Consider the following 56,734-nt stretch of genomic DNA (forward strand, 5'->3'; position numbering starts at 1 on the left):
ATCAAGGACACGCCGGTAGGATGGTGCCGCCGAATGATGGAACTCGTCGACGACAATCAAATCGAACTCATCTGGTGCGAACTGTTGCAGCCGATGTTTCGATGCCAACGTTTGGATCGATGCAAATAAGACATCTGCCGATTGCTCATCTCTCGAGTCACCGCCCAGCAATAATCCCGTCTTCCATTCGCTCGCAACTTTCATATACGAGGCCTCAGCTTGAAGCAGAATCTCTTTCTGATGCGCAATGAAGAGTACTCGTTTGAATTGGTGGGCGAAGAAAGCGCTCAAATACGTCTTTCCGAGTCCTGTAGCGAGCACGAGCATCGCTTTGCGTCTACCTTCGCCCATCGTCTCGCGTAACGCCTTCAGAGCAGCGTCTTGCACGGTGTTCGGAGTGATTGTATCGTCCTCAATATAGACCGGTGTTGATTCTGCAACTTGCTCATTTTCCTTCATCCGATCTTTTCGGGCGATATACTCTTCGCGATAAGGTTGTAACGAGACGGCGTTCATGATTTGCGCATAGTCACTATAGAACAGCTCATGGAACGCATCAACTGAATGTTCAAACACGTCCTCCGAGATACTAGCCGGAATCTCAACGTTCCATTCGACGCCTCGATTTAAGGCGCTGTGCGACAGATTGGACGAACCGACAAAGAACGTCCCGCCATCTTGGCTTCGGAACAAATACGCTTTTGGGTGGAATGACTGGCCTTTCGATCGATAGAGTCGTAGCTCCACGCCTGAAATGTTCATCAACATCTCAAGCGCGTCTGGGTTCGTCAAATAGAGGTAGTCCCCAATCAGAATGCGGACTTGGGCACCGCGATTAACTGCTTGCTTAAGTGAAGCGGTGAGTTCTTGAACACCAGATACTTGCGCAAACGCGACGACCATATAGATTTCAGTCGCCGCGTCGATTTGATGTTGTAATGGAATTCGTAAATAACTCGTATGCAGACGTAACTCACTCATGATCAAGAACCTCTTCCAAGAAGAGACCTTTTTCAAACCCGCCCCGCTTCTCCCGTTTCTCCTCACGGATACGATTCAATTCTTCGAAGCTCGCGCCGTGCATTTTTCCGAGCGTATAGACGAGTTCCAGAATATCAGCAAGTTCTTCGAGCGATTCTTCATCGATGTTCGTCTCTTCGTACTCTTTGATTTCTTCATAGAGTTTTAAGCGAGCCTGTTCGAAATGTTCAGCTTGGCTGAGATGTTTGACGACAGGAATCTGCCCTGCTTCGTGAATGATTTCAGGGATTCGGTCGCGGATTAGTTTGTTGTATTTTGTCATCAAATATCCTCCTTACGTTCTGCTGTTTTGAAAGGGTTTATTGAAATGAATATACAATAGATTTATTGATAATCCCCCAGAAACTAATGTCGACGCCCATAGTTAGTCTCACTAAAATACACAATACCGCTAATGTTTTAATAACAAGAAAAATATCAAATCACCATAACAATTTCACAAGCATATCAGTTCAAGTTGGACAAGCACCTTTTAAGTGATGAATCTGGGTGCAAATCGTTTAAAAATTATTTCTAAAAAATCAGTAGAAATATTCTTTAAGTAATTCTTTTGTTTTCAAATAGCTAACTTTTATCGCTCTCGAATATTCACTGACGTCTTCTCTGAATGTAATCACTTCTTGAAACGCATTTGCAAATTGTATCTTTTCCTCATTAGAAAAATAACAATATACGATATGCGGTGATGCCACTTCATTATTATAAAAAGACAGCATGATATTTCTCAATACGTGATGATCATTTTCAATATTCATTCCAAAAATAACAACAGTTTGAATTTCGTAATCATTCATCAAACTTTCAATTTTGTTAGAAAACGTCACTACTTTTTTATTATGTTTGTTACTATTCGCTAACTTATTTATGGTAGGTAACAAAGTCTTGAAAATAAAGTAGTCACCTATTAAAATATCTGAAAAACTGACATAACCATTCGAAGTGCTTAATCCCAAACTTTGACCGTATACGTACTCTTCAGAATTTATAACAAACTTTCCATGCAAATGATGCACGTCTTTATCATACAAACTCTCAGGAATGTTGTCGTAGTTCAATGTTAGGAATAAATCAAATTGATTTAAAAATAGTCTAATCTTCTGAATATCAAGATTAGGAACGTTTTCTAACATTTCAAAGTTAATCGCTTTTCCATTTGACAGGATAGCTGTCGAAAAGAGGAATCTATAATATGTCGTAAATCCGTTTAAAATGACTTTCTCGTACAATTCATAGGATGATTTAGTGTCATATATCAACCTAACTCTACTGATATTTCCCATCTCAATAATTTTGATAAATGAGTTATCAAATAGATATTTAAGTCCATGATATTTACTCTCTTTAATTGCAAAATACAAATATATTAGAATTGTCCAGTTTTCAATATTTACAGATTGTATTCCACCGCTTTTACCTGCTTTGCAAATCATCTTTACAATGTCAATATGAGTGACACCGAAAACAAGTTCATAAGTTTTTTTCTGTTCTTTTAAATCACTTATCAATTCATCATCTTTTACAATTAATTCAGCAAATTTCAAAGCATCTTCAAATATTTCCATTAATTTCTTTTCGTCAAACGCTCTTATATATTGAATAACACTTCTATAATTTTCATTACATTTCCGTTTAAAGCTTGAATTGGATTTGATTTTATATGAGGCGCCTCTTATAATCTTTTTATGAGAACTGTATAAGTTATCATAGATATTCAAAAAGTCTCCATCAAAATTTAAACTTAAACCATTACCACATAGAAAAGATATTTTGTCATTATTAAGTAACTGATGGAATGATTTTAAAGAAATTTCATTGCTCATAGGTTCACCTCAAAGGAATTAACTTCAAATCATAATATTCTCTCAAAGATCTTCATAGTCGATAACCGTATAAATAATATTGAAATTATTTATACAAAAATATGTAAGCTTATACTATATGTGAACCACTAATTTTATCTACTACCTCTTCTAAATGATTTATAACTTCTTTCATTTTTGACCCCCTCAATTGAGAACAATCGAACTTGTTAACAAACTTTTCTATTGGATTATCGATTTCATTCCACTTCTCTACCACTCTTTCTCTCGTTGCCATAAATAATTCATCTTCAACATAATATGTTCGCAAAATATGCTGTATCGCAGGGTAAGGTTTGTCTAAATTTGAAAACATTATTTTTGGTTTATAATTTTTTCTAAATGTTTCTTTATTCATGCTATGACTGCTATCCCTTACTTTGTTTAAAGCATGCTCGTAACTTTCAAAGTATAGTGTGCACATATACTGTAAATCCACTTCTGACAATTGTAGAAATTCACTTAATAATTGAGAGTCTAAAAAATACGATTCGATAGCATATTCGGATAATATTCTCAATTGTTCGTTTTCTAGTTTTATTCCATTTATAGCCCCGCGTTTAATGAAACTTTCTGTTCTATCTTCAACTACTTCACCATCGGAATCAGCAATAATCCAATAAGGTGCCTTCACAAAATCTTTATGTAAAATTTGAGCATTGGCATAGAAACTCATTTTATCAAAGCCATCCGTCTGTATAATATCAATATTTTTTTCTGTAAAATCTAACCCCAACCCTTTTTCAATAGCAATTTTATCTATTAAGTTTGTAAATAGAAGATAATCGTCCTTCCCCTCTACAAAAACAACGGCTTGTTTGTTTAAAATATCAGATATTTGAATACCTAACTCGTCTACAATATTGTTGACTGTTGGATCTACTAAATGAGTAACACCCTTAACTTTGTTTACACAATGTATATTCCCCTTATCGATTTTGCTTATGATGATAGGTGAATGGGTAGTAAGTATTGTTTGATTCTTCTCACTGATTTTTAGTAAGGTGTTAATCATTTTCCTTTGTAACGATGGATGTAAATATACTTCCGGTTCCTCTATTAATAAGATGAAATTATCATCTTTTTTAAGCTTTATGTAGGTTTGCAAAATAGATAAAATCATCATACTTTGAAGACCAGTCCCACAAGAAAGAATGTCTACTTCTCTTCCTACCTCGCTGTCTTCTAAGACCGTCTTATATTTAAAATCAAATTTAAAAGACTCATCGATTTTCACTTTAACTGATAACGAATCAGTATTAATAGCATTTTGGAAATGCTTCGTTAAATCTTTAGATAAGTGAACGCACTTGTCCTCTTCTTTTTGTGAGATCAGAGATTTTATCTCTTCATATGTTAATTTCCCTTCAATCTCTGGTAAATCTATGTAATCATTTTCATCATTTTCACTTTGAAGTAATGCTATTAATTCTTTTAAATTTGACTTGGTTCCGGCAGTCGTTTCTTTATCTGGAGTTCGTATGGCGGATATAACTTTTACAGGTGGAACAAATTTAAAAATTTCATTTTTAGGTATTAATTTACCTTCAATTTTATAAGTTGCTTTACCGTCTAATGAATATGAAAAAATAATCTTAAAAGTACATTCATTTTCAAGATTAATATGGTATTTTTCTATCGCTTCATTTATCTTCTTTTCTTTTTCTTCTTTTAGTTTTTCAAACTGTTTGTTTAAAAACTCCTCGTCATCTGGCTTTCCTTTTATTTTCGTTGTAACTTTTGCATGCATTGCCTTATAGCCTATGTATCTCTCTAAATCCGATTCTTCTACATCCTTAAAAGTAACTTGAATTTCAATATCTTTTTTTGTTCCTAAATGAAAATCAGCTTGGGAAATTTCTCTCAAACCATAAAAGCATTGTAAAGCGTCTAAAGTAGTAGATTTCCCAAAATTGTTCTTTCCTACAATTGCAGTTAGTGTTCCCAAGTTAACGCTTAGTTCGTTGATGGACTTATAGTTTTTAATCTTTAGATTATATAACCTCAAAATCTCCACTCCTTTGTATTGATATATCAAATTATAACATTTAATCCCAATAGTTTAGTGACGAAATAAAAATAGCTCATACTAGTATTTTAAAAAATGAGCTACGTGCTAATGATAGTCGAATTGCTTGCTCCGATCAGACAAAGAGACCTAGAATTTGTTCTTGGAACCAGTTCGCACGTAGCTCATCGCTGATTGTCATAAACATAGTTTTGTACCGCAGTTCATTTTTATTTTCGCATTGCACCTTTGTACACATACGGTGTAGCAGTTGAGATTGCGAGTGATGAAAATAGATGGTCGAGGGTCTTCTCACGTTTTAACAGATGAACATCCTGAGTTCTATAAAAAATCTCTGTTATCAGGAGCTTCGAAATAGAGTAATTCATGAAGTTCCTTTCTACTTATCCGTCAAAATGTGTATATTGGTTACTTCATTCTTTGTGAGGTAATAGCTATTAGACTTGCTACGTTCAAGTTCAGGCGTTGCACTCAATTTTATAATTTATCTTGCTTATATTTAGTTTAGGTGCTGTCAGAATACTTCCTCCAAAAACAATCCCTTCTCAAACCCGCCTTTCCGCTCCCGCTTCTCAACACGAATCGCATTCATCTCTTCAAACGAAGCCCCATGCATCTTCCCTAGCTCATACGCGAGTTCAAGGATATCAGCCAACTCTTCGAGACACTCCTCATCGATGTTCGCCTCTTCATATTCCTTCAATTCTTCATACAGTTTCAGTCGTGCTTGTTCAAAATGTTCAGCCTGATTCAAGTGCTTGACGATGACCTGCTTTCCTTCTGCTTGAATCAATTCAGGCACCCGGTCTCGTACCAACTTGTTATGCTTCACCATAGCGGCCTCCTACTCCACAATCTCAAACGCCTTCACGTACACGACATGGTCGAGGAAGATAATCCACTCGTCCTCGAACTGGACGAACCCGTCCGTCGCGTGACGAAACGACTGATAAATCGATTCGAGCGCCGCATAGCGACTCTCCGCTTCCACCACTTGCGTCAACACCTCATCATTGATCATATGGAACTCAATTTCAAACTGTTTCATTGTTTCCACTCCCTTTCACTCGATTCAACACGCTCATAACTCTTTTTCCCCATTCCGTCCCATACTCCTCTCGAAACCAAGACGAAAATTTACTCGGCTTTCAACAGGAAAGTTTTTCCTTTACACTATGATAAATAGTCAGAAAATTACGTGTTCTTACATATTTAACACCGACTATTTCATCCTACCAAGAGAGGAAGCTTCCAATGGCCTATGATTTTGAATGCAAACACCTGACGAAACGCTTTGATAACGGCGACATCGCGACGCTCGCGCTCGACGATGTGAACCTCCACTTCGCCCACGGCGACTTCATCTCGATTATCGGTCCATCCGGTTCGGGCAAGTCGACGCTACTCAGCTTGATCGGCACGCTCGACCGTCCGACCGATGGCACGCTCTTATTCAACGGCGAATCGATTTCGACCTTGTCCACAAAACAGCTCGCCGACTTCCGCTTCGACAACATCGGTTTCATCTTTCAACAGTTCCACCTGATCCCGACGTTGACCGCGCTCGAGAACGTCATGGCACCGCTGTTCGGGCGAAAAGTCGACTACGACGGCGAACAACGGGCGCTCGAACTGTTGAAAGAAGTCGGCTTGAGCGACAAGGCGAACTCGCTGCCATCGCAACTGTCCGGCGGCCAGCAACAACGCGTCGCTGTCGCCCGCGCCCTCATCCACCGTCCGAAGTGGCTACTCGCGGATGAGCCGACCGGGAACCTCGACACGCATACGGGCGATATCATCTTCGACTTGTTGACGCGTCTGAACCGGGACAACGGCTGTGGCGTCTTGTTCGTCACGCACGACCCATAGCTCGCCGACCGGGCGAACCGAAAAATCGAGATGCGCGACGGGCAGGTCGTCGCCATGAGCGACGTCCATCATGCTTAAGTTCATCTGGAACTCATGGTGGCGGAATAAGGAACGGTTCATCCTGCTCATGGTCGGGATGCTCATCGTCAGTACCGGGCTCAGCTATTTGCTCGGCGTGACCCAGGCGAACAACGGCACGGTCGTCAACGAGCTTCAGAAACGGTGGGACTCGTCGTATCATATCGTCGTCCGTCCGGAAGGCAGCCGCAGTGTGACGGAAGATTTGAACCTGCTCGAACCGAACTATATGAGCGGACTCGAGGGCGGCATCACGCGCGAGCAATACGAGACGATTCAACAGATTGCCGACATCGATGTCGCCGCACCAATCGCCATGATTGGGTCGACCTATTCAAGCTCGTTCACGCAAACGCATACGTTTGATCAAGCGGGTCTTTATCGCCTCAAGATGAATACGCTCATCGATACGGGCATCGAAAAAATCAATGACTTCCAAGATCTGAAAGCCTACTTTTGGGTCGGCTGGATGCCGAACGGCGATTCGACCACATCGGCATCGGTCCGACCGCCCTGTATGAAGAATTCCCACTCGATTACGGAAGCGACGTCATGCTCGCCGGGATCGACCCGGTCGCCGAAGCGAAACTCGTCGGGTTAGACGATGCCGTACAAGCGACAGAGTTCAGTCGTTATTTCAATGAAGAGGATGTCCCAGAGCCTTACGATAAAGACATCACGACGATCCCGATTTTGATGAGTACAAAAGACTACGTCGACGCCTCGATCAACTACACCATCGAAGAAGTCGATGTCGATACAACAGATCAAGAGGCGTTCATCAAAACGTATCTCGAGGAAGGGAAAGATGAATATCTCGATAGCTTGAAAGGGACGGAAGTCGCTTCCTACGACTTCACAGCCCAACAAATGCACGACAATATCACAAAACACATTTTAGAAGGGAAACCGCAGCCACAAGATCCTCGTCTCACCATGGAATATACTTGGATTGCGGAGAAGGCGTCGCCACTCGTCTATGAAGGCGTGACGAGCCCGTTCCCGAAACGGTGGCCATACTCGTATCAAATCAAGCCGTTCCTCGCTGAGGGTCGCGTAGCTTATGGTCAAGAAAGTATGTATCGCAAGTCCAATTTATACGCGGAAGATATCAACGATGCACCGAAAGTGAGATATAACTACATCGGCTTGTTCGACCCATCGAAACTGAATCTGTCAAAAGACCCGCTGACGGAACTGCCGATGGAGACCTATTTCCCGGCCAGTGCCGAATGGGTCATGAACTCGAAGGATGAGCCGGTCAACCCAACGACGACCGTCAAGCCGACGAACAACCCGTACAGCTTCCTCACGAAGCCACCGTCGATGTTGACGACGCTCGACGCCGCGTTCGCCATCGCCGGCGACAAAGCCATCTCGGCGATTCGCGTCAACGTGAAAGGCGTGGACGTCTTGAATGAAGAGAGTGAGGCGAAACTGCAAGCCGTGGCCAAAGAGATTGAAGACAAGACCGGTCTCATCACGGACGTCACGCTCGGCTCGTCTCCACAATACGCCGTCACGTATCTCCCTGGACTCAAAGGCGAGAGCGCGCTCGGCTGGATTCAGCAGCCGTGGATCAAACTCGGGTCGTCAATCACCATCTTCCAAGAAGCGAAACTCGGCTTCTCCGGCGTCGTCGCGAGCGTCATCCTTGTCGCGATGCTGTACGTGTTCAGCTCGAACATCATCATGCTATACGCCCGGAAGAAAGAGTTCGCCATTCTGCTATCGCTCGGATGGCGCCCGAGCCAGCTATCGAAGCTGTTGTTCCTCGAAGCGACGATTCTCGGCTCGATGGTCGCGCTCATCTCATGGATGATTCTCGGGACATTCCTGTGGACGGCAGCCGGCTCGACGTCGATCACGCGCATCCTGTTAATCGGACTAGCCGGTCTGTTGATTTATTGGCTCGGGACACTCATCCCGATTCGACTCGTCCAACGCATCAAACCGTATGAGACGATGCAGTCAGGCGAGGTGTCGAAAGGACGCCGCCTTCTCCGCTCCCGCTCGAGCGTCGGCATGAGCTTGAACCAGCTCGTGACGTATTGGCCACGGACGACGTTGTCGATTCTCGCCATCGCCTTACCGACGAGCCTATTCGGCTTCTTCCTGTTCGTGACGTTCCGCCTCCAAGGCGTCTTGTATACTACATGGATTGGTGAGTTCGTCGCCCTTGAAGTCGGCACGATGCATTACGTCGCCATGGGTGTCGCCTTACTCATCGCGATGCTGACGACGACCGAGATCATGTGGCAAAACGTCTCGGAGCGCAAGCCTCAGCTCGCCGTCTTGAAAGCGCTCGGTTGGCAGAACACGTCCATCCGTCGGCTCGTCTTGACGGAAGGCGCGTTGACAGGTTTCTTCGCCGGACTGCTTGGCGTGACGGTCACGATCATCATCGTCACCATCATGTATCAAAAATTCCCGACGTCCGAGTTGCCGTTCCTGTTCGCGACCATCTTCATCCCGGTCGTGACCGGTGTCCTCGGGGCGCTCCTCCCGGCGGAGCGAGCGGTCCGCATCACACCGGCTGAGGCCATCGGCGGGCACGTCGTCAACCAGAAAAAAGTAGAAAAACGGTTCCGTCTCGTGCTCGGGACGACCGCGACCGCTCTCGTCGTCGGTATCATCAGCTTGTTCGTCTTCACGTCTCCAGAAGTCAAACCGGTCACGGAAGAGGCGAAGTCGACACCAGCCCCAACCGCACAGACAACGGGTGCGAAACAGGCTGATTTAAAAGCGGATAAACCGAAAGAAGCCAAAGCCACCACACCAAAAGAAGATGACCTTCAAAGAATCATGAACCTCGGTACGTTCCAAACGTTTATCGGGGATCCACAAATGAAGAAACGTGAATTCCAAGTCGGGGAACCGGTCTACGCCTCACCGGATGGGACCGAACCGGAAGCTGGAAAACGATTCGTCAGTCTGCCCATCTCTCTCTTTCATGAGGATGATGGATATGGTGGCACTATGGACTATCGACCGAACGGGTTCCGCATGTACACGCCAGACGGGAAAAAATATAATCCAATCGATATGGTCAACCACAACAAAAAAGCGTTCAAAAACGGTTTTCGCTATTTCGCAGGCGAGAAATCCGAAATCGATTTAGTCTTCCTCGTTCCAGAGAAAGAGAAAACGCTCGTCTTGTATGCTTCAAGTGGCGCCATGCCGAAAGTGTATACGGTTAAAATTGAAGTGCCGTAACCGAAATAAAGGAGCGTCGTCCCTTCCTGGGATGACGCTCCTTTGGGTTTACATCATTTTGGCTCATATCGAAATTCTGACACTTTTGCATTTGTTCGCGAGTAGAGCGTGTCCATCGAGAATCGGTTAGGGAGACTTATACTTTCCGCGTACACGTTCTCGATGGTTTGATTGATATACACATTTTCCACTTCTAAATATTCGAAAACGAGATCTTTGTACTCATCGGCCGAGGAATCTTCATGCTGTAAGCCTTTTAGTTCGGCCAAATACGTGTCGTTGTCTGCTCGCATGGCCTGCAACTCTTCAATCGCACCCGGAACATTCACGTCATCTCTCGGAATGCTCGATAACGTGAGCATTTTGAGATGATGGTCGCGGGCTGCCGAAATGATGGAAGCCGCATCAAAATGAATGATAGGTCTGTCGTCAACCGGTTCAACCGTGCCCACTCCTCCGCAAGCGGATAAAGGCATCATGGTTCCTGCGAACAGAGAGACGGATAAAAGTAACTTTTTCATCATCGATTCTCCTTCGCATCTATTAGATTTTCTTACGAGATTTCATCTATGGTTTCGACCACAACCCCTGTATCCCCGACTTTCCCCAAGTCGAGCACGGTCGGGTCTTCGTACGCCAAGACGTGAAACTCTTGTTCAAACGTCCGAATCACATAATGGGATAGTTCGCCTCGGTACGTGTTGACACGTTCTGTCCCCATGTTCTCTGCGGCGAATCGTGTGAATCGGGACGTCTTCAGTTTCACGATTGGGCAGGCATTGCGTAGCCCATCTTCATGCATACTATGGTCCTCGATTGTCCCAAGAAACACCGCATATTGCTCGAAACGGACGCTGATGCGATCGCGTTCCGCGTCCCACGTCAGCAACATCGTCGGATCATTTGCCCCGAAAAACGTCCACTCAAGTGGATAATAGATGACGCCCTTCATCTGGAACGACTCCGTCTCGAGCACATAGTCTTCCGTCGTCATCAAAAAGTTCAAATCGATTGCCACACTTGTCTCCCCCTTTCAAAAAAAGCGACGTCCGAAAACGTCGCTTTCCCTCAATAAAAGATAAACCACAGTGCCGCTGCCACTAAAAACAGGCCGGCCCCGATGAAGAGAATCTTCGCTAGCCTCTCGTATACCATGTCTTCACCTCACCAACGCCGCGCCGACGACGAGCGAGACCCCAATCGAGAGCAGGAACGCCATCAGGCCGACGGCGATGTTCCCTTTCCCAATCTCCTCGTTCACTTTGAGCGACGGCGTCAAAAATTCGAATAACCAATACGTCGTCAAGAGAAGGAAGAAGCCGAAGCTCCCCCCGACCAACACATCCATCGTCTGGTCGTGATGGCTCTCGACGACGCGGAAGATGTTGGCGAGACCGACGATTTTCCCGCCGGTCGCAAGTGCAACGGCGATGTTTCCTTTTTGAATCTCGCGCCAATTGCTGTACGGTGTCGTCACCTCGAAGACGGCGAGACCGACGACAATCATGAGTCCGGCGATGGAATACAGGCCGAGCGACTCAAGCAATACGTTCACGTTCACATTCCCCATCCGTCTGTTCCCCTCACTTCAGTTCGACGACCGTGACTCCGAGTCCGCCTTCACCCATCCCACCGGGGCGCTGACTCTTCACGTGACGATGTCCTTTTAGGTACTCTTGCGTCGCCTGTCGCATCGCACCGGTCCCGAGACCATGGATGATACGGACGTTGTCATACCCGGACACGAGCGCCTCGTCGATATATTTGTCGAGGCGGGAAAGCCCTTCTTCGACCCGGACGCCGCGCAGGTCGAGCTCCGACTTCGTCGAGCTCTGACGCTTGAGAGAGCTGCCTTTCGACTGGAGCGACTGCTCTTTCGATGGGCCGATCTTCTGAAGGTCGTCCGCTTTGACGTTCACTTTCATGATCCCGACTTGGACGTTGTACTCGTTGTCGTTCAATTGCTTCACGATATAGCCCTTTTGGTTGAACGTCGTCACTTTCACTTCTTCGCCTTTACTGAACGTACGTTTCTGTTGCGCTTTTTGTTTCACTTTTTGGATCTTTTTCTCTTGGAGCGTCGGTTTCGCCGATTCGAGCTGCTTCTTCGCGGCGATGATCTCGTGCTCTTTGACGATCCCTTCTGCGCGTAGCTTCTTCAAACGGTCGATGACTTCGTTCGCCTGGCGCTTCGCCTGTTCGACGGCCTTCTCGGCACGAGCCTCGGCTTCGCCGTACATCGTGTCGCGCTCGCGCTCGAAATCGGTCAGCTTCGCCTCGAACGCCGCCTGCTCTTCTTCAAGGTCGTGGCGTTTGACGATGAGTTCTTTCTCGAGCTGTTCGGCGCGTTGCTTGGCCGCCTCGAGCTCATTGATCATCGATTCGACTGATTCAGCGTCGGTACCGACGTGGCTCCGTGCCTTGTCGATGACTTGTTCCGATAAACCGAGACGTCGGCTGATCTCGAACGCGTTCGAACGGCCCGGTACGCCAATCAACAGGCGATACGTCGGGCTGAGTGATTCGATATCGAACTCCATCGAGGCGTTCATGACGCCTTCGCGATTGTAAGCGTAAGCCTTCAGTTCTGAATAGTGCGTCGTCGCCGCCACACGGGCGCCGCGTCGTTTCACTTCGTCGAGGATGGCGATGGCAAGGGCCGCCCCTTCTTGCGGGTCGGTCCCGGCACCGAGCTCATCGAACAGGACGAGTGACATGAAGTCGATCTTGTCGAGCATGCTGACGATGTTCGTCATGTGTGAGCTGAACGTAGACAAGCTCTGCTCGATCGACTGCTCATCCCCGATGTCGGCATAGATGGCGTCAAAGACGGACAGCTCCGTCCCGAACTCGGCCGGTACATAGAGACCTGACTGCACCATCAGTTGGAGCAATCCGAGCGTCTTGAGCGTCACCGTCTTACCGCCGGTGTTCGGTCCGGTGATGACGAGCGACGTGAACGCCTCACCGAGCTCGACCGTGATCGGTACGACCTCATCTTGCGGGATGAACGGGTGACGCGCCTGTTTCAATTTGATCTCGCGTTCGTCGTTCAATTTCGGCTCCGTCGCTTTGAGCTGATGGCCGTAGGCGACTTTCGCGAACACGAAGTCGAGCGTGGCGAGCACGTCGAGATTGATCACGACCGAATCGGCGACACCGCCGACGAGGTTCGACAGTTCGCTCAAGATGCGGTCGATCTCGGCGCGCTCTTTCAAGCGGACTTCTTGAATCTCGTTGTTGATTGACACGATCGCCTGGGGCTCGATGAAGAGCGTCTGGCCCGATGCCGATTGGTCATGGACGATCCCGCCGAACGCTTGGCGGTACTCCATCTTGACCGGGACGACGTAACGGTCGTTCCGGATCGTGACGATGGCGTCTGACAGCATTTTCGCGTTGTTGCGGAGGATGTTGTCGATCCGTGAGCGGACGCTGCCTTCAAAGCTACGGAGCTGGGTCCGGAGGCCACGGAGACGGTCGCTCGCCGAGTCTTGGACCGTGCCTTGGTCGTCGATGGCGTGACGGATCGACTGTTCGACCTCAATCAGCTTCGTCAAGCGCTCGGCGTATTCGTCGAGGCGCGGGATGCGGAGCTCTTCATTGTCCTCATGAAGCTTCTCGAAGAAGTTCTTCACTTGGCGGCCGCTGTACATGACGGCGGCGACGGCGAGCAGTTCGCTCGTCGACAGGACCGAGCCGATGGCGGCCCGTTTCACTTCACTGCGGACGTCGGTCAGCCCGCCGAGCGGGAGACGATCCCGGAGTCGGACGACCTCGGTCGCCTCACGGGTGACGTTCAAGTTCGACAATACCCGGTCGTACGTATAGTCGGGCTGCATATTGAGCGCCCGTTCTTTCCCGAGCGAGCTCGCGGCGTGGGCGGCGAGCTGCTGGCGTAGTTTTTCATATTCTAAAACGCGTAACGCGTGATCCATCTAGCATGTTCCTTTCTGTCGCTTCGCGTCGATGAACGCCTTGGCGTCCTCGAACGAGAGGCAGTTGATGATGTCTGACGGTTCGAGATAGGCTTTCCGGGCGTGCAAGACGCCGAGTGCCATATCTTCCATCATATCAGGGTGGTGCGTGTCGGTGTTGATCATCAGTTTGACGCCGGCCGCCTTCGCTTTCTTCAGCGTCGAGGCCGTCAAATCGAGCCGGTTCGGGTTCGCGTTCAACTCGAGCGCCGTCCCCGTCTCTTTCGCGAGGGCGATCAAGCGCTCCTCATCGATCGGATAGCCGTCACGGCGCCCGATGAGTCGACCGGTCGGATGGGCGATGACGTTGACGTACGGCGAGCGGCAGGCGTTCTCGAGCCGGCCCATGATTTCGTCGATGGACTGGTCCATCTTCGAGTGAATCGAGGCGACGACGTAATCGAGCGTCGCCAAGAACTCGGGCTCATAGTCGAGCGTCCCGTCCGGACGGATGTCCATCTCGACACCGCGCAGGACGTGCATGTCGTGTTTCTTCGCGGCCTCAAGGATTTCTTCCCCTTGGGCCTCGAGCCGTTCCTCGGTCAAGCCGTTGACGAACGACATGTATTTGCCGTGGTCGGTGATGGCGATCCACTCGTAGCCGCGCGCTTTCATCGCCGCGACGAGCTCGTCGACCGTCAGCTTCCCGTCCGACCAGACCGTGTGCATATGGGCGTCGGCCTTGATGTCGTCGAGCGTCACGAGCTTCGAGATGTCGTGCTCGAACTCGAGGTTGCCTGCCCGGAGCTCCGGCGGGATGAACGGCAGACCGTAGCGTGCGAACAGCTCGGCTTCCGTCTCCGGTTGCCAGAGGCCGTCCGCCGTCTCGACACCATACTCGGAGATCGACTCACCCTTCGCTTTCGCGAGCTGGCGCATGCGGACGTTGTGGTCTTTCGAGCCGGTGAAGTGATGGAGCGTCGCAGCGAAGGCGCCCGGTTCGACCATGCGGAAGTCGACCGACACCATCTCTTCGCGCTCAAGGACGAGCGACACTTTTGTCTCGCCGGCCGCGATGACCTCGTTGATGAACGGGAGGGCGAGCAGCTTGTCACGGAGCGCGACAGGTTCCTCGGTCGCGATGATGAAGTCGAGGTCTTTACACGTCTCCTCGGCACGGCGGAAACTGCCGCCGACCGAATGGCGCAAGACGAGCGGCTCGGCTTCGAGCACCGTCTCAATCTCTTCGACGACCGGACGCATCATGGCGTACGCCAAACGTTCCGGACGTGACTCGAGGTTCCTTGCGGCCGTGAGCAACTTCTCGACGCTCTTCGCCCCGAATCCCGGCAGGCTCGCGGCCGTGCCGTCCTCTAACACGGTAATGAGTGTCTCGAGGTCGACGACGCCGACTTCACGGAGCTTGGCGAGCTTCTTGCCGCCGAGTCCTTGGATTTTGAGCAGTTTCATGAGACCGTATGGGATCTCTTCTTGGAGTGACTCGAGCACTTCGCTCCGCCCCGTGTCCCGCCACTCTTGCAGGACGGCAGCCGTCCCTTTGCCGATGCCAGAGATCGTCGTCAAATCCTCGATGTCCTCGAGTTCGAGCTCCGTGTTCTCGAGCGCCGTCGCGGCTTTGCGGAAGGCGTTGATCTTGAACGGGTTCTCCCCTTTAATCTCCATATATTGCGCGATCTTTTCTAACAGCATCATCGCTTCAACTTTATTCATTGAAATTCCCCCTTTTCCATACAGAAAAGGCCGAGACACAAGCACTAGCTTGCATTCCGGCCTGTCGTGTTACAACATCTTATTCGAGAACCATTCTGAGAGGTATGGCGTGTCTTGAATGATGTACGTCGCGAGCGACGAGTTATCGACCGCACTTTGGACGCTTGCCATCGGCACGAAGGCGATGACCCATAAAATGAAGAACGTGATCACATACGCCTCGAAGAAACCGAGGACGGCACCGATGATGCCTTTCAATTGGCGCAAGATCGGCAAGTCCGTCAAGAAGTCGAGCATCGATAGGATGAGATGCAAGACAAGTTTCGTGATGACGAACAAGACGACGAACCAAAAGACGTTATAAAATGTCATCTCGAGTCCCGTGAGCGCGTTTAAATCGATGACACCTTTCGGAAGCGTTCCATCGAGTTGCGACGGATACGGAATCCAAAGCTTGAACGCTTCGGCGAGATCACGGTAGTATGCATTTGCGACGAGGAAACTGATGATGAGCGCGACCCAATGGCCGAGCTGCAAGATTGCCCCGCGGCGGAACCCGTTAACGATTCCGATGAACAAGAAAAACAGTATAAGTAGAGTAACCATAAAGTGATTTATTCTCCCGTATTTCGTTTAGTTTTGACGTGATCGCTCGCGATTTGGATAGCGGCGAGCACCGCTGCCTGACGAGCGTCTAGATGAGGGGACTGTTCACGAATCTCACGGATTTTGCTATCGACCAGAAAGCCCACTTCCCTCACATGATCGGCCGGCTCTTCGCTGACGATCGTATAGTCTTGACCCGCGATATGAATTGTTGTTCGTTGTACCTGCACGCGTCACCCCTCCTTTACGTCTATTCAAAATTAATCATAACATCGTTTGTATATTAGGAAAAGAAGAAGGTCCCTCCCTTTTCCACTCCAACATTTTGTGATACCCTATTTCAAAGTTGTCAAACGTCAATCTTCGTTGAAAAATGAAAGATAGGGTGGCAACACTGCATGAAATGTGCGAAAATAGCAACAATTCAAACATTAAGAGAGGATGATTTATTTGAAATTACGCATTGGCCTTCTAGGTCGCATCATCATCGCTATCGCATTCGGGATTCTACTCGGTAGCATCGTACCAGAAAGCCAGAACTGGATTGTCCGGACGTTCGTCACGTTCAACACGGTCTTTGGACAGTTCCTAGGCTTCGCCATCCCACTCATCATTCTCGCCTTCATCATTCCAGGAATCGGGGAACTTGGAAAAGGCGCTGGGAAATTGGTCGGTTTGACGGCACTGATCGCATACGTATCGACAATCGTCGCCGGGACGCTCGCCTACTTCGCGACGAGCAACCTGTTCCCACAAATTTTGACACGTAACAACGCGTCAGCTGAAAGCCCGGAGGAAGCGCTCTTAAAAGGCTTCATGGAATTCGAGATCCCACCGGTATTCGGCGTTATGACGGCGCTCATTCTCGCATTCGTCATCGGCATCGGGATTGCCGCCATCGAAAGCAAGCGCTCGCTAGATTTGGCCATGGATTTCCGCGATATCATTGAACTACTCATCAGCAAAGTCATCATTCCACTATTACCGATTCACATCGCCGGAATTTTCATGAACATGACGTATGCCGGACAAGTCGCTGAGATTCTCTCGGTGTTCTCGCTCGTCTTCGTCACAATCATCGTCCTACACTTGACGATGCTCTTGATTCAATATTCGATCGCAGGGGGTCTCAACAAAGAGAACCCGCTTCGCCTCTTGAAGACGATGATGCCGGCTTACTTCACGGCCATCGGGACACAGTCGTCAGCGGCGACAATCCCGGTCACGCTTCGCCAAGCGAAAGCGAACAACACGGACGAGGGCGTCGCCAACTTCGTCGTCCCGCTCTGTGCGACGATCCACTTGTCAGGGTCGACAATCACGCTCACATCGGTCGGTGTCGCCCTCATGTACTTGAACGGCATGCCGATGTCTTACGCGATCGTGCTTCCGTTCATCCTCGCCCTCGGCGTCACGATGATCGCGGCACCAGGCGTACCAGGTGGAGCCGTTATGGCCTCACTCGGTTTGTTCGGTTCAATCCTCGGGTTCGATGCGACGATGCAAAGTCTCGTCATCGCCCTCTATTTGGCACAAGATAGCTTCGGCACGGCGACGAACGTCACGGGAGACGGGGCCATCGCCAAGATCGTTCACTACTTCAAACGCAACACGAAACTCCTCGACGACGCAAAAGCGCGCGAAGAAATCGCATAATACGCTCCAAAATTTGATAGAATGAGGAAAACGGGCAGGCCACGCGGTTTGCCCGTTTTTCATACATACGAAGAAAGGGTGTTTACATGGAACTGATTCGTTGGAACGACCTATCCGGATTTGAAGAACGTGTCATGCCCCACCTGCTCGAACATGAGGCCGAGAACAGCTTGATGATTGGCGTGCTCGATGCCATCAAGCAAGGCCGATACGAGTCGTATTTTCAACTGACCGTCGAAGATGACGGTGATGTGCTCGCGATCCTGCAAGTGACGCCGCCCCATCCGCTCAACTATGTGCTCGTGAAGCCTGAGCGAGAGGATGACGTCCTTCGTCTGCTCGTGCCTGAACTATTAAATGGTGATATCCCATTCACCGAGGTCGTCTCGCAAGCTGATCTAGCGATGAATTTCTACACGCTCTGGTACATCCTGACGGCGCGAGAGCCGAAAGTCTTCATGGAGCAAGGCCTATATCGTCTTGATCGTGTCAACGACATTCCGCTGTCGGAAGGGTCGATGCGACGGGCGATCGAGGACGATGAGGCATTCCTCGTGAAGGCGTATAACGCGTTCGAAAAGGATACCGGTTTACCGGTCTCGTCGAAGGCAAACGCGACACAAAAAATTGCGACGATGCTCGAGAATCAAGAAGTGTACGTCTGGGAAGTCGACGGCAAGGTCGTTTCCTGCGCGAAGAAATCGCGTGAGACCGCTAACGGCGTCACCGTCTCGTTCGTCTACACACCGAAAGCGCTGCGCAAGCGCGGCTATGCCCGTTCGCTCGTCGCCGAGCTGAGCCGGGAGCTCTTGACGTCGAAACAATATTGTACGCTCTATACAGATTTGAACAACCCGACATCGAACAAGATTTACAAAGAAGTCGGCTATCAAAAAATCTTCACTTCAGCGTGGATTCGATTGCCTAGCTGATTCGTGTCGCCTCCCCTATACTGTAGGTGGAGGCGATTTTTGATGAACAGACTATTCGGTTGGTGGCTCCGCATCCCGCGCCGGATCCGGATGACCGTCTTGACGCTCGCCACGCTCGCGGTGCTCGGCTATACGGTCTTCCTCGGCGGGAGGAGCATGCTCGACGACCCGAACTGGGACACGCTCTGGCTGAGCGTGATTGGCGCCGCCCTCTTGACCTTTATCACGTACAAGGCAACAAAAAAGTGATCGACGCGTTCGTCGATCACTTTTTGTATAGGCTTATTAGAAGAATGAAGCTGGGTTGACCGTGTTGCCCGCGCTCGAAGATGAGTACGAGTAACCGCCACGGTGAATCTCAAAGTGCAAGTGTGAGCCAGTCGAGTTCCCTGTGCTACCCATCGCGCCGATGTTTTGGCCTTGTGTCACACGTTGACCGGCTGATACCGATACCGAGCTCATGTGTGCGTACACTGTCGTCCAGACCTGCCCGTTCAACACATGCGTGATGATGACGTGGTTGCCGTAGGCCCCACCCCATCCAGCACGTGTGACCGTACCTGTTTGTGACGCATTGATCGGCGTTCCGACTGGTCCCGCGATATCAAGTCCGTTGTGGAACGAGTAGCCGTTCGCACCGCTCGCCGCGCCCCAACCTTGTGAAAGACGACCGTTCGCCGGGCGTTGGAACATGCCACCACTTGCCGGTACAGATGTCGCAGCCGATGCTTGCGGTGTGCTGACTGCGCTCGCAGCAGAGTTTGAACTCTGTTGTTTCTTCGCAGCCGCTGCTGCCGCTGCCGCACGTTTCGCTTCTTCCGCTGCACGACGTTGCGCTTCCATTTCAGCTTTGATGGCTTTCTCTTGTGACTTGAGTGTTGACTCCATTTCTTGGAGGCTCACCAATTTCGATTCGAACTTCACTTTTTCAGCGTTGAGTTTCTTGATTTTCGCTGCGCGCTCTTTCATTTTCTTGTTGAGCGTCTTTTGACGTTGTTCGAGTTCTTCTTTTTGTTTCACGAGAGCATCGCGCTCGGCTTTCAACTCAGCTTGCGCTGCAGCCAATTTGTCTTTCGTCGCTTGGTATTCTTCAAAAATCTGCTTGTCGTTCTCTTGAATCGTACCGGCTGTGATCATTCGTGTGAGTAAGTCACCGAAGTCTTTTGAACCGAAGATGAATTCAGCCCAGTCGATCGAGCCACCGCCATTTTTTTGCATCGTGGCCATGCGCTCTTTCATCAACTCTTCTTGCGCCTTCATCTTTGCTTCGTATTGCTTGATTTTCTTTTGAAGGGCCGCAATTTTTTGTTGTGTCGCACGAATCTCAGCTTTTTTTTGAGCGACGTCATTGATGACGTCTTGGAGTTCGGCATCTAACTTGTTGATTTCTTGCTGTTCTTTGCTGATTGCCTGCTCACGTTTTTGGATCGAGGCGTTCGCTTTGCTTTGTGCACTGTTATTTTGTTGTTGTTGCTGCTGCACCTTTTTCTGTTTGTCTGTAAGTGACGCTGCATAGCCAGGTGTCGTGCCGCTAATGAGAAGAGCTCCTAAAGTGACGGTTGCTGCAAGTTTCTTCAAGTTAATCAATGTGCTTCCCTCCGCTGAGTTCTGTGAATTTCTATATAAAATAGATCGAATAATTTATAAGTTAAAACGCGAATTCCTGTATCGCTCTGAGACTCATTATAGCAATCTAAACCTAAAGTTATTTTACACTTATATTTCATTCGCATTACATTGACCTGTTTTAGGTTTTATACGTTTAAAAATGGGGGTATAAAGGGATTTCTCATTTCCCCATGTCACAAAAACGTTATAAATAAAAAAGAAAAGCACTTCTTGAAAGCGCTTTTCAAATAACTACCTATATGATTTTTTTACCACCTTGGGGAGACATACCCCGATCGCGACCGATTCGTTCGGCCGTGTTTCCACAAATAATAACCGCCAACGAGAAGGACGCCACAGGCTGCCCCGAAACTGTCGAGCAGGATATCCTGAATGAGCGGCGTCCGCTCCGGCGTCAGGCTTTGATGGAACTCATCAAAGATGGCGACCGTATTCGCGAGCGCCCAGGCAAACAAGATCGTCAGACCGGCATGGAGTCTCGTCCGTGACACGGCTTTGACGAGAAGTGCCCCGAGAGCGAAGAAGACGGTGAAGTGCGCCGCTTTCCGAATCAAGAACTCAATCAAGCCGACGCTCCCTTTCGCCTCGAGCGATACTGGTCCTCCGGCGTACTCGAAGTCGACGGTCGAGAGTACCGGTTCGGCCCACGTCCAATCGAACCGTTCGAGCGGTGAGACGATGCTCTGGTCCGAATACGGGGTCGCGCTCGAGAAGAATAAGCCAATCAGGATCAAACTGATCCATATAAATTCATTTTTCAGTATGTACATAACACCGTTCCTTTCTACAACGAGTCTCATTATACGCCGTCCATCATGTTTCATTGTAACAACGACTTCATCATTTCATGACAATTTGATTGCGAACAACCGGTTCAAAGTCGTGTCTTGAAATTCCGATTGGTATAATGAAAATAAAAAGGGGGAATCAACATGATCTATCAATATGAAGCGGCCGACATGAGCGGCAAGCTCCAACCGCTATCCAAATACGAGGGGGACGTCCTGTTGATCGTCAACACGGCGAGCAAGTGCGGCTTCACACCACAGCTCGACGGGCTCGAGAAATTATATGAACGTTACCAGGGGCAAGGGTTCCATATCCTCGGCTTCCCATGCAACCAGTTTGGCAATCAAGACCCGGGCTCGAACGAGGAAATCAGCGAGTTCTGTCAATTGAACTACGGTGTGACGTTCCCGATGTTCGCCAAAGTCGACGTGAACGGGAAAGACGCCCACCCGCTCTTCCAATACTTATCAAAAGAAGCACCGGGCCTGCTCGGCTCGAAGACGATCAAGTGGAACTTCACGAAGTTCCTCGTCGACCGGAACGGCAACGTCATCGAACGGTTCTCGCCGCAGACGACACCGGACGAGATCGAGACGGCGGTCAAACGTCTGTTATAAGGAAAAGGATGGTCCACCGAAATCCGGCGAACCATCCTTTTTTTAGCGTGGGGTGATGAAGTTGATCGTGTAGAACGGACTTGATTCTTCATTATAGACGAGGCCGACCGACACGTGCGTGAAACCATCTTTCAAAATGTTCTCCCGGTGGCCGAGCGAATTCATGAGTCCCCAGTGGGCGTGGAAGACGCTCATCTGCCCCATCGCCAAGTTTTCTCCGGCGAGGGAGTAGGCGATGCCGGCCTCATTCATCCGCTCGAACGGGTCGCGGCCCTCGGGATCGGTATGGCTGAAGAAGTTGTTGCGGGCCATGTTCTCACTATGGGCGCGCACGACCGGGAGCAGCGGTTCGTAGTCAGCGAGCGCCGACAATCCGAACTTCTGACGGTCCCAGTTCATGAGCATCCGCATCAATTGTTCGTTCGCGACGAGATTGTCTTCCGACACGTCGCCGTAATAGCCGTCACTCGACTCCTCGACGTCCCGGTCGACAGTGAGCACGGCCTTTAGCTTGTCCTCATCGTGCTGATCGAAGAAGAGCGTCACATAGTCGTCGTCGATCGCATAGACGTTGAATGACGGGTCGTCCGGGATCAAATAGCGTTTGAGTCCCTTTTTATACGACTTGACCTCATCGAAACCGATTTGCTCGACTTGTTGCCGTGTCGTCTCACCCACGACGAGTCCTTCATAGACGCTCCCCGTCTCGAACTGGTAATGGCCTTTCTTCGAACCGTCGTCATCAATCAACTCGAGGCTCCGGTCTCCGCCCTTCTCGAGCAAGTACCAGTCATGCCCGGCATATTGGCTCGTGAAGCGCGGCGCGTCGGTCGCACGTTCCTGTTGTTCTTCCGCCACTTCCGTCGACTTCACTTGAACGCTCGTCGGCGCCGACACGTTCGGCACTTCATACTTCCAGGCCGCATACATGCCGATCGCGAGCAATAAAATCACTAATTTACGAAACATCGCGTCTCCTTTCGAAAACTTACTCCTCTCGCTCACCGAACGCACGCAAGCGCGCCTTGATGTCGATGAGCATCTCCATATAAGCGATATACGTCGCTTCATCTATATTCAGCATACCACTCACTTTGAGAGGTACCTCTTCGGCCTGCTCACGCAGTGCGCTCCCGGACGGCGTGAGTGACAAGAGCACACGGCGCTCGTCGTCGGTTCCCCGCACTTTCTCCACGTAATCGAGTTGCATGAGCCGCTTGACGAGCGGTGACAACGTGCCCGAATCGAGCGTGAGTCGCTCCCCGAGCTGTTTCAAATCAATATTGTCCTCTTCCCACAAGACGAGCATGACCAAGTACTGGCTATATGTCAGGTTTAACGGCGCCAAAATCGGGCGATATAATCTCGTAAGCTCTTTTGAAGCGGTATAGAGCTGAAAACAAATCTGATGCTCTAATGTTAACGAACTTTTCATGTCATTTCCTCCGGCTATAGTCTTAGGACAAGCATATCACTTGCTTATCTGTTTGACTGCCCTATAATTAGATTGTGCACAACTTAATTGCCTAAAAACGAAATGGAGGAATTGAATCATGAAACCATTATTCACAGCTTCAGCAACTGCAATCGGTGGCCGCGAAGGTCGCGTTACATCGACGGACGGCGTCATCGACTTGAACGTCTCAATGCCTGGCTCAAAACACGCGGATGAAGCGACGAACCCGGAGCAACTCTTCGCAGCGGGTTACGCGGCATGTTTCGGTAGCGCCTTGAACCTCGTTATCGGCAAAGAACGTATCAAAACAGATGGCACGAACGTCACAGGACACGTGACGCTCAACCAAGACGATGAAGGCTTCTTCATCTCGGTCGAACTCGAAGTCGAGATCAAAGGTGTGGATCAAGCGACGGCGGAACGTCTCGTCGAAGCGGCACACCAAGTTTGCCCGTACTCGAAAGCGACACGCGGCAACGTCGACGTCAAGTTGACTGCCAAAGCAGCATAATTCGATGGCCCGCTTCCGAGCGGGTTTTTTTTTTGCGTCTCCCTACTCTACGGAGTAGAATGAAGGAACGATAGACAAGGAGAGGAGGCGGATGATGTTCAAAGGAAAACGAAAATATGTGACGTTCGGCCTCGGGGTCGCGTTTCTTCTCGCCGCCTTCTATAACGGCCTGACCGTCCGCAATTATGCGGTCGAGTCGGACAAGCTCGAGGCAGGACAATCGTTCCGAGTCGTCCTGCTGTCGGACTTACACGGCTACTCGTACGGGGACGACCAGCGCGTCTTGATCGACAAAGTACGAGACCAATCACCGGATTTGATTGCCCTGCCCGGTGATATCCTCGACCGCTTCCGCTCCCCCGACGCCTCGTTTGAATTGATCGAGGGGCTACAAGGGATCGCACCGATGTATTTCGTCACCGGCAATCATGAGATCGACGGCTCGGACGATTTCGTCCGCCACGACGTCAAGGACGTATTTCGCTCTTATGGTGTGACCGTGCTCGAGAACGAGACCGCGTCAATCAATGTCAACGGCGTCGACGTCCTCGTCGGCGGACTCGAGGACCCATTGCGGACGTATACGGAAAACATCCACGGCAGCTGGGAAGAGACGGCATTGACCTCACTCGGTGATGTCGACACGGAGACAGCGTTCAGTCTGCTCTTGTCACATCGGGCCGAGCAGGTCGAGACGTACGCCGCCTTACCGTTTGACCTCGTCCTGTCAGGCCATGCCCACGGCGGACAGGTTCGAATTCCCTATTTATTGAACGGGCTGTACGCGCCGGACCAAGGCTTCTTCCCGAAGTATGCCGGCGGTCTATATGAGCACGAGACGTTCACCCACGTCATCGGTCGCGGCTTCAACTACAGCGTCAGCGTACCGCGCGTGTTCAACCCACCAGAGATCGTCGTCATCGACGTCGCTGGGACCGGGGCTCCTCAGTGAGCCCCTTTTCCTATTTTCCCCAAAAATCGGATTCGCATGCACCGAGTGCGGGTACAGTATCCATGTTGTGACTTACCTGTTTTTCTAAAAAAGGGAGGAAGTGGACATATGCGTGCTGTTACCTATCAAGGAGCGAAGAACATCGAAGTCAAGGATGTGAAAGATCCTGAGATTGAGAACCGAGAAGAGATTATCGTCAAAATCACGTCAACGGCCATCTGCGGATCGGATTTGCATATTTATCAAGGAAATATGCCGACCCGTCACGGCTATGTAATCGGTCACGAGCCGATGGGAATTGTCGAAGAGGTCGGTCCGGATGTGACGAAAGTGAAGAAAGGCGACCGTGTGGTCTTACCGTTTAACGTCTCTTGCGGACACTGTTACTACTGTGAGCATGAAATGGAGAGCCAGTGCGACAACTCGAACCATGCTCCTCATACCGATGCAGGTGGCTACTTCGGTTTCACGGAGCAGTTCGGGAACCATCCAGGGGGCCAGGCCGAGTACTTAAAAGTGCCATATGGTAACTTCATGCCGCTTGTCATTCCTGAGTCATGTGAACTTGACGACGAGGCACTCTTGTTCTTGTCTGACGTCATTCCGACTGCATGGTGGAGTTTAGAGAATGCTGGTATGAAAGCAGGAGACACGGTCGTCGTCCTCGGCTCAGGTCCTGTCGGTTTGATGACACAAAAATTAGCCTGGGTGCGTGGTGCGAAACGCGTCATCGCCGTCGACCCGGAAATCTACCGATTGAACCGGGCCAAACTCTCCAACAATGTCGAGACCGTGTTGATGAAAGATCCGATCGATACCGGCAAATATATCTATGAAATCACAAACGGCGGGGCTGACGTGGTCATCGACTGTGTCGGATTCGACGGAAAAAAATCACCGATTGAGAAAGTCGAACAAAAGTTGATGGTCCAAGGAGGAACCCTCAGCGCCATCAAAGTCGCGAAAGAAGCGGTGCGTAAGTTCGGTACCGTTCAATTGACAGGGATTTACGCGATGAACTACAACCAGTTCCCGCTCGGTGATTTCTTTACCCGAAACGTCAGCATTCGGACGGGACAAGCGCCGGTCATTCACTACATGCCTGAGCTGTTCCAGATGATTGTCGACAAGAAGTTCGACCCGACCGATATCATCACGCACCGTCTGCCGCTCGAACAAGCGGCTGACGCGTACAAAATCTTTAACGATCATTTGGACGACTGCGTCAAAGTCGTCTTGAAGCCATAACGAAAGCGGTCCCCGACTCCTGTCAGGGACCGCTCGTTCGTTTACCAAATCGTCCGCTCTTCACAACATTGTGCTTCCCGTTCGATTTGAACGGTCGAGCGGTTGAAAGCGGCGAACTTTCGGATCCGTTTTGTTACGTCACGCAAGACGCGCTGGTCATCCGTGTCCGTTTCAATCAGAACGTGACACGTGACGGCAAGTTCGTTGGATGAAATGGACCAAACATGCAAGTCATGGACTTCTTTTACACCTTCCACTCCTCCGAGCTCCTGTTGCATCGCGACAACATCGACTTGGCCAGGTGCCCCTTCCATCAAGATGTGAATCGCTTCTCGCGTCACTCGGTATCCGCTAATCAAGATGAGCACGGCGACGAACAAGCTTGCGATCGGGTCGGCAAGCGTCCAACCGAACGCCATGATCAAGACAGCGGCCGTGATGGCACCGATTGAGCCGAGTAAATCACCGAGCACGTGCAATAACGCACTGCGGACGTTCAAGTTATCCCGTTCGCCTCGCATGAGCAGCCATGCCGCCAGCACGTTGACGAGTAGCCCGATCACCGCGACCGTGAGCATACCGCTGCTCAAAATCTCGGGCGGTGCGAACAAGCGCTGATACGCCTCGATGATGATATAGATGGAGATGACGAGCAACGTCAAACCGTTGACGAACGCCGCCAAAATCTCGAAGCGTCGATAACCGAACGTCCGCTCCGGCGTCGCCTGCTTTGCCCCGAACCGCACAGCGAGGAAACTGAGTCCGAGCGCGGCCGCGTCGCTGAGCATGTGACCCGCGTCTGACAAGAGCGCCAAACTGTTCGTCCATAATCCGCCGACGACCTCGACGACCATGAACGTCGCAATCAGGACGAACGACCAGAATAACGCCCGTTGATTCGTCGTATGGTGATGATGGTGGTCATGTCCGTGGTGATCGTGATGTGCACCCATACCATCCCCTCCTCTCCCTTTCATTCTATACCTCTCTCTTTTAACATTCAAACGTTCGTTTGAATGAATACATAAAAACAATCGCCGAAAGGGATATCCTCTCGACGATCGTCATTATTTTTGTTCGAGCCGGACCCGCATGACCCCGTCATATGGGAACAACTTCAATTGTCGCGTCTCGCCCTCATACCAACTGCCGGCATTTTGACTGCTCGTCGCCGTCATATCAGGCGTCGCGACCGCTTGGCGGTCCCAGTCGATCGCCTTCACCTGCTGGTCACGCACCATCAAGAAGAAACCGTCATAGAAATGATATTCGTTCACTTGGTCACGCTGGACGGCTTTCGGGGCCCCGAGCGTGGCGCGGACGCTCGAGATATCTTGTCCGAGCCATTCAAGCGTCGCCTGGTCGGCCGTAGGGACGACCGTTTTCCAGGCCGCGGTCACATCTTCGTCCGAGACACTCGTCGCTTCCTTCGTCACTTGCGCTTCCGTCACCCAACCGATCGTCCGCTCGTTCAATTGGAGCTTGACGAAACCACTGACGGCCTCGAGTTGTTCGAAACGGTCGCCGAGGTCGGCCTCATAGATGACCGTCACCCGGTCATCGGCGAACACTTTCGTATACGGTGCCGCGATATAGACGAACACCCCGTCGGTCTCGTCAGCCTCTGCTTCCGCCTCGGTCTCCTCTGTCGCTTCCGTCTCACTGTTAACCGATTCGGTCGCGATGTCGTCCGTCTCCGGCAACGCCGACTTCTTCGAGTCCATGAGCGCCGCGAAAGCGATGACGCCGATGAGCGAGGCGATCAACAACACCACTGTCGCTGATTGCCAAAACCGTTTCCGTTTCCGTGACGCTGCCCGTGATACCCGTACTTCTTCTTTCATGTTCTTCCACCCCTATTTGTTTCGTCCCTTCTCCGATTCGGCAAGAGGGATCCCGTTTCCTGCCTCGTCGAAGAAAATTTGCGGCTCGCTCGTCAGCGTCTCGAGCGTCCGCAGCGTCGCGTCGACGTCGACCGGCGGCTTTGTATCACCCGACTCAAGGACGCGCACCGTCTTTCCGAGCTCGATTGTCCGGTCCGTCAATCGATGGAACGTCCGGTCGTGCGAGATAAGGATCAACCCGCCCCGGTATACGTCGAGTGCGGCTTCGATTTGTTCTCGCGTCGCCACATCCAAATAGTTCGTCGGCTCATCGAGCGCGAGCAAATCCGCATCCGAGAAGTAGAGGATGAGGAAGGCGATGCGGCACTTCTCCCCCATGCTCGCGTCACGGATCGGCTTATACACCTCATCGCGGCGGAATAAGAAGTGCGCCAAAAGCGTCCGTGCCTCCGTCTCTGTGATGTCACTCTCGGCAAGGAGTGCGTCGAGCAACGTCCCTCCCTTCGGCAATCGCGCGAGCGTCTGCGAGAAATAGCCAACCTTCAGTTTCGGATGACGCTTGATGTCCCCTGCCTCCGGTGCGAGTTCGCCGATCAATAGTTTCAAAAGCGTCGTCTTCCCACTTCCGTTCGGACCGACGATGGAGATGCAGTCACCCCGGTTCACCGTGAACGAGAGATGCTCAAAGAGGGGTTCTTCGTAACCGAACGAGACGTCGTCGACCGTGATCCACGTCTTCGCCTCGAGCGGGTCGGCTTGGAAACGGACGGAGACGTGGGCCGCGTCTTTCGGGCGATCGGGCCGAGAACCTTCGAGTTGCTCGAGCTTACGTTCCCTTGCCTTCATTTTGACGGCGAGGTTCGCCGCTCCTTTTTGCGCGCCGGGACTCCGTACGCTCGCCGTCGCTTTCGCTTTCAAATGCCACCCCTTATATTGGGCGATCATATCAAGCAGCTCCGACTTCCGCGCTACGTAGCGGGCATGGGCTCGCTCGTCGCGTACACGTTCCTCGGCCTTCTGGTGTTTATAGGCCGTGTAGTTGCCAGGATAGCGGACGACTTTCCCTTCGTCTAATTCAAGGATGACCGTCGCAACATCGTCGATGAACTGGCGGTCGTGGGAGATGGCGAGCACCGTACCCGGAAACTCGTTCACCCAGCGCGTCAGCCACTCGATTGAGTCGACATCGAGATGGTTCGTCGGCTCGTCTAAGAGGACGATATCGACGTGTCGCATCGTGAGCCGAGCAAGTTGGGCCCGTGTCTGTTCACCGCCGCTCAACTCTCGGAGCCGGATCGAGTCCCGTGCGTCGAGACCGAGCCGTTTGAGCGCTCGTCTCGCTTCGGTCTCGAGTCCGAAGGCGTCAGTTGCGAGCGCCTCGTCGTATGCTTCAAGCACGCGCGTCGTGTCACCTGATGTGACATCCATGTAGAGCGGATAGCGCTGCGGGTCGCCTTGCATGACGTAGTCCAGCGCAGTCTCTTCTCCGTCAAACACCGTCTGTTCGACGACACCGATCGAACCTAAGACGTCGATCGTGCCTGCCTGCGGGGTCAGCTCGCCGATAAGCAGCTTGAACAGCGTCGTCTTGCCGGACCCGTTCTGTCCGAATAAGATGGCCCGTTCTGCTGCCGCCACGTCGAACGAGACGTTGTCGAATAATGGTTGCCGGTCGTGATCGAACCGGACTTGCTTCATACTTAACATATTGTTTCACCTCGCTAATTGTTCGGATACGCGATGAAACAAAAAACACCATCCGCTCAAAAGCGATGGTGTGAAGAGCTCCGGTCAAGCGGAAAGAAGGGTTACCCCCGTAGCCTGAAATTGGACACACTTCACCCGTGACTGTTCGTGCGAACAGTGATGATTCGTTTCATCAGTTGAGGGCGTGTGACTTTTTCATGGCACGTTGTACCTTCCTTTCCTAAGTTATTGCAACCGTACCAAATTGAAAGCGGATTCGCAAGGGGTGCCCCACAATCTCCCATTTTTTCTACACCTTCCGGCGGATGCAAGCGCGTCACGCGAGCGGTATGATTAAACCAACTAAGATGATGAGGTGACTGACATGAAATTACGAAACCTACTCGTCCCGAGCGCTGTCCTAGCGAGCGTCGGTACGTTCTTATATACACGATTCAAACAAAGACTGCCTCGCCCCGCCTTCAAAGTCCCGACGGTCAAGCCGGACCTCGCCTCGTTCGATGAGACGATGGTCGGCGCCACCTGGGTCGGTCATTCGACCGTGCTCATCCATTGGTACGGATTAAAGATTTTGACCGATCCGGTGTTCTCGAACCGGATTGGGGTCCACGTCGGCCCGGTCACGTTCGGGATGAAACGCCATACTGCCCCCGCCCTCTCGATCGAGGAGATCGGGCACGTCGACGTCATCTTGCTCAGTCACGCCCATATGGACCACTTCGACCATAAGAGCCTGAAGCGGCTGATCACCCGCGATACGGTCGTCATCTCGGCCCCGGGCACGAGCAAACTGTTGCGTAAATATCCGAGCTTACAGACGCTCGAGATGCATCCACACGACAAATTGACGCTCGCGAACGGGCTTCACGTCCAAGCGATCCCTGTCGCCCACTGGGGCAATCGTTTCCCATGGGACAAACATATGGGTTATAACGGCTACGTCTTGAAATATAAAGGCGTCCGCATGCTGTTCGCCGGGGATACGGCGTACACCGAGTCGTTCAACGGGCTCGCGAACAAAGAGCCGATCGACCTCGCCTTTTTCCCGATCGGCGCCTATCAACCCGAGTCGTTCGAGGAAGCGCACTGCACGCCGGAACAGGCATGGACGATGTTCAAACAGAGCGGAGCAAAACGCTTCTTCCCGATGCATTGGGGCACGTTCGTCTTGTCATATGAACCGGTCGAAGAGCCGTATGAGCGACTCGTCGCCGCAGCGAAACTCGAGCGTGACCAAATCGTGATCAAGGCGCACGGCGAAAGTATTCGGCTGTAGCTTTCGCTTTCACTTCCGGACGATTTTCGGTAACGTAAGAGGTGAGAGGGAGGGAATCAATTTATGGAATGGACAACACTCAACAATGATGTGAAACTGCCGATGCTCGGACTCGGCGTGTACAAAGTGGAAGACGGAGCGGTCACGGTCGACACGGTCAAAGCGGCGCTTGATGCCGGCTATCGGTTAATCGACACGGCGGCCATCTATCAAAACGAGGAGAGCGTCGGCCAAGCGATTCGCGAGTCAAGCGTCCCGCGGGAAGACATCTTCGTGACGACGAAACTGTGGAACGAGTTCCACGGCTATGACGAGGCACTCCAAGCGTTCCAAGATAGCCTCGACCGGCTCGGGCTCGAATATGTCGACTTGTTCTTGATTCACTGGCCGATGCCGCGCTTCGGCAAGTTCGTCGAGACGTATAAAGCGCTCGAACAGTTGTATGAGGAAGGCAAGGTTCGGGCCATCGGGGTCTCGAACTTTGAGATCAGCCACCTTGAACAGATCATCCAGTCATGCTCGATCGTACCGGCGGTGAACCAAGTCGAGATCCACCCATACTTGTCCCAAAAAGAATTGATCGCGTTCTGCCAGCGCTACGATATTCAAATCCAGGCGTGGAGCCCGCTCATGAAAGGGCGTGAGGCGCTCGAGGATCCGGTCATCACCGAGATCGCTGATAAGTACGGGAAGTCGCCGGCTCAAGTCATCTTGCGTTGGCACTTGCAGAACGGCGTCGCCGTCATCCCGAAATCGGTCACGCCGAGCCGGATTCGCGAGAATATAGAGGTATTCGACTTCACGTTGACGAAAGAAGAGATGCACGCGATCGATGGACTCAACCGCGACGAGCGGACCGGGTCTGACCCGAACGAGATGCACAAAATCCACTACTGAGGAGAGATTGTAAATGTTCAAAAAACTAGCTTCTGATTTGACAGGCTTCAGCGATATCGGTGAAGTCATCGACCCGAAAGATTTTGATAAAGCGGATTCGGATGATTACGTCCTGCATGAGGACAACGAGAAGATTTATTTCTTGATCAAATCGAAATCGGACGAGTACTGCTTCACAAACTTGGCGATGATCCACCTCGACGGGACGAGTGCGATGAGTTCGAAACGCGTCTTGTACCGTTATCCTTACGCCCATTTCCCATTGAATAACGTCATGTTCGAGACGGCCGGTACGGTCGACATGGACGTCGAGATCAAGTTCACCATCGGCGACAAGCCGTACTCGATCGACGTGAACAAGAAACAAATCGAGCATGTGAAAGACTTGTACAAATCGCTCCTCGCCATCGCTGAGAAGCAACGTGAAGGCCGGAAGATGATGGAGTATGCCAACGCGTCACTCACGCATTCGGTGTCGATTTTGAGCGGGCTCCGCCAAGGCGACATGAACGTGGCGTCGACGTTCAAGGAATTGAACGAACAAAGTTTCGACTGGCTCAAAGGTCACTATCACGAGTGGAACCGCAAAGACTTCGGTGACGTGTTCGAGAAGTACATCAACAACTAATGAAAAATGGCCCACGATTCGTCTGAATCGTGGGCCATTTTTCATTTGCCTTCATCAATCAACTGTTCGGCGAGCCGTTGGAACAAGTGGCTCATATGGACGGCCGAGGCGATGGCGAGCGACTGTTGGATGCCGTTCGTCTCGTTCGTGCGCACGTTGGCGAGGAGCGTCTCGGCCTGCGCCTCGAACGCCTGCATGTTCTGCTCCTTCTGAACCTGGTACGCGTCATAGAAGTCCTCGAGCGAGAAACCCTCGTCCGACTCGTTCAATGGCCGGAGCGTCTCTTTGATGTCATTGATCGAGAGCAATCCTTTCATCTCGTAAATCAGGCTAAGCAACATCAAGTGCTCGTTCGTGTATTTCTTGTTTTTGACAGGATGGAACAACTTGCCCTTGGCGTAGTTGTTGATCATCGTCTTCGTCAAAATCGTCTCATCGTCGCTTCGTTTCATCTTGCCGTAATGTTGCTCAAACAGCTGGATGACTTGGTCCATATATAAGTCGATCGTCGGGAGCACCTGCTTCGGCAACGTCCCTTCCGTCTCTACAATCTCGTGCGGTTTCATTGGATCACCTCCCCTTCAGTATACGGACAAACCGGAATTGTCGAAACAAAAACCTTGTTGTTCTTCCGTATACAGCTTATCATGTAGTTATGGATACTACATGACGTGATAAGGAGTGTTTTTACATGAATTCGATTTTTCGGGAACCGATTAATGCACTGACCCATTTGGCCGGGGCCGTGCTCGCGTTCATCGCGTTGATTGCGATGACGGTGAAAGCGTCTCTGCTCGGGTCGCCGCTCGCCATCATGGCTGCGATCTTGTTTGGGATTAGCCTCGTCTTCCTCTATTTGTCGTCCGGCCTGTACCACAGCATCATCGCCTCGCCGAACGTCATCGCCTTCTTCCGAAGAATCGATCATGCGATGATTTACGCCTTGATCGCCGGGACGTATGCCCCGCTCACGTTGCTCGCGCTCGAAGGACCGACGCGCTGGGTGTTGTTCGGTACCGTCCACGCGCTCGCCTTGTTCGGAATCATCTTCAAGCTCGTCTGGTTCCACGCGCCGCGCTTCTTGTCGACGGCACTCTATATCGGCATGGGTTGGTTGTCCGTGTTCTTCATCGGGCCGCTTCATGACGTGATCGGCAACGCCGGCATCTTCTGGCTCATCCTTGGCGGTGTCATGTACACGATTGGCGGGCTCATCTACGGCTTCAAACCGAAGTTCGTCAACTGGCGCGGTTGGGGCTTCCACGAAGTGTTCCACTTGTTCATCTTGTTCGGCAGCTTCGCCCACTTCGTCTGCGTGTTCTGGTACGTCTTCTAAGTCCTCCTCGTGAGGGCTTTTTTTCATGAGCACATTCATTTACTTCGAATTCAAGACATCCTACACTGACTGTAGGAGGGATTTATGATGAAAATTGAAGTTTGGTCAGACTATGTTTGCCCGTTCTGTTATATCGGCAAGCGCCGTTTAGAAGAAGCACTCGAACAGTTCCCGCACGCGGACAACGTCGAAGTGGAGTTCATGAGCTTCGAGCTCGACCCGAACGCCCCGACGACGGACTCGCGCTCGATTTACGAAGCACTCGCGAAGAAATACAGCATGCCGCTCGAGCAGGCGAAAGGCACGACGGCACAAGTCGCTGCCCAGGCCCGCACCGTCGGACTTGAGTACGATTTCGACAACATGGTCGTCACGGGCACACTCGACTCGCACCGATTGACGCACTATGCGAAGACGGTCGGCAAAGAGAAAGAACTGTCAGAAGCGCTCCTCAAGGCGTACTTCGTCGACGCGAAACATATCGGCGACCACGACGTCCTCGTCGAGATTGCGACAAGTGTCGGACTCGATGCTGACGCCGTGAAAGACGTGCTCGCTTCAGACGTATACACAGAAGACGTTCGCGCTGAAGAGAAGCGTGCAAGCGACCTCGGCATCACCGGCGTCCCGTTCTTCGTCTTTGACGGAAAATATGGCGTCTCTGGCGCGCAACCGACCGAGGCGTTCACACAAGTGCTTGAGAAGACGTGGGCCGAATCGGCACCGACGCTTCAAGTGCTCTCGGGTGGCGCGACGTGCACGGACGACAACTGCGATATCTGATGTTACACGAACAAAAGCAAAGCATTCGCCCATATATGGACGAATGCTTTTTAGGGTTTTCTTAAAAAACCTTATGTATACGCCATGTTTTACTTGTAGATATCTCTGCGATGACCGATTTCTAAAATGAGAATTGTGATTGTCTCGTCTTGAATATCTGCAATTAGACGATAATCACCAATGCGATACCGCCATTCGCCAGAGTGATTGGCAACTAGCCCTTTCCCATGACGGCGCGGATCATCTGTTCCGACCAAGTTTTTCTTGATCCAGGCCATGATGATCCGCGCCTGTTGGGGATCCATCTTTTTCAATGTTTTTTGAGCATTTCGTTCGAATGCGACTTGATAAACTTTCATTTCAAGTTTAAATCCTTCATCATGTCGTCGAATGAAATTGCCTCAGAATGCTCTTGATGAGCATTCATGGCTTCATAATACAATTTTAAATCGAGTTCATCCTCAATTCGTTCTAAAACAGCATCGCGGACGAGAGTGGAAAGGGTAAGATTCTTCGTTTTCGCATACTCTCTAATGAGACGTGCATCCTCTTCGTCGAGTCGAACAGATATTGTACTCATATGATCGTCCTCCTTTGTAATACATTGTATTACGAAAATACATATTTGTATAGCCGAATCCCGGCTTCTTTTTTGTAGCTTTCTAAATCGTTCTGAAGGATAATTATTATTAGCTAATAAGAATCGAGGACTTAACCATATGTGGAAAAATCGCAACGTCTGGATCATCTTGACCGGGGAGTTCGTCGCCGGTCTCGGGCTTTGGCTCGGCATCATCGGCAACTTGGAGTTCATGCAGGAGAAAGTGCCGTCTGACTTCGTCAAGGCGCTCATCCTCGCTGGCGGACTGCTCGCCGGGGTCGCCATCGGGCCGCTCGCCGGTCGACTCACCGACCAAGGCTCGAAAAAGAAAATCATGCTCATCTCAAGTATTGTCCGGGCGCTGAGCGTCCTGTTCATGTTCGTCGCCATCGAGACGGGAAGCGTGCTGTGGATGGTCGTCTTCCTCGTCTTCCTGCAAGGGTCGGCCGCGTTCTACTTCCCGGCGCTCCAGGCGGCTATCCCGCTCATCGTCAAAGAACGGGAGTTGCTCGCCTTGAACGGGGTGCATATGAACGTATCGACGCTGTCGCGTGTCATCGGGACGGCCATCGCCGGCATCTTGCTCACGCTCATCTCGCTCCGTGACGTCTACGCGCTCTCGCTTGTCGCTTATCTGCTTCTCGCCGTCGCGACGTGGTTCTTGAAGATCGACGAGACGACCGTCCCGTCTGCAAAGAAAGTGGACGCCAAGTCGTCCGGCGGGTTCAAGGACGTCTTTCCGATCATCAAATCGATTCCGGTCATCTTTATGACGCTCGTCATGACGCTCATCCCGCTCCTCTTCATCGGCGGGTTCAACTTACTCGTCATCAACATTAGCGAGCTGCAAGACTCGACGGCGATCAAAGGATGGATTTACACGGCCGAAGGGATTGCCTTCATGGTCGGTGCGTTCCTCATCAAACGGATCGGTGAGAAGTTCTCCGTGTTCTCCATCTTGTTCACGTTCTCGTTTTTGATCGGGGTCGCCCAGCTCATGCTTTACTTCGCCGACATCCCGGCCGTCTCGATCGCCGCATTCGTCTTGTTCGGCTTCTCGGTCGGTTGCTTCTTCCCGACGGCCGTGACGATTTTCCAGACACGGATGCCGAAAGACTATCACGGCCGCTTCTTCTCGTTCCGGAACATGCTCGACCGGATCGTCTTCCAAGTCGTGTTGCTCGTCACTGGCTTCTTCCTCGACTTGATCGGCTTACAGCTCATGGTCGTCTTGTTCGGGATCAGCTCGATCCTCATGACGGGTGCATTCCTCGTCTACACGCGCAAACACAAATTGCATATCGAAACGGACGAGGCCGAACGAATCTCGTCGTAAAACAAGCGCTGACCGAATTCGGTCAGCGCTTGTTCATGTCTTCGATGTCACGCCACCAGTTGGTCGTGTCGTTCCGTCCGTCGAGCGTGATCCGCTCACCGATCCGTGGCGTGAGCACGTCCTCTCGTGGTAAGAGCCCCACCATCTGCTCAGCTGGGTCGAACCAGGCATGGAACGATAACGTGAACGCGCCCCAATGGATCGGGAGCATCTTGTCGGCCCGCACGTCCCGGAACGCCTGTGCCGTCTCAGTCGGTTGCATATGCACGTCCGGCCAACGCTCGTCGTATTGGCCGCACTCGAGCGCTGCGAAGTCGAACGGTCCGTACGCATCACCAATCTCTTTAAAGTGCGGCCCGTATCCACCGTCCCCACTGAAGAACAGGCGATCCGTCTCACCGAGGACGACCCATGACGCCCAGAGCGTCGCGTTGCGGTCAGTGAGCGAGCGGCCCGAAAAATGCCGAGCCGGCGTGCAGACGAACGTCCATGGCCCGAAGTTGTACGTCTCGCCCCAATCGCGTTCGACGATGCGTTCCGCCCCGACGCCCCACCGTTTCAAGTGGCTACCGACACCGAGCGGGACGATGAAGACCGCGACCTTGTCTTTGATTGTTTGAATCGTCGCATAGTCCAAATGATCGTAATGGTCATGCGTGAGCAGGACGACATCGATATCTGGTAAGTCGTTGAGCTCGAACGGCAAATCCTCGCTGAACCGCTCGTTCTTTGCGAACGGGAGCGGCGACGGGCTCCGGCCGAACATCGGGTCGACAAGCATCGTCTTGCTATCCATTTGGACGAGCATCGCCGAATGGCCGAGCCAATAGATGCGGGTGAAGCTCGAACCGAGTTTCTCGCTGAAGTCGATTGGGACGACCGGCAACCGCTCACTCGGTTTCCGAAGCGAGTCCGGGTTCAAATATTCCTTCGACATCGAGATCATGTCGTCCGTTGAAAACCGCATCGGCGTCTCGAGCTGATTGCGGAACTTGCCGTTCACGAGGTTCGGCGACCGTAGCGTTTTCGGTTTTTTCCCGAGCGGTTTATATTGGGTGAGCACGGTCCCCGTCACGGCTGCCATGCCCATCAATGAAAATAATAATGTCTTCTTCATGTTCATCCACTCCTCTACGTTTTCATTATACGGTACTAGCGCCGATTTCCCTGTTTTTGAATACAGAAAAAGACGGCACATGGCCGTCTCATGATTCTTGTAAAATCTTGATATCGTTCACGATATCCTCGAGCGGTACCTCTTGGAAACCGGGATACACTTTGATGATTTTCCCGTCTTGGTCGACGAGGTAGAAGGATGTCCCGTGATCGACTTGCGTGCCCTCTGCCGGTTTACGAACGAGCGCCTTGAAGTTCTGTTGCGCGAACGCCTCAATCTCCTCCTGCGAGTAGCCCGTCAAGAACTGCCAGTCGGCCTGTGCCAAGTCGTAGTTTGCCATGAACTCTTTGATTTTGTCTGGCGTGTCGACGGTCGGATCGACGCTGAACGACACGAACTGGACATCCTCGACCCCTTCCTCAACGAGCGCCTCATTGAGCTTTGTCATGTTGTACGTCATCGGTGGACAGACCGTCTCACAGTTTGTGAACACGAAGTCGGCCATCCATACCTTCCCTTTCAAATCATCGAGACTGACCATCTCTTCATTTTGATTCATATAATTGAACGACTCGATCTCCCAGTTGAGCGGGTCTTCGATTTCGTTGCCGCATGCGGCGAGCACCACCATGAGGCTGATCAGCCCGAAAAGCATCCATTTCTTCACACGTTCCATCTCCTTCGTTGTCAGTTGCGTTTCACGCGCCAAACGAGGAGCGTGATTAAAATAAATGCCGTCAAGGCAAGGAACGGGATCGTCACGAACCCGAACCAATTGATGTACTGCACGTTACAAGGTACGCCTGCGACACACGGTTTGATGTCGGCAAACCCGGGCACTTTTTGGACCAAGTAGTGGTACAAAGAAACGAGACCGCCGATCATCGACAGCGGCAATACATACTTCTTCACCGCCCTGTCGTCCGTGAACACGGCAACGCCGAGCAGGATGACGAGCGGATACATGAAGATGCGTTGAATCCAGCAAAGCTCACATGGCACGAACTCGCGAATCTCACTGAAGTAAAGACTGCCGAGCGTCGCTGTGAGGGCGACGAGCCAAGCGAGATAGAGACCATAACGGGTCAAGAACGACTGCTTCATGGTGTGCCTTGCTCGATTAAGCGTTCAATCGTCTCATAGTCAAACGGGTCTTCGAGCATGACCCCGTTGATCATGATCGATGGGGTGAACTGGACGCCGTGCTCTTTGACGAGCCCGTCATCGAGGCTCACTTTGTCGAGCACCGTCGAGTTCTCACTCAAGTCGTCCTCGAGCTTCGCCACGTCGACCGATGTCGTCTCGCTCGCAATCTCTGTCAACCGCTCGACCGTGACCCATGCCTCGTCGTGCTGCTGACTCGCCGGTTGCGCGTCGTAGAGCGCCTTATGGAAATCCCAGAACGCGTCCGGGTCTTGTTTATACACCGACTCTGACGCGAGCGATGCCAAAATCGACTCTTGTCCGTGGAACAGGACGTTGATGTAGCTGAAACTGATTTTCCCTGTGTCGATATAGTCTTGCTTCAACTTCGGATAGACCGTCTCACCCCACTGTTTACAAGACGGGCATTTGTAATCCCCGAACTCGACGACCGAGACGGGTGCGTCCGCATCTCCGAGCGTCGGCTGTCCTTCGGTCGACACATGCTCTGCCTTTACCGGTGCCGCCGTCTCCGCTTGTTCGGCCGGCCGGTTCAAGAGAACGACCACAACGGCCACGAGGGCGACCGCGAGCAGCGTCGCGATGACCAATAGTTTATTCTGTTTCATTTGTCTCACCTCTATTTGTATCGATTCGTCTTTCATTATAACGAAAGCGTTATCTGTTTCCACGAAATCACCCTTGTTTTTTCGTAACTTCGCTTCATGTCACGGCAAAGATGACGATGAACAGAGTGGAGATTGTCACTGTAGGAGGAATTTGTTCATGAAATCATTTTCGATGCGCCTCGGCCTGATCTTGGCGCTCAGCATCGCCACACTCGTCTTTTTGCTCACCATCACGCTAACGTACATGACCAGCCAACGCTCCGCCGCCTCACTCGAAGCAGAGATCGGGGAACGGTTGTCGATGACGTCGCACCAGCTCGTCGATAAGCTCGACTTCTACATGTGGTCGCGCTATCAAGAGATCCAATTGCTCCAAGGACTCGACGCCTTGAACGAACCCGCCTCGAGCCGGGCCCTGCTCGACCAGGTCCAAACGAACATCCCCGCTTTCTCATGGATGGGCGTGACCGATGCGTCGGGGAACGTCGTCGCTTCAACGAATGGAATATTAGAAGGCGCTTCAATCAGCGAACGCCCTGTCTTTCTAGAAGCCCAGGATGAGCCGTTCATCGGGGATGTCCACGAGGCCGTATTGCTCGCTGAGCTGTTGCCGAACCCGACCGGTGAAGTCCTTCAGTTCGTCGACATCAGTGTCCCGCTGTTCCGTGACGGGGCCTTCCAAGGCGTGCTCGCGACTCACCTGAGTTGGGAATGGGGGAAGGAAGTACTCCGCCACTTCAACCGGACGCTTCACCATCAGTCCGAGTATACCGACCTATTCGTCGTCAGTGGACGCGACAACACCGTGTTGCTCGGCCCGGACCATCTCGTCGGGAAACCGCTCCCGACGAAACTAGACGACGGATGGCACGTCGACACGTGGGCGGACGGGAAATCCTATTTGACCGGCGTCGCCACCGGGGAAGGTTATGAAGATTACGCCGGCCTCGACTGGAGTGTCGTCGTCCGCCAACCGGCCGAAGTCGCTTTCGCCCCGGTTGCCTCACTCGAGCGGAACATCTTATCGATCGGCCTCGTCGCCTCGTTCGTGACGGCCATCCTCGGTTGGCTCCTCGCCTCAGTCGTGACCCGGCCGCTAAAACGGATCACCGAGACGGCAGCCCTCATGAAACAAGGCAAAGCGAAGACGTTCCCACACCAATCAGGGATTCATGAGATCGAGTCGCTCGCTTTCGCCTTAGAATCGCTCGTCACGTCACTCACCGAATCCGAGACGGAACGGGTCCATTACGAGTCGCTCGCCCATCGCGACGTTTTGACCGGGCTCGCCAATCGGACGGCGCTTCGTCACTATTTGAACGAAGCCCAGGCGACAAAGAACGAATACGTCTGTTTCTATATCGATCTCGACGGTTTCAAAGCGATCAACGATACATACGGGCACGCCGCCGGGGATAACGTCTTGATTAAGATTGCCGAGCGATTGAAACGAGTGACGCTCGATGGGTCCTATCCGGTCCGTTTGAGCGGTGACGAGTTCTTCCTCTTGTTCGAACGGAACGGACAGAACGGACACTCCATCACACGCATCGGCGAAGACATTATCGCGTCCCTGTCCAAACCGATCGCCATTGAAAGCGGGACGACAAGCGTCGGGGCCAGTATCGGCGCCTCGCTCTGGCAGACAGAAACGGTGCCGCACGCCGCCATCGAACGGGCCGATCAAGCGCTCTATCGTTCAAAAGCGAACGGGAAGCATCAAATCACGCTCGATGAATCGCTCACATAAAAAAATCCATGTCGCCGACGCGACATGGATTTTTTGCTTATGCTTCGAACAACAATTGTTCTGGGTCTTCAATCATGTCTTTGATGTGCTTGAGGAACGTCACAGCCTCACGACCGTCGACGATGCGGTGGTCATACGAGAGCGCCACGTACATCATCGGACGGTTCTCCATCGTTTCCGCGTCGATGGCAATCGGACGGAGTTGGATCGAGTGCATCCCGAGGATGGCGACTTGTGGTCCGTTCAAGATCGGTGTCGACAAGAGTGAGCCGAAGACGCCACCGTTCGTGATCGTGAACGTGCCACCTGTGAGGTCGCTCAACCCGAGCTTGTTGTTGCGGGCTTTATCGGCGAGGTGCAAGATGTCTTTCTCGATCTCACCGAAGTTTTTGCGATCCGCTTCGCGGACGACCGGGACGACGAGGCCGTCCGGAGCCGACACGGCGATGCCGATGTCATAGTATTTCTTCAAGACGATCTCGTTGCCTTGAATCTCTGCGTTCAAGTAAGGCATCCGTTTGAGCGCCGCGACGGCCGCCTTCGTGAAGAACGACATGAACCCGAGTTTGACGTCGTTGTCTTTGATGAACTTCTCTTGGCGACGTTTGCGGAGCGCCATGACGGCCGACATATCGATTTCATTGAACGTCGTCAACATCGCTGCCGTCTGTTGCACTTCGACGAGGCGGTTGGCGATCGTTTGACGACGACGCGTCATTTTGATGCGCTCTTCATCTTTGCCGCTCGCTGTCGGCTGCGTTGCCGCTGCCGGTGCTTTTGGCGCTTGTGGTGCTTGTGCCGGTGCCGGTTTCGACTCGTGGTTCGTCACATCATGGACGTTGATGCGGCCGATTGGGTCGTTCGTTTGGATGGCCGACAAGTCGATGCCTTTCTCACGGGCCAATTTACGGGCCGCCGGTGTCGCGATTGGTCCTTTGCCTGGGCTCGCCACGTGCTCTTCACGGCGTTCGACTTTCTTCGCTTCGCCGACTTCCTCTGTTTTCGTCTCGGCCGGTGCCGGAGCTGTCTCTGTCGCCGCTTCTGCTTTTGTCTTCGTCGCGACAGCCGTACCGCCACCCGATCCTGAGCTGAGGCGGGCGATCACTTGTCCGACTTGGACCGTGTCCCCTTCGGCCGCCAATTGCTCGTCGAGCGTACCCGACTCATCGGCAGGCACCTCGATGTTGACTTTGTCTGTCTCGAGTTCGACGATGGCTTCCCCTTTTTCGACGTGGTCGCCTGGCTGTTTAAGCCATGACGCGACCGTTCCTTCCGTAATGGACTCTGCTAATTCCGGTACTTTGATTTCGATCACAATGAGTTCCCCCTTAACTTATTTACGATCTTTTTGGTATGTGCTCGTGCCGGCAGCAGCCGAGACGGCGTCACGTGAGATGGCTTCACGGATGATACGTGCTTGTTCTTGTTTATGGGCCGTCGGATTTCCTTCGGCCGGGCTCGAACGACGGCGGCGGCCGACGTAACGGACATTTAATCGGTTCGACGTGACCGCTTCGAGGCGAGGCTCGATATATGTCCAAGCCCCCATGTTTTTCGGCTCTTCTTGGACCCAAACGATTTCTTTCGCGTTCGGATAGCGGCTGATCAATTCACGGATCTCACGGACCGGGAACGGATAGATTTCTTCGACGCGGATGATGTGCAGGAAGTCGAGTGACTCCTCTGACTTCATCGTCGCTTCTTGCAAATCGATTGCCATCTTCCCTGAACAGAAGACGAGACGTTCGACTTGCTCCGGATTCTCACCGAGACCAACTTGTTCGATGATCGGACGGAAGTTATTGTCGGACAGTTCATCGACCGATGAGGCTGCAAGCGGATGACGAAGCAGGCTCTTCGGTGTCATGATGATCATCGGACGAACTTGTTCTGTACCGAGCATCTTCGCCTGACGACGCAAGATGTGGAAGTACTGCGCGGCCGTCGACAAATTCGCGACCGTCCAGTTCTTCTCTCCGGCGAGCGTCAAGTAACGCTCCATCCGGGCGCTCGAGTGCTCTGGCCCTTGGCCTTCATAGCCGTGTGGCAACAGCATGACGAGACCTGATTTTTGGCCCCACTTGGCGCGACCGGCCGAGATGAACTGGTCGAACATGACTTGCGCCGAGTTGGCGAAGTCACCGTACTGTGCTTCCCATAGGACGAGCGTATCTTGGGCGAACACGTTATATCCGTATTCGAAACCAAGTACCGAGCCTTCTGAGAGCGGGCTGTTGTGGACCGAGAACGAGGCGTTCGCCGTCGACAAGTGATGGAGCGGCGAGAACTTCTTGCCTGTCTCGACATCGTTCAACATGATGTTACGCTGCGCGAATGTTCCGCGCTCCGAATCTTGCCCGCTCAAGCGGATCGGCGTGCCGTCCGAGATGATTGAGGCATAGGCGAGCGTCTCAGCATGGCCCCAGTCGACTTTCCCATTGTCCGCGAACGCGTCACGGCGACGGTCAAGCACTTTTTGAAGTTTATGGAACACGCCGAAGCCTTCCGGCCAGACGAGCAATTCATCGTTCAATTGTTGGAGCACGTCACGTTCGACACCTGTCTCGACGAACGGGAATCCTTTATGGACCGCTTCCGGCAAGACGATGTCGGCATCTTCTTCTTCGGCCGGGACGAGGTCACGGGCCGACTTGAGACGATCCTCAATCGACTGTTCGATCGTCGCCTTGTCTTCTTTCGACATGACACCTTCCGCTTCGAGCACATCTGCGTAGACGTGACGGACCGATTGGTGTTCTTTGATGGCTTTATAGAGCACCGGGTTCGTGTTCATCGGCTCATCCATCTCGTTATGACCGTAGCGGCGGTAACCGACCAAGTCGACGAGGATGTCTTTATGGAACTTGGCACGATACTCGCTGCACAGTTTGGCGACGGCGACACACGCTTCCGGGTCGTCCGCATTGACGTGGAACACTGGAATCTCATAGCCTTTGGCGATATCGCTCGCATAACGTGTCGAGCGCGAGTCGCTCGGGTCGGTCGTGAAGCCGATCGTGTTGTTGGCGATGACATGGACCGTCCCCGCTGTACGATAGCCTTGCAAGTTCGTCATGTTGAGCGTCTCGGCGACAATTCCTTGACCTGGGAACGCGGCGTCTCCGTGAATCAAGATCGATGCGGCCTTGTCGTCATGTTGGACCGCCATCCCTTTTTCTGAGCGGTCGTCTTGCGCGGCACGCGTATACCCTTCGACGACCGAACCGACGAACTCGAGGTGACTCGGGTTATTGGCGAGGTTCAAACGGACCTCTTTCTTCTCTTCTAACACTCTGCGGTCGAGACCGAGGTGATATTTGACGTCGCCGGACCAACCGAAATTGATGCCGATCGATCCTTCCGACGGGATCAACTCTTTGTTCGGGGCGTGTTGGAACTCGGCGAAGATCATCTCGTACGGTTTGCCAAGCACGTGCGCGAGTACGTTCAAGCGTCCGCGGTGGGCCATCCCGATATTGATATGTTCTGACCCGCTCGAGATGAGGCCGCCGACCATGGCGTCAAGGAGCGGCACCATCGCGTCGAGCCCTTCGATCGAGAAGCGTTTCTGTCCGACGTATGTTTTATGAAGGAACGACTCGAACAACTCTGTCTCGGCTAGACGCTGGAAGAGCTCGATTTTTTCGTTCTTCGAGTACTTCGCTTTCAATGCGCCTTGCTCGATGCGGCGGCGAATCCAACGCTTCTCTTCCATATCGTCCAAGTGGCGGAGCTCGATGGCAACCGTGCCCGTATAGACGTCAAGCAAATGACGAACGAGTTCGAGCGCGTTCGCGCCCGGTTTTGGCACGTCTTCCGACAACAAGTGAGCTGGTACTTGCTCGAGGTCGGCCTCACTCAATCCGTAACGGTCAAACGCAAACAAGCCGTGTTCGCGCGGGTGGTCTTTGAGCGGATAGATATCGGCCGCTTTATGGCCGAGTGCCCGGATATCATTGACCAACCGTGTCGCTGCCACGACTTTCTCTAAATCAAACGATGCAGCCGGCGCAACAGGTGCGCTCGCTTCCGGTGCCCCGTGTTCGTCAAAGTATTGACGCGTCTCCGCGTCGACCGATTCTGGGTCTTCCACGTATTGCTCATATAATTCAACGATGTAGCCTAAGTTTGGACCATAAAATGCTTGCACTTCTTCGCGACCGTTCGACGACTCTCCCATTGAATAAATCCCCCTATCCGTTCCTGTGCGTCCGATGTGTGAACGCTTTCATTTTAACATTAAGCACGAAGCAGTTCATCCATCTGATTCGTCCTGCAAAAAGAGCCAAATCTTGCCTCTTTCTCTCCTCTTCATACTACACCTTTCCCTGTGGAAAGACCCTTTCAAATTCACAATTCGTCCATACTATTTCAATAAGTTTTCCTTATCAACTAATTGTGAAATCAACGCTTTGTTTCAACAGTTTCAAAAAAAGGTGAAACCTTGTTTCAATCCAGTCCGTATATAAAGGTGTCCAGTTGGAAAATACTCTCAACGAAAGCAAGGTGACCCTATGTTATCCGTACAAAATGTACACAAGAAAATGGGCCAGACGAACGTCCTGACGAATGTCAGTTTTGACGTCACGCCCGGAGAAATCTTTGGCTTCCTCGGACCGAACGGCGCCGGGAAGACGACGACGATCCGTATTATCACCGGCCTCATGCCAGCAACACACGGCAAAGTGACCGTCGACGGATTCGACGTCTCGACAGAACGCCAACAAGCGCTCAGTCGCATCGGTGCCATCGTCGAAAACCCTGCCTTCTATCCGTATTTGACGGGCCGCGAGAACCTGATTCACGCGATGAATTTGATTCCTGGTCTAAAGAAAGTCGACTTGAACGCCCTCGGTGCCCTCGTCGGACTTGAGACAAAGCTCGATATGAAAGTGAAACAATACTCACTCGGGATGAAACAGCGACTCGGCATCGCCCGTGCCCTGCTCCATAACCCGAAAGTATTGATCCTCGACGAGCCGACAAACGGTCTCGACCCAGCAGGCATCGCTGATTTGCGCAACTACTTACGGCATTTAGCCGACCACCGCGGCATCGCCATCCTCATCTCGAGTCACTTATTGAGCGAGATGGAACTGATCACCGACCGGTTCGCCATCATCGATCAAGGACAAATCAAGTCGGTCCAAGGCGGAGACGGTGAGGCCAAAACGGAGAGTGTCATCCTCTGTAAAGTCGGCCGCGAGCAGATGAACGAAGCGCTCGATGTCGTCGCACTCGCTTTTGATGATGTGAAAATCATTCAACAGTCAGCTGAGACGTTCATCGTCCCGCGTCCGGAAGCCGATATCCCGCATTTGTTGAAACATCTCGTCGAACGTGACATCGCCGTCTATCAGATTGGGATGAAACACGAGACACTCGAAGAACAGTTCTTGAAATTGACGAAAAAAGAAGGAGGCACGAACAATGCGTTCATTACTAGCCAATGAGTTCATGAAATGGCGACGTACGATTAAACCGCTCGTCGCACTCGGTATGTACACTGGGATCATCGTCTTAACGTACTTCATCGTCCGGAGCGGCAACAACCCAGGTGACGCGGAAACGTTCGTCAACTATGCGACGATGGCGGCGATGACGTTCCTCGGCATCTTCACGATCGTGTTCACCGCTGAGATGATTGGGAACGAGTTGAAATTTGATACGTTGAAGCATTTACTCATGAGCCCGTACTCACGCGATCGAATTTTACTGTCGAAACTTGTGGCCGCCCTTCTCATCATGCTCGCCCAGTTCGTGTTCATCCTTGCCGTCACGTACGGTTTTGCGTTGACGCTCGACGGGGAGTTGACGCTCGAGCAGTTCCGCAATGTCCTGCTTAGCGTCTCGAGCGGCGTGTTCGTCATCTTCTTGACGCTCATGTTCTCAGTCGTCTTCAAATCGGTCGGGGTCGTGATCGGCTTCACCGTGCTCGCAAACTTCGTCTCGACGATGATCGGTGGTCTTCTCATCGCGTGGAAACCGGCCATCGCCAAATGGATCGTCTTCCTACACACGGACTTGTCGATCTACTACCAAAGCCCAGGTTTCATGGAGACGATGGACGTGACGATTTGGTTCTCGGCGTTCTACGTCTTGATTCACATCGTCGCCTTCTATATCATCACGGCGTTCATGTTCCGCAGCAAAACGTTTGCTGAATGACGATTAACGTCTGAACGAGTGTGGTACTTCCTATACAGAGACTTCTTTGAATGGAGGGACCACGATGCCAAAGACGGCGTTACTCATCATCGATCTGTTTAACGACTTCGACTTCGTCGGTGGGGACGACCTGTTTCGACATACGGAGCCGATCGTCGACCCGATTTTGAAACTGAAACATCACTTTAAAGAGAATGACTGGCCGGTCATCTACTGCAACGATAACTTCGGGCAGTGGAAAGACAGCACCGAGGATATCATCCGGCACGTCGAGTCTTCGAAAGGCAGCGCCATCGCCAAACGGATCGCGCCGGAAGAGAAAGAGTACTTCATCATCAAGCCGCGACATTCGACGTTTTACGGGACACAGCTCGATATCTTGCTGCGTCAACTTGACGTCACATCGCTCGTCTTGACCGGTGTCGCCTCGGATATCTGCATCCTGTTCTCGGCGAACGACGGCTATATGCGCGAGTATGAGCTCCACGTCCCGCGCGACTGTGTCGCCGCAGAGACGGACAAGCGCAACGACAGCGCCTTGACCGTCATCCACGAGGCGCTCGGCATTCCAATCGATGATGCCGACACGTATATAAAGGATACCCAGGTGTGATAAAAGCCTCTGACTGTTGGACACAGAATCCCAACATTTCAGAGGCTTTTTCGTTACGTTTTCAGCTATGCTTGATATATGAAGAAACAATGAAGGATGTGACAATATGTATCTCACAATCGGATTATCATTACTCGTTTGCTTGATTGCCCTCATTTTTACGATCATGGTCGGACTCGGGAAAGACAAATCAGACTACAGTCAAAAGAAAAGCTGGTCGATGGTGTCGTGGACGTATATCGTCCTGTTCCCGATCTCCTTCGTGGCGCTCGGCCTGTTATACTATTTCATTACCCGATGACTTCGTTCATCGGGATTTTTTATTTGACCGCGACGGTGATGCCGATTGGATAATGGCGCGTCCCCCGTTTCGGTTCGACGAGCACACCTCGTTGATAATAAAATTCGGTCGACGTGAATGGCGTAAATAATTCCTCAAACTCGGCCTCGGTGAACTGGTGGGCATGGAACGGTTCATTCGTCGGTTGCCCGACACCTTGCCCGAATGGCGTCGATAACACCAAAATCCCCCCTGGCTTCAAGAGTTCCCACACGTTCGCCATGAACGCCTCATAGTCGGTCACGTGTTCGATCGTCTCGAAGCTGACGATGCAGTCGAACGTCCCGAGTTTCTCCGGCAACGTCCGGTCTAACACGTCGCCTACTACATAGGCCACGTTCGGATGGTGATATCTCCCTTTCGCATAGCGCGTCGCCTCTTCCGACAAGTCGAGCGCGACGACCTCGGTCACGGTCCCTTTCAAGTTCTTGGCGATCAATTGACTGCCGTATCCGCTCCCGCTCGCAAAATCGAGGACGCGTCCGTTCATGTATAAGAGGGCGAAATGATAGCGGGCGATATGTTCAAGCAACAAGCCGTTCAGCGGGTCCATGCGATCTGGGATGACCCGTTCTCCCGTATAATCTAATGTCATCTCGTTCTCCTTTTCTGATGTGCACTTCTTTCATCTTAGTCTTCCTAAGGCGCGACGACCACAAAAAAAGAGAAAAGACTGTTTCCAATCTTTTCTCTCTTCATTATTGAGCTTGTTTGAAGCGGAGTAAATCTGAATAGATGAGCTGGTCGTTCATCTCGAGGATTTTGTTCGCTTCTGATTCAAGTGGTGCACACGCCTCACCGTCTTCTGCGACTTCGCCAGTCTTGGCGTCATAGCACATCGACTGCGTGAACAGATGGTCTTGCGTCACGACCGTTCCATCACGGAAGATGGCGCGGTCATAATGCTCTTTCGAGAACAAGTCGTTCCCGAATCCGACCTGTTCCGACGTATCGATTCCAAGCAAGTGCTGAATCGTCGGGTTCATGTCGACATGACTTCCGATCGTCTCGTGCACTTCACCTTTGTCTTGTCCCGGCAAATGAATCGCGAACGGGACCGCTTGGAGCTTGGCGACGTCGTATGGCGTCAACTCGTCTTTCCCGAGCAGGTCCGCCATGGCGGCGTTATGGTTCGTCGAGATGCCGTAATGGTCACCGTAGACGACGAAGATCGTGTCATCCCACATGCCGTTCGCCTTCAACTCGTCGATGAACAAGCCGAGGGCGTAATCCTGATAGGCAAGCGCCTGCGGGAAGTTGTTGAGCGTCGTCGAGTTCGTCTCAAATTTCGGGACGAGCTCGTGCTTCTCACTCGGCATCGTGTACGGGAAATGGTTCGTCAGCGTGATGAACTTCGCATAGAACGGTTCTGGCAGCTCTTCGAGCATCGGTACCGATTGGCGGAAGAACTCATCATCGAGAAGACCCCACTCCGTCATATCCTCAGGGTTTCCGAGGTCGTAGCTGGCTTCGTCAAAGAACTTGTCGACGCCGATGTTTTGATACATCTGGTCGCGGTTCCAGAACGACTTGTTGTTGGCGTGGAACACGGCCGAGTAGTAGTTATCTTCTTTGATGACTTCTGGTAACGCGTTGTATTCGTTATCGGCGTTCGTGAAGTAGACTCCTCCACGCGAGAGGCCGTAGAGCGAGTTATCGAGTGCGAACTCGGCATCTGACGTCTTCCCTTGGCCGGTCGTATGGTAATAGTTCGGCCAGTAGTGGGATTCTTCGATCAGTTTGTTCAAGTTCGGCGTGATGTACTCGCCGTTCGACGCTTTCATGTTGTGCGTGAAGTTTTGAGCCGACTCGAACGAGACGACGACAACGTTTTTGCCTTTATACTTCCCGAACATCTCCGGGTCCGGCGCCGCATAGTTCTGACGTGTGAAGTTCTCGACTTCATCCAATTCAGATCCGTCTGCGAGCGCCTTTTGGGCCGATGTCTTCGTTTGAAGCATGGCATCGTAGACGTGAAAATTGAACGTTCCTAAGTTTTTGACCAACAGTTCCCGGTCGAACGAGCGCGTGAGTAACTCTGGACGCTCCGTTTCCGCAAGGACGAGGTTGAACCCGAACATGGCGGCGGCTGCCGTAAATGTGATCAAGACGCGGCGCTGTGACGCTTGGCTCGTCTCTTTCATTTTCCATAGTAGGAACGGGAGCACGACGAGATCCCCTAACAAGAGCAAGTCTTTCCATTCGAGAAGCGAGAGGAATGATGACGAGAGCGTCTCCATGTTCGACGATTGGAATAGGACTGGTACGGTCAAGAAATCCGTGAACTCACGGTAATAGGTCGTATCCGCGAACAAGATGAGCGAGGAGACGAGATATAGACTATACAGCGCCCACTTCCTCTTATTTCCCCCGAAGAAGAAGCTGAAGGCGAACAAGAACAACGTGAAGCTGAGCGGGTTGATGATGAGAATGAATGCCTGGACCAGATTCTCGGCCGGCATGTTGAAGAAGAACTGATACGCGATCAGCGACTTCGTCCATAACAAGATGGTGAACATCCAGAACAGACGATGTGTTTTGAACGAGTCGAGCGCCGCTTGGCGGAATCGGTCCATTCTTCCTTTCGATTGATTCGTGCGATTCATGTAAACACTCCTTATATGGAATTCAAGTGAAAGGTTCATTTTCTTTTTTAGACGTATAGCCTCTATTTTAACGTTCTTGTGAACCCGATTCAACTAATTGACGTTTACAACTATACATAAACTTAACAATTCCATTGCAGTCTTTACACAAAAAAAGGCTACCAAGTCGCCTCGGTAGCCATTTAACATTGATTCGCTTAACCGATAATGTCCATCCAAATTTTTACTGTACTCGCTAAAATCAGTAACGCCAAAATCATTTGAAGTGACTTCGTCTTCATGTTCTTACCGACGTTTGCGCCGAGCGGTGCCGCAATCAAACTCGCGATGATCATGATGACGGCAGGTTCCCACACGATTTGATCGGTGATGATTTTCCCCGCTGTCGAGCCGATTGACGAGATGAACGTGATGGCGAGCGAACTCGCGATCGCCATCTTCGTCGGAATCCGGAGCACGACGAGCATGATCGGCATCAAGATGAACGCTCCTGCTGCCCCGACGATTCCTGCTGCCACCCCGACGATGAACGCCGAGCTCGCTGCAATTACTTTATTGAATGTGACTTGGTCGAGCGGAACATCCTCGACGTTCTTTTTCGGTAAGAACATCATGATTGTCGCAATCGTCGCGAGCACGGCATAAACGACGTTAATCAAGTTCTCAGACAAGAGCGTCGAGCCGTAGCCGCCGATGAAACTCCCGATCAAGACGGCGACACCCATATACAAGATGAGCTGTTTGTTCAAATAACCACCTTTCCGGTATGCATAAATTCCACCGATCGTCGCGAAGAAGACTTGAATCGCGCTGATTCCCGATACTTCGTGGGCGCTGAACGCCGCGAAGCCGAGGAGCGGTGGAATATACAACAACATCGGATATTTAATAATCGATCCGCCAATTCCAACCATCCCTGAAATGAACGACCCGATAAAGCCGATCAAAAAGATGGTGATGATAAATCCAAATTCCATATCAATTCCTCCAATTCCCTACCCTATATAATAAGTAAGTTTTTATTTTTGTTCCCAGGCAATCATACCGCCCGAGACATCATAAATTTCAGTGTAGCCACGTTCTTTCAACAGTTGTGCCGCTTGGGCGCTTCGATTTCCGCTCCGGCAGATGACATAGATCGGCTCATCTTTCGGATAAGGTAATTCGGTTTCATTTAATGAAGAAAGTGGTGCGTTCACCGCTCCTTCGATATGCCCCCCCTCGTATTCGTCCACTTCTCGGACGTCTAACAAGGTTATTTCTTCGTTTTCCAATCTGTTTTGTAGTGTTTCGACGTCGATTTTTGTAATTCCAGTCTCTTTGGACGTGAAAAGAACGATTCCGATCGTCACCAGCACCAAAATCGATAAAATCAGCATTAATTTCTTCAATTTTCGACCTCCGATTCTTTTTCTTGCATTCAGTATACCTCAGGGGGTATATTAAAAACAACGAAAGAAACTCACTTCAAAAATTCTACAATCACAAAGGAGATCAATGACTCATGAAAACCATTTCGACAACTGAACTAGAAACATTGCTTCAATCTGATGAAACACTCAACTTGATTGATGTTCGGGAGACAGACGAATTTGCAGGTGGCCACATCAAGCAAGCGAAAAACGTGCCACTCTCTGAATTCGGTGCGAAAGTCGATGAGCTCGATCGTTCGAAACCGATTCACGTCATCTGTGCAGCAGGCGGACGAAGCATGAACGCTTCGGCTTACCTCGATTCACTCGGCTTCGATGTCATCAACGTCGATGGCGGCATGATGAGCTGGACGGGCGAAACAGTCTAACAATCTTCTATATATATATTTCAAAAACGACAATCGTTTACAGTCAACTATTCTTAGGGGGTATTTCACATGTTATTACGTTATTTCTATGATCAAAAATTAGCACAAGCATCTTATATGGTCGGTTGCCAAATGACCGGCGAGGCCGTCGTCATCGACCCGGCCCGTAACATCACACCTTATCTTCAGGAAGCTGAAAAAGAAGGCATGAAGATCGTCGCGACGGCTGAGACTCACATCCACGCCGACTTCGTCTCAGGTTCACTCGAGCTTGCGAAACGTACCGGTTCAACGGCTTATCTATCAGACGAAGGCGACGCGTCATGGAAATATGCATTCGCGAAAGACATCGACTCAAAACTTGTCAAAGATGGCGACACGTTCAAAGTCGGTAACGTCACACTCGAAGTCATGCATACACCAGGTCACACGCCAGAACATATCTCGTTCTTGCTCTACGATCGGAACCAAACACAACCAATGGGTATCTTCACAGGCGACTTCGTCTTCGTCGGCGATATCGGTCGTCCTGACTTGCTCGAAGAAGCAGCCGGTGTAAAAGGAACGACAGCGATCGGTGCCGAGCAAATGTTCGACTCGCTCAAGAAGTTCAAAGATCTTCCTGACTTCGTTCAAGTTTGGCCGGGTCACGGTGCCGGAAGTGCCTGCGGGAAAGCGCTCGGCGCCATCCCGACATCGACGGTCGGTTACGAGAAAGCGACGAACTGGGCGCTTCAAATGACAGACAAAGACGCGTTCATCAAAGAGTTGACGACGGACCAACCAGAACCGCCGAACTACTTCGCGATGATGAAAAAAGTGAACAAAGAAGGCATCCAAGTCACGAACGAAATCGCTCGTCCAGAAGTCGTCGGTTCGGACCGCCTCGATACGCTCGTCGAGGAAACACAAGTCGTCGATACGCGTAAAGGGGAAGAGTTCGCCAAAGGTCACGTCCCAGGCACAATCAACATCCCTTACAACACGAAGTTCGTCTCATGGGCCGGCTGGCTCGTCAACTTCGACAAAGACATCACGCTCATCGCGAGCGCGGAAGATGTCGATCAAGTACAGACGGACCTCCAATCAATCGGTCTCGACCGTCTCCGCTTCGTCGTCCCAGTCGAAGAACTCGGTCAAGAACTGTTGACGGAAACGTACACAGATGTGACAGCGGAACAAGCGATCGAGTCGGCAGAAAAAGGTGACGTTTTCGTCCTCGATGTCCGAAATGCGACAGAATGGAACGCGAGCCACTACGAGAAAGCCGAGCGCATCCTACTCGGTAAACTGGCACGCGACCATGAAGGTCTCCCGACAGATCAAACAATCGCCGTTCACTGTGCATCTGGCGTCCGTTCACGAATGGCCGCGAGTGTGCTTCAATCACTCGGCTACAAGGATATCCAAAACATCCTCGGTGGCTATGGCGCGATGAAGACTGTCCTCAATGCAGAACAAATCGGCTAATGCTATACTACAAACAAAGAAAGCGCCCACTCGTTTGGGCGCTTTTTCTCTAGGAGGGATTCTGTGATTGCCATCGGTCCATTGAATGTTCGACTCGATTTGCTGGCTATGATGGCCGGCCTACTTATTCTCTACATCGGCTTTAAAAAAATCGGCTTGTCGGAAAAAGAGCGCGACGCCGTCCTCGGCACCTGGTTCGCCGGCTTTCTCGCTTGGAAAGGAAGCGCGATCGTCCTCGGTCTCGCGTCGACGGGAAGTTTGGCCTTATCCCTTTATGCGACCGGCGGCACGTGGTCGCTTCTCATTGCCGCTGCCGTGATTGCTATTTTCGTATTCCGGCTCACGCCTAGCCTTCGTGGCTATTGGTTGTTCTCGGCCTTGGTCTTTTGGTTTGCGGTGACGCTCGTCGTTCCCAAATATGGGATGCTCCCATTGCTCTCATCTCCGCAACCGCTCCATATCTATATGGCCGTCCTGATCGCCTTGCTGCTCGTCACGACATGGCGCTGGATGCAGAATCCTACGCTCGGATTGTTCCTTTGGACCGTGGTCGGTGCGTTCGCGATTTGGTCGGTCGGGTCGCTTGTGACCGATACATTCGAGTTGTGGTGGCTCATTCCGCTCATTCTTCTCATCGCCGTCGCCACATATGTAGCACGGCCATCTCAAAAGGCAGTCCAATATGGACTCGGTCTCATCGTCGTGCTCGCCGTCATCAACGCGAGCTTACCGGACGAGACGCCACGGCTCGAGGCCGACTCGTCCCAGACCGGATTGAACATCGGCCAAATCCCACCGAATTTCGAGTTGAAGCGAACCGATGGGACGTCGTTCAACTTGGAAGATTTACGCGGTGAGCGGGTCGTCGTCAACTTCTGGGCATCGTGGTGCCCTCCGTGCCGGGCCGAGATGCCGGACATGGCCAAGTTTGCCCGAGAACAAGACGATGTGACCATCGTCGCCGTCAATACGACGACGAGTGAACGGGACATCGAGGATGCGCGGACGTTCGTCGCCCCATATGAAGATGCGTTCCAGGTCGTCTATGACGAGGAAGGAATCGTCGGTAACGCCTACCGGATTCAAGCGATGCCGACAACATACGTCCTTGATGAAAATGGAATCATCGTCGCCAAGCAGTTCGGCGCGATCGACCACGCCTGGCTCGATGCCCAGACAAACTGAAAATAAAGGAGCGGCTTTCTCTCGATTGAGAATAGCCGCTCCTTTATTTGTCTCGCCGGTAATTCAACTCATCTTTTTTCGTAAGCTTCAAATTCTTTCGATCCTCGTTTTGGAGGGTCAGGATCTTGTTGCATGGATAACCACCCTACTAGACCGGTGACAAGCGAGAACAGAAGGATTCCCAGTTGAGAAATCGACACCGATGCCATCAATCGGTCAATGATGTTAACAATGATGAACGTACTCGCAATCTGAAGGAACAAGGCGAGCACCCCTGTATGTGATTGGATGATGTCGAGAGTCGTCAACGCCTTCAAGAAGGAAGACAGAAACAGGTTGGTCGGGATCTCTGAAATTCCATATACGAGGAAGAAGAGTAATAGACTCCACAACGATTCATACTGTAGACCAAGTATCTTCAAGATTAGAAATTCTAAAGATGTAAATACAATCAGTATGATTGAAACGATTAATGTACAAATCAATAAGGGTTTGATTCCTCTAATCGTGATTGTCCCCCTTCTGTTTAGATTGCATGTCAAAACTAAGAATCGCCTGGGCGGTTCTTAGTCTTGCTTCAAATAACCTTGCGTCTTCAAGAAGTCTTTCACGTCGAGCCGGGTTGGTTTCGACAACATCCGTCCCATTTGTCCGGTCCACGTATCGCTTCGTTGGTTCGACCCGCGGACCGCATAGTAGTCGTGAATCGTCGCATCATACGCATCGAGTTCTTGTTTCAGTTGTTCTGCGTCTGCGACGTACGTGTTCTCGTGATAAATATGTTCGAACGGGAGACGCGGTTTCTGGCCTTCGACGTGCTCCGGTACACCGACGGCAAGTCCGAAGAGAGGCAATACCCGCTCCGGCAAACCGAGCAGTTCCTTCACAGCGAACATATCGTTGCGAATCCCACCGATGTAACAAATGCCGAGGCCCATCGATTCCGCGGCCACGACGGCATTTTGCGAAGCGAGCGCGGCATCAATGACCGCGACGAGCAGCTTCTCGTCCGTCTCGAGCGTCGCATTCACTTCGGCCTCCCGCAGCTCCCCGATCAACTCGTGTCGATACAAATCGGCGCAGAAGACGAAGAAGTGACCGTTGTCGATCACGTATTGCTGGTTACCGGCGATCTCGGCTAGCCTTGCTTTCTTCTCTGGGTCGGTCACCCCGATGATAGAATAGGCTTGGATGAAGCTCGACGTCGAAGCGCGCTGGGCACTCTCGACGATGAGTCGGATTTGTTCGTCGGTCAACGTCTCATTCGTGAATGAGCGGACGGAGCGGTGATTCAATAGTGTGTCGATGACTTGGTTCATGTGTAACATCCCCCTTTTTTCTTATCTTGGCATATGGACGGGCTTGGGA

59 protein-coding genes (1 of these 59 running past the window's edge) are annotated in these 56,734 nt (G+C 51.6%); 24 read left to right on the plus strand and 35 right to left on the minus strand.

All coding sequences use genetic code 11. From position 1 onward, the window contains the following. The 6 genes from KNP60_RS06425 to KNP60_RS06450 all read right to left on the minus strand — a co-directional run. Window positions 1-981, minus strand: the start of a protein-coding gene (locus KNP60_RS06425; protein ID WP_214797131.1) for a DEAD/DEAH box helicase family protein. The gene continues 1,377 nt to the left of window position 1, outside the view; 981 of the gene's 2,358 nt are visible here — the first part of the coding sequence; it begins with the start codon at window positions 979-981; its stop codon lies beyond the left edge, outside the window. Beyond that, on the minus strand, window positions 974-1,303 hold the full coding sequence (locus KNP60_RS06430; protein ID WP_214797132.1) for a nucleoside triphosphate pyrophosphohydrolase: 330 nt from the start codon (window positions 1,301-1,303) through the stop codon (window positions 974-976). The genes KNP60_RS06425 and KNP60_RS06430 overlap by 8 nt, the downstream gene beginning before the upstream one ends. 259 nt (window positions 1,304-1,562) lie before the next feature. Beyond that, window positions 1,563-2,861, minus strand: a complete 1,299-nt coding sequence (locus KNP60_RS06435) for a hypothetical protein (RefSeq protein WP_214797133.1) — start codon at window positions 2,859-2,861, stop codon at window positions 1,563-1,565. A gap of 109 nt (window positions 2,862-2,970) precedes the next feature. Then, window positions 2,971-4,908 (minus strand): ATP-dependent nuclease, encoded by a 1,938-nt coding sequence (locus KNP60_RS06440; RefSeq protein WP_214797134.1) that lies wholly within the window; start codon window positions 4,906-4,908, stop codon window positions 2,971-2,973. Between the two features lie 535 nt (window positions 4,909-5,443). Then, a complete protein-coding gene (locus tag KNP60_RS06445) occupies window positions 5,444-5,764 on the minus strand; it encodes a nucleoside triphosphate pyrophosphohydrolase (protein ID WP_214797135.1) in 321 nt (106 codons plus the stop codon). Between the two features lie 9 nt (window positions 5,765-5,773). Further along, window positions 5,774-5,977: a hypothetical protein gene (locus KNP60_RS06450; protein ID WP_021066795.1), complete on the minus strand. Its 204-nt coding sequence runs from the start codon at window positions 5,975-5,977 to the stop codon at window positions 5,774-5,776. Between the two features lie 206 nt (window positions 5,978-6,183). Between KNP60_RS06450 and KNP60_RS06455 the strand changes: the two genes are divergently transcribed. The 3 genes from KNP60_RS06455 to KNP60_RS15615 all read left to right on the plus strand — a co-directional run bounded on the left by KNP60_RS06455 (window position 6,184) and on the right by KNP60_RS15615 (window position 10,092). After that, window positions 6,184-6,798, plus strand: a complete 615-nt coding sequence (locus KNP60_RS06455; protein WP_214797136.1) for an ABC transporter ATP-binding protein — start codon at window positions 6,184-6,186, stop codon at window positions 6,796-6,798. A 70-nt stretch (window positions 6,799-6,868) separates the two neighbouring features. Continuing rightward, window positions 6,869-7,477: a hypothetical protein gene (locus KNP60_RS15490; protein WP_251131347.1), complete on the plus strand. Its 609-nt coding sequence runs from the start codon at window positions 6,869-6,871 to the stop codon at window positions 7,475-7,477. Window positions 7,478-8,568: 1,091 nt separating this feature from the next. Continuing rightward, on the plus strand, window positions 8,569-10,092 hold the full coding sequence (locus KNP60_RS15615; protein WP_353048641.1) for an ABC transporter permease: 1,524 nt from the start codon (window positions 8,569-8,571) through the stop codon (window positions 10,090-10,092). 53 nt (window positions 10,093-10,145) lie between these two features. Here KNP60_RS15615 and KNP60_RS06465 read toward each other — a convergent pair whose 3' ends face one another. The 7 genes from KNP60_RS06465 to zapA form a co-directional block, all read right to left on the minus strand. Continuing rightward, the gene (locus KNP60_RS06465; RefSeq protein WP_214797138.1) at window positions 10,146-10,613 is read right to left on the minus strand and encodes a hypothetical protein; all 468 of its coding nucleotides are present in this window, start codon (window positions 10,611-10,613) and stop codon (window positions 10,146-10,148) included. 32 nt (window positions 10,614-10,645) lie between these two features. After that, window positions 10,646-11,110 carry a hypothetical protein gene (locus KNP60_RS06470; RefSeq protein ID WP_214797139.1) on the minus strand — a complete coding sequence of 155 codons (465 nt, stop codon included), beginning with the start codon at window positions 11,108-11,110 and terminating at the stop codon, window positions 10,646-10,648. A gap of 141 nt (window positions 11,111-11,251) precedes the next feature. After that, complete coding sequence (locus KNP60_RS06475; protein ID WP_034776716.1) at window positions 11,252-11,662, minus strand: DUF350 domain-containing protein; 411 nt, start codon at window positions 11,660-11,662, stop codon at window positions 11,252-11,254. Window positions 11,663-11,675: 13 nt separating this feature from the next. Further along, window positions 11,676-14,030, minus strand: a complete 2,355-nt coding sequence (locus KNP60_RS06480) for an endonuclease MutS2 (protein ID WP_214797140.1) — start codon at window positions 14,028-14,030, stop codon at window positions 11,676-11,678. Next, entirely contained in the window at window positions 14,031-15,746 is a 1,716-nt protein-coding gene (gene polX / locus KNP60_RS06485; RefSeq protein WP_214797207.1) for a DNA polymerase/3'-5' exonuclease PolX, read from the minus strand. A 63-nt stretch (window positions 15,747-15,809) separates the two neighbouring features. Then, window positions 15,810-16,346 (minus strand): CvpA family protein, encoded by a 537-nt coding sequence (locus KNP60_RS06490; protein WP_034776712.1) that lies wholly within the window; start codon window positions 16,344-16,346, stop codon window positions 15,810-15,812. An 8-nt stretch (window positions 16,347-16,354) separates the two neighbouring features. Next, window positions 16,355-16,576 carry a cell division protein ZapA gene (zapA, locus tag KNP60_RS15500; RefSeq protein WP_021066785.1) on the minus strand — a complete coding sequence of 74 codons (222 nt, stop codon included), beginning with the start codon at window positions 16,574-16,576 and terminating at the stop codon, window positions 16,355-16,357. A 211-nt stretch (window positions 16,577-16,787) separates the two neighbouring features. On the opposite strand from zapA, the gene KNP60_RS06500 reads away from it, so the two are divergent. The 3 genes from KNP60_RS06500 to KNP60_RS06510 all read left to right on the plus strand — a co-directional run bounded on the left by KNP60_RS06500 (window position 16,788) and on the right by KNP60_RS06510 (window position 19,183). Further along, window positions 16,788-18,002, plus strand: a complete 1,215-nt coding sequence (locus KNP60_RS06500; RefSeq protein ID WP_214797141.1) for a dicarboxylate/amino acid:cation symporter — start codon at window positions 16,788-16,790, stop codon at window positions 18,000-18,002. A gap of 86 nt (window positions 18,003-18,088) precedes the next feature. Then, window positions 18,089-18,934 (plus strand): GNAT family N-acetyltransferase, encoded by an 846-nt coding sequence (locus KNP60_RS06505; protein ID WP_214797142.1) that lies wholly within the window; start codon window positions 18,089-18,091, stop codon window positions 18,932-18,934. A 42-nt stretch (window positions 18,935-18,976) separates the two neighbouring features. Then, window positions 18,977-19,183, plus strand: a complete 207-nt coding sequence (locus KNP60_RS06510) for a hypothetical protein (RefSeq protein WP_214797143.1) — start codon at window positions 18,977-18,979, stop codon at window positions 19,181-19,183. 36 nt (window positions 19,184-19,219) lie between these two features. Here the strand turns inward: KNP60_RS06510 and KNP60_RS06515 are convergent, their stop codons facing one another. Both KNP60_RS06515 and KNP60_RS06520 read right to left on the minus strand, forming a co-directional pair. Further along, window positions 19,220-20,521 (minus strand): murein hydrolase activator EnvC family protein, encoded by a 1,302-nt coding sequence (locus KNP60_RS06515; protein WP_214797144.1) that lies wholly within the window; start codon window positions 20,519-20,521, stop codon window positions 19,220-19,222. A gap of 290 nt (window positions 20,522-20,811) precedes the next feature. Continuing rightward, window positions 20,812-21,333 carry a VanZ family protein gene (locus KNP60_RS06520; protein WP_214797145.1) on the minus strand — a complete coding sequence of 174 codons (522 nt, stop codon included), beginning with the start codon at window positions 21,331-21,333 and terminating at the stop codon, window positions 20,812-20,814. 162 nt (window positions 21,334-21,495) lie between these two features. On the opposite strand from KNP60_RS06520, the gene KNP60_RS06525 reads away from it, so the two are divergent. Continuing rightward, complete coding sequence (locus tag KNP60_RS06525) at window positions 21,496-21,969, plus strand: glutathione peroxidase (RefSeq protein ID WP_029595900.1); 474 nt, start codon at window positions 21,496-21,498, stop codon at window positions 21,967-21,969. A gap of 42 nt (window positions 21,970-22,011) precedes the next feature. Here KNP60_RS06525 and KNP60_RS06530 read toward each other — a convergent pair whose 3' ends face one another. Beyond that, on the minus strand, window positions 22,012-22,938 hold the full coding sequence (locus tag KNP60_RS06530; protein ID WP_214797146.1) for a CAP domain-containing protein: 927 nt from the start codon (window positions 22,936-22,938) through the stop codon (window positions 22,012-22,014). Between the two features lie 19 nt (window positions 22,939-22,957). After that, window positions 22,958-23,404, minus strand: coding sequence for a MarR family winged helix-turn-helix transcriptional regulator (locus tag KNP60_RS06535; protein ID WP_214797147.1), 447 nt, complete (start codon window positions 23,402-23,404; stop codon window positions 22,958-22,960). Between the two features lie 118 nt (window positions 23,405-23,522). Here KNP60_RS06535 and KNP60_RS06540 point away from each other — a divergent pair, with 118 nt between their 5' ends. The 3 genes from KNP60_RS06540 to KNP60_RS06550 all read left to right on the plus strand — a co-directional run bounded on the left by KNP60_RS06540 (window position 23,523) and on the right by KNP60_RS06550 (window position 26,136). After that, window positions 23,523-23,936 (plus strand): organic hydroperoxide resistance protein, encoded by a 414-nt coding sequence (locus KNP60_RS06540; protein ID WP_021066776.1) that lies wholly within the window; start codon window positions 23,523-23,525, stop codon window positions 23,934-23,936. 94 nt (window positions 23,937-24,030) lie between these two features. Beyond that, window positions 24,031-24,888 (plus strand): metallophosphoesterase, encoded by an 858-nt coding sequence (locus KNP60_RS06545; protein WP_214797148.1) that lies wholly within the window; start codon window positions 24,031-24,033, stop codon window positions 24,886-24,888. Window positions 24,889-24,996: 108 nt separating this feature from the next. After that, a complete protein-coding gene (locus tag KNP60_RS06550; RefSeq protein WP_138859817.1) occupies window positions 24,997-26,136 on the plus strand; it encodes a zinc-dependent alcohol dehydrogenase in 1,140 nt (379 codons plus the stop codon). Between the two features lie 41 nt (window positions 26,137-26,177). Here KNP60_RS06550 and KNP60_RS06555 read toward each other — a convergent pair whose 3' ends face one another. From KNP60_RS06555 to abc-f, 3 genes are all read right to left on the minus strand, one after another. Continuing rightward, a complete protein-coding gene (locus tag KNP60_RS06555) occupies window positions 26,178-27,089 on the minus strand; it encodes a cation diffusion facilitator family transporter (RefSeq protein WP_214797149.1) in 912 nt (303 codons plus the stop codon). Between the two features lie 114 nt (window positions 27,090-27,203). Further along, window positions 27,204-27,980 (minus strand): hypothetical protein, encoded by a 777-nt coding sequence (locus KNP60_RS06560; protein ID WP_214797150.1) that lies wholly within the window; start codon window positions 27,978-27,980, stop codon window positions 27,204-27,206. 12 nt (window positions 27,981-27,992) lie between these two features. After that, window positions 27,993-29,687: a ribosomal protection-like ABC-F family protein gene (abc-f, locus tag KNP60_RS06565; RefSeq protein WP_214797151.1), complete on the minus strand. Its 1,695-nt coding sequence runs from the start codon at window positions 29,685-29,687 to the stop codon at window positions 27,993-27,995. A 364-nt stretch (window positions 29,688-30,051) separates the two neighbouring features. On the opposite strand from abc-f, the gene KNP60_RS06570 reads away from it, so the two are divergent. The 3 genes from KNP60_RS06570 to KNP60_RS06580 all read left to right on the plus strand — a co-directional run bounded on the left by KNP60_RS06570 (window position 30,052) and on the right by KNP60_RS06580 (window position 32,488). Next, the gene (locus tag KNP60_RS06570; RefSeq protein WP_214797152.1) at window positions 30,052-30,963 is read left to right on the plus strand and encodes an MBL fold metallo-hydrolase; all 912 of its coding nucleotides are present in this window, start codon (window positions 30,052-30,054) and stop codon (window positions 30,961-30,963) included. A 63-nt stretch (window positions 30,964-31,026) separates the two neighbouring features. Then, window positions 31,027-31,860 (plus strand): aldo/keto reductase, encoded by an 834-nt coding sequence (locus KNP60_RS06575; RefSeq protein ID WP_214752447.1) that lies wholly within the window; start codon window positions 31,027-31,029, stop codon window positions 31,858-31,860. 13 nt (window positions 31,861-31,873) lie between these two features. After that, window positions 31,874-32,488 (plus strand): PH domain-containing protein, encoded by a 615-nt coding sequence (locus KNP60_RS06580; RefSeq protein ID WP_021066768.1) that lies wholly within the window; start codon window positions 31,874-31,876, stop codon window positions 32,486-32,488. A gap of 41 nt (window positions 32,489-32,529) precedes the next feature. Here the strand turns inward: KNP60_RS06580 and KNP60_RS06585 are convergent, their stop codons facing one another. Further along, a complete protein-coding gene (locus KNP60_RS06585) occupies window positions 32,530-33,054 on the minus strand; it encodes a DUF1836 domain-containing protein (protein ID WP_034776685.1) in 525 nt (174 codons plus the stop codon). 125 nt (window positions 33,055-33,179) lie between these two features. Here KNP60_RS06585 and trhA point away from each other — a divergent pair, with 125 nt between their 5' ends. Both trhA and KNP60_RS06595 read left to right on the plus strand, forming a co-directional pair. Further along, window positions 33,180-33,824: a PAQR family membrane homeostasis protein TrhA gene (gene trhA / locus KNP60_RS06590; RefSeq protein WP_214797153.1), complete on the plus strand. Its 645-nt coding sequence runs from the start codon at window positions 33,180-33,182 to the stop codon at window positions 33,822-33,824. Between the two features lie 87 nt (window positions 33,825-33,911). After that, window positions 33,912-34,607, plus strand: a complete 696-nt coding sequence (locus KNP60_RS06595; RefSeq protein WP_214797154.1) for a DsbA family oxidoreductase — start codon at window positions 33,912-33,914, stop codon at window positions 34,605-34,607. Window positions 34,608-34,696: 89 nt separating this feature from the next. On the opposite strand, the gene KNP60_RS06600 is transcribed toward KNP60_RS06595, so the two are convergent. Together KNP60_RS06600 and relB are read right to left on the minus strand one after the other, a co-directional pair. Then, window positions 34,697-34,966: a type II toxin-antitoxin system RelE family toxin gene (locus KNP60_RS06600; protein ID WP_214710439.1), complete on the minus strand. Its 270-nt coding sequence runs from the start codon at window positions 34,964-34,966 to the stop codon at window positions 34,697-34,699. Then, window positions 34,963-35,187, minus strand: a complete 225-nt coding sequence (relB, locus tag KNP60_RS06605; protein ID WP_214797155.1) for a type II toxin-antitoxin system RelB family antitoxin — start codon at window positions 35,185-35,187, stop codon at window positions 34,963-34,965. The genes KNP60_RS06600 and relB overlap by 4 nt, the downstream gene beginning before the upstream one ends. A 139-nt stretch (window positions 35,188-35,326) precedes the next feature. Here relB and KNP60_RS06610 point away from each other — a divergent pair, with 139 nt between their 5' ends. Further along, window positions 35,327-36,544, plus strand: a complete 1,218-nt coding sequence (locus KNP60_RS06610) for an MFS transporter (RefSeq protein ID WP_214797156.1) — start codon at window positions 35,327-35,329, stop codon at window positions 36,542-36,544. Between the two features lie 22 nt (window positions 36,545-36,566). Here KNP60_RS06610 and KNP60_RS06615 read toward each other — a convergent pair whose 3' ends face one another. The 4 genes from KNP60_RS06615 to KNP60_RS06630 all read right to left on the minus strand — a co-directional run bounded on the left by KNP60_RS06615 (window position 36,567) and on the right by KNP60_RS06630 (window position 39,433). Then, window positions 36,567-37,661, minus strand: a complete 1,095-nt coding sequence (locus KNP60_RS06615) for an MBL fold metallo-hydrolase (protein ID WP_251131349.1) — start codon at window positions 37,659-37,661, stop codon at window positions 36,567-36,569. 88 nt (window positions 37,662-37,749) lie between these two features. Next, a complete protein-coding gene (locus KNP60_RS06620) occupies window positions 37,750-38,337 on the minus strand; it encodes an SCO family protein (protein ID WP_034776677.1) in 588 nt (195 codons plus the stop codon). A gap of 11 nt (window positions 38,338-38,348) precedes the next feature. Continuing rightward, the gene (locus tag KNP60_RS06625) at window positions 38,349-38,765 is read right to left on the minus strand and encodes a disulfide oxidoreductase (protein WP_214797157.1); all 417 of its coding nucleotides are present in this window, start codon (window positions 38,763-38,765) and stop codon (window positions 38,349-38,351) included. Beyond that, a complete protein-coding gene (locus KNP60_RS06630; protein WP_214797158.1) occupies window positions 38,762-39,433 on the minus strand; it encodes a DsbA family protein in 672 nt (223 codons plus the stop codon). The genes KNP60_RS06625 and KNP60_RS06630 overlap by 4 nt, the downstream gene beginning before the upstream one ends. Before the next feature lie 157 nt (window positions 39,434-39,590). Between KNP60_RS06630 and KNP60_RS06635 the strand changes: the two genes are divergently transcribed. Continuing rightward, window positions 39,591-41,183 carry a diguanylate cyclase domain-containing protein gene (locus KNP60_RS06635; protein ID WP_214797159.1) on the plus strand — a complete coding sequence of 531 codons (1,593 nt, stop codon included), beginning with the start codon at window positions 39,591-39,593 and terminating at the stop codon, window positions 41,181-41,183. A gap of 37 nt (window positions 41,184-41,220) precedes the next feature. Here the strand turns inward: KNP60_RS06635 and odhB are convergent, their stop codons facing one another. Then, window positions 41,221-42,498, minus strand: a complete 1,278-nt coding sequence (gene odhB, locus KNP60_RS06640) for a 2-oxoglutarate dehydrogenase complex dihydrolipoyllysine-residue succinyltransferase (RefSeq protein WP_214797160.1) — start codon at window positions 42,496-42,498, stop codon at window positions 41,221-41,223. Between the two features lie 18 nt (window positions 42,499-42,516). Beyond that, window positions 42,517-45,363 carry a 2-oxoglutarate dehydrogenase E1 component gene (locus KNP60_RS06645; RefSeq protein WP_034776671.1) on the minus strand — a complete coding sequence of 949 codons (2,847 nt, stop codon included), beginning with the start codon at window positions 45,361-45,363 and terminating at the stop codon, window positions 42,517-42,519. A gap of 334 nt (window positions 45,364-45,697) precedes the next feature. Between KNP60_RS06645 and KNP60_RS06650 the strand changes: the two genes are divergently transcribed. The 4 genes from KNP60_RS06650 (at window position 45,698) to KNP60_RS06665 (ending at window position 48,265) form a co-directional block, all read left to right on the plus strand. Continuing rightward, window positions 45,698-46,636 (plus strand): ABC transporter ATP-binding protein, encoded by a 939-nt coding sequence (locus KNP60_RS06650; RefSeq protein WP_214797161.1) that lies wholly within the window; start codon window positions 45,698-45,700, stop codon window positions 46,634-46,636. Further along, window positions 46,614-47,351 (plus strand): ABC transporter permease, encoded by a 738-nt coding sequence (locus tag KNP60_RS06655; RefSeq protein WP_034776666.1) that lies wholly within the window; start codon window positions 46,614-46,616, stop codon window positions 47,349-47,351. The genes KNP60_RS06650 and KNP60_RS06655 overlap by 23 nt, the downstream gene beginning before the upstream one ends. Before the next feature lie 64 nt (window positions 47,352-47,415). Then, on the plus strand, window positions 47,416-47,964 hold the full coding sequence (locus KNP60_RS06660; protein ID WP_214797162.1) for a cysteine hydrolase family protein: 549 nt from the start codon (window positions 47,416-47,418) through the stop codon (window positions 47,962-47,964). 106 nt (window positions 47,965-48,070) lie between these two features. Further along, on the plus strand, window positions 48,071-48,265 hold the full coding sequence (locus KNP60_RS06665) for a hypothetical protein (protein WP_034776662.1): 195 nt from the start codon (window positions 48,071-48,073) through the stop codon (window positions 48,263-48,265). Window positions 48,266-48,284: 19 nt separating this feature from the next. Here the strand turns inward: KNP60_RS06665 and KNP60_RS06670 are convergent, their stop codons facing one another. The 4 genes from KNP60_RS06670 to KNP60_RS06685 form a co-directional block, all read right to left on the minus strand. Next, complete coding sequence (locus KNP60_RS06670) at window positions 48,285-48,899, minus strand: class I SAM-dependent methyltransferase (RefSeq protein ID WP_214797163.1); 615 nt, start codon at window positions 48,897-48,899, stop codon at window positions 48,285-48,287. Between the two features lie 103 nt (window positions 48,900-49,002). After that, complete coding sequence (locus KNP60_RS06675; RefSeq protein WP_214797164.1) at window positions 49,003-50,910, minus strand: LTA synthase family protein; 1,908 nt, start codon at window positions 50,908-50,910, stop codon at window positions 49,003-49,005. A gap of 197 nt (window positions 50,911-51,107) precedes the next feature. Continuing rightward, a complete protein-coding gene (locus KNP60_RS06680) occupies window positions 51,108-51,887 on the minus strand; it encodes a sulfite exporter TauE/SafE family protein (protein ID WP_214707954.1) in 780 nt (259 codons plus the stop codon). Window positions 51,888-51,929: 42 nt separating this feature from the next. Further along, window positions 51,930-52,301 (minus strand): rhodanese-like domain-containing protein, encoded by a 372-nt coding sequence (locus KNP60_RS06685; RefSeq protein WP_235420128.1) that lies wholly within the window; start codon window positions 52,299-52,301, stop codon window positions 51,930-51,932. 113 nt (window positions 52,302-52,414) lie between these two features. Here KNP60_RS06685 and KNP60_RS06690 point away from each other — a divergent pair, with 113 nt between their 5' ends. From KNP60_RS06690 to KNP60_RS06700, 3 genes are all read left to right on the plus strand, one after another. Next, entirely contained in the window at window positions 52,415-52,711 is a 297-nt protein-coding gene (locus tag KNP60_RS06690) for a rhodanese-like domain-containing protein (RefSeq protein ID WP_029595926.1), read from the plus strand. Between the two features lie 69 nt (window positions 52,712-52,780). Then, a complete protein-coding gene (locus KNP60_RS06695; RefSeq protein ID WP_034776653.1) occupies window positions 52,781-54,181 on the plus strand; it encodes an MBL fold metallo-hydrolase in 1,401 nt (466 codons plus the stop codon). 63 nt (window positions 54,182-54,244) lie between these two features. Next, window positions 54,245-55,366 (plus strand): TlpA family protein disulfide reductase, encoded by a 1,122-nt coding sequence (locus KNP60_RS06700; protein ID WP_214797165.1) that lies wholly within the window; start codon window positions 54,245-54,247, stop codon window positions 55,364-55,366. Window positions 55,367-55,434: 68 nt separating this feature from the next. Here the strand turns inward: KNP60_RS06700 and KNP60_RS15620 are convergent, their stop codons facing one another. After that, entirely contained in the window at window positions 55,435-55,908 is a 474-nt protein-coding gene (locus KNP60_RS15620) for a YrvL family regulatory protein (protein WP_353048639.1), read from the minus strand. Between the two features lie 24 nt (window positions 55,909-55,932). After that, window positions 55,933-56,685, minus strand: a complete 753-nt coding sequence (gene nfsA / locus KNP60_RS06710) for an oxygen-insensitive NADPH nitroreductase (protein WP_214797167.1) — start codon at window positions 56,683-56,685, stop codon at window positions 55,933-55,935. Between the last annotated feature and the right edge of the window lie 49 nt (window positions 56,686-56,734).

The sequence above is a fragment of the Exiguobacterium sp. s5 genome (assembly GCF_018618075.1).
GTDB lineage: Bacteria > Bacillota > Bacilli > Exiguobacteriales > Exiguobacteriaceae > Exiguobacterium > Exiguobacterium mexicanum_A.

Coding starts and splice junctions, on each gene's coding strand:
- KNP60_RS06680 (WP_214707954.1), bottom strand. CDS start 51,887: ATGGAATTTGGATTTATCATCACCATCTTTTTGATCGGCTTTATCGGG.
- KNP60_RS06675 (WP_214797164.1), bottom strand. CDS start 50,910: ATGAATCGCACGAATCAATCGAAAGGAAGAATGGACCGATTCCGCCAA.
- nfsA (WP_214797167.1), bottom strand. CDS start 56,685: ATGAACCAAGTCATCGACACACTATTGAATCACCGCTCCGTCCGCTCA.
- KNP60_RS06665 (WP_034776662.1), top strand. CDS start 48,071: ATGTATCTCACAATCGGATTATCATTACTCGTTTGCTTGATTGCCCTC.
- KNP60_RS06490 (WP_034776712.1), bottom strand. CDS start 16,346: ATGGTTACTCTACTTATACTGTTTTTCTTGTTCATCGGAATCGTTAAC.
- KNP60_RS06530 (WP_214797146.1), bottom strand. CDS start 22,938: ATGTTTCGTAAATTAGTGATTTTATTGCTCGCGATCGGCATGTATGCG.
- KNP60_RS06690 (WP_029595926.1), top strand. CDS start 52,415: ATGAAAACCATTTCGACAACTGAACTAGAAACATTGCTTCAATCTGAT.
- KNP60_RS06535 (WP_214797147.1), bottom strand. CDS start 23,404: ATGAAAAGTTCGTTAACATTAGAGCATCAGATTTGTTTTCAGCTCTAT.
- KNP60_RS06580 (WP_021066768.1), top strand. CDS start 31,874: ATGTTCAAAAAACTAGCTTCTGATTTGACAGGCTTCAGCGATATCGGT.
- KNP60_RS06500 (WP_214797141.1), top strand. CDS start 16,788: ATGATTTATTTGAAATTACGCATTGGCCTTCTAGGTCGCATCATCATC.
- KNP60_RS06610 (WP_214797156.1), top strand. CDS start 35,327: ATGTGGAAAAATCGCAACGTCTGGATCATCTTGACCGGGGAGTTCGTC.
- KNP60_RS06570 (WP_214797152.1), top strand. CDS start 30,052: ATGAAATTACGAAACCTACTCGTCCCGAGCGCTGTCCTAGCGAGCGTC.
- KNP60_RS06445 (WP_214797135.1), bottom strand. CDS start 5,764: ATGGTGAAGCATAACAAGTTGGTACGAGACCGGGTGCCTGAATTGATT.
- KNP60_RS06585 (WP_034776685.1), bottom strand. CDS start 33,054: ATGAAACCGCACGAGATTGTAGAGACGGAAGGGACGTTGCCGAAGCAG.
- KNP60_RS06595 (WP_214797154.1), top strand. CDS start 33,912: ATGAAAATTGAAGTTTGGTCAGACTATGTTTGCCCGTTCTGTTATATC.
- KNP60_RS06600 (WP_214710439.1), bottom strand. CDS start 34,966: ATGAAAGTTTATCAAGTCGCATTCGAACGAAATGCTCAAAAAACATTG.
- KNP60_RS06545 (WP_214797148.1), top strand. CDS start 24,031: ATGTTCAAAGGAAAACGAAAATATGTGACGTTCGGCCTCGGGGTCGCG.
- KNP60_RS06575 (WP_214752447.1), top strand. CDS start 31,027: ATGGAATGGACAACACTCAACAATGATGTGAAACTGCCGATGCTCGGA.
- KNP60_RS15615 (WP_353048641.1), top strand. CDS start 8,569: ATGCTATACGCCCGGAAGAAAGAGTTCGCCATTCTGCTATCGCTCGGA.
- KNP60_RS06475 (WP_034776716.1), bottom strand. CDS start 11,662: ATGGGGAATGTGAACGTGAACGTATTGCTTGAGTCGCTCGGCCTGTAT.
- KNP60_RS06620 (WP_034776677.1), bottom strand. CDS start 38,337: ATGGAACGTGTGAAGAAATGGATGCTTTTCGGGCTGATCAGCCTCATG.
- KNP60_RS06435 (WP_214797133.1), bottom strand. CDS start 2,861: ATGAGCAATGAAATTTCTTTAAAATCATTCCATCAGTTACTTAATAAT.
- KNP60_RS06655 (WP_034776666.1), top strand. CDS start 46,614: ATGCGTTCATTACTAGCCAATGAGTTCATGAAATGGCGACGTACGATT.
- KNP60_RS06555 (WP_214797149.1), bottom strand. CDS start 27,089: ATGGGTGCACATCACGATCACCACGGACATGACCACCATCATCACCAT.
- abc-f (WP_214797151.1), bottom strand. CDS start 29,687: ATGTTAAGTATGAAGCAAGTCCGGTTCGATCACGACCGGCAACCATTA.
- KNP60_RS06455 (WP_214797136.1), top strand. CDS start 6,184: ATGGCCTATGATTTTGAATGCAAACACCTGACGAAACGCTTTGATAAC.
- relB (WP_214797155.1), bottom strand. CDS start 35,187: ATGAGTACAATATCTGTTCGACTCGACGAAGAGGATGCACGTCTCATT.
- KNP60_RS06615 (WP_251131349.1), bottom strand. CDS start 37,661: ATGAAGAAGACATTATTATTTTCATTGATGGGCATGGCAGCCGTGACG.
- KNP60_RS06450 (WP_021066795.1), bottom strand. CDS start 5,977: ATGAAACAGTTTGAAATTGAGTTCCATATGATCAATGATGAGGTGTTG.
- KNP60_RS06670 (WP_214797163.1), bottom strand. CDS start 48,899: ATGACATTAGATTATACGGGAGAACGGGTCATCCCAGATCGCATGGAC.
- KNP60_RS06560 (WP_214797150.1), bottom strand. CDS start 27,980: ATGAAAGAAGAAGTACGGGTATCACGGGCAGCGTCACGGAAACGGAAA.
- KNP60_RS06510 (WP_214797143.1), top strand. CDS start 18,977: ATGAACAGACTATTCGGTTGGTGGCTCCGCATCCCGCGCCGGATCCGG.
- KNP60_RS06430 (WP_214797132.1), bottom strand. CDS start 1,303: ATGACAAAATACAACAAACTAATCCGCGACCGAATCCCTGAAATCATT.
- KNP60_RS15490 (WP_251131347.1), top strand. CDS start 6,869: ATGCTTAAGTTCATCTGGAACTCATGGTGGCGGAATAAGGAACGGTTC.
- KNP60_RS06540 (WP_021066776.1), top strand. CDS start 23,523: ATGAAACCATTATTCACAGCTTCAGCAACTGCAATCGGTGGCCGCGAA.
- KNP60_RS06505 (WP_214797142.1), top strand. CDS start 18,089: ATGGAACTGATTCGTTGGAACGACCTATCCGGATTTGAAGAACGTGTC.
- KNP60_RS06520 (WP_214797145.1), bottom strand. CDS start 21,333: ATGTACATACTGAAAAATGAATTTATATGGATCAGTTTGATCCTGATT.
- KNP60_RS06630 (WP_214797158.1), bottom strand. CDS start 39,433: ATGAAACAGAATAAACTATTGGTCATCGCGACGCTGCTCGCGGTCGCC.
- KNP60_RS06695 (WP_034776653.1), top strand. CDS start 52,781: ATGTTATTACGTTATTTCTATGATCAAAAATTAGCACAAGCATCTTAT.
- KNP60_RS06550 (WP_138859817.1), top strand. CDS start 24,997: ATGCGTGCTGTTACCTATCAAGGAGCGAAGAACATCGAAGTCAAGGAT.
- KNP60_RS06525 (WP_029595900.1), top strand. CDS start 21,496: ATGATCTATCAATATGAAGCGGCCGACATGAGCGGCAAGCTCCAACCG.
- trhA (WP_214797153.1), top strand. CDS start 33,180: ATGAATTCGATTTTTCGGGAACCGATTAATGCACTGACCCATTTGGCC.
- KNP60_RS06480 (WP_214797140.1), bottom strand. CDS start 14,030: ATGGATCACGCGTTACGCGTTTTAGAATATGAAAAACTACGCCAGCAG.
- KNP60_RS06465 (WP_214797138.1), bottom strand. CDS start 10,613: ATGAAAAAGTTACTTTTATCCGTCTCTCTGTTCGCAGGAACCATGATG.
- KNP60_RS06625 (WP_214797157.1), bottom strand. CDS start 38,765: ATGAAGCAGTCGTTCTTGACCCGTTATGGTCTCTATCTCGCTTGGCTC.
- KNP60_RS06660 (WP_214797162.1), top strand. CDS start 47,416: ATGCCAAAGACGGCGTTACTCATCATCGATCTGTTTAACGACTTCGAC.
- KNP60_RS06645 (WP_034776671.1), bottom strand. CDS start 45,363: ATGGGAGAGTCGTCGAACGGTCGCGAAGAAGTGCAAGCATTTTATGGT.
- KNP60_RS06635 (WP_214797159.1), top strand. CDS start 39,591: ATGAAATCATTTTCGATGCGCCTCGGCCTGATCTTGGCGCTCAGCATC.
- KNP60_RS06650 (WP_214797161.1), top strand. CDS start 45,698: ATGTTATCCGTACAAAATGTACACAAGAAAATGGGCCAGACGAACGTC.